General features: G+C 58.6%; 53 protein-coding genes and 6 tRNA genes. 24 read left to right on the top strand and 35 right to left on the bottom strand.

Going from position 1 to position 57,671, the window contains the following annotated elements:
* Positions 1-37: 37 nt before the first annotated feature.
* Positions 38-631, bottom strand: coding sequence for a LysE family translocator (locus tag ABD827_RS02755; protein WP_344962126.1), 594 nt, complete (start codon positions 629-631; stop codon positions 38-40).
* 156 nt (positions 632-787) lie between these two features.
* On the opposite strand from ABD827_RS02755, the gene ABD827_RS02750 reads away from it, so the two are divergent.
* From ABD827_RS02750 to ABD827_RS02740, 3 genes are read left to right on the top strand one after another with little or no spacing between them, the layout of a single operon-like run.
* A complete protein-coding gene (locus tag ABD827_RS02750) occupies positions 788-1,768 on the top strand; it encodes a hydrolase (protein ID WP_344962124.1) in 981 nt (326 codons plus the stop codon).
* Complete coding sequence (locus tag ABD827_RS02745; protein WP_298715979.1) at positions 1,765-1,989, top strand: YheU family protein; 225 nt, start codon at positions 1,765-1,767, stop codon at positions 1,987-1,989. Before ABD827_RS02750 ends, ABD827_RS02745 begins: the two co-directional genes overlap by 4 nt.
* Before the next feature lie 58 nt (positions 1,990-2,047).
* Entirely contained in the window at positions 2,048-2,917 is an 870-nt protein-coding gene (locus ABD827_RS02740) for a phosphoribulokinase (protein WP_298715981.1), read from the top strand.
* A 327-nt stretch (positions 2,918-3,244) separates the two neighbouring features.
* On the opposite strand, the gene ABD827_RS02735 is transcribed toward ABD827_RS02740, so the two are convergent.
* Entirely contained in the window at positions 3,245-3,649 is a 405-nt protein-coding gene (locus ABD827_RS02735; protein ID WP_344962122.1) for an OsmC family protein, read from the bottom strand.
* A 181-nt stretch (positions 3,650-3,830) separates the two neighbouring features.
* Between ABD827_RS02735 and crp the strand changes: the two genes are divergently transcribed.
* Complete coding sequence (gene crp / locus ABD827_RS02730; protein ID WP_298715984.1) at positions 3,831-4,469, top strand: cAMP-activated global transcriptional regulator CRP; 639 nt, start codon at positions 3,831-3,833, stop codon at positions 4,467-4,469.
* Between the two features lie 204 nt (positions 4,470-4,673).
* On the opposite strand, the gene ABD827_RS02725 is transcribed toward crp, so the two are convergent.
* The 7 genes from ABD827_RS02725 to hutI form a co-directional block, all read right to left on the bottom strand.
* The gene (locus ABD827_RS02725; protein WP_344962117.1) at positions 4,674-5,777 is read right to left on the bottom strand and encodes a phosphoribosylaminoimidazolesuccinocarboxamide synthase; all 1,104 of its coding nucleotides are present in this window, start codon (positions 5,775-5,777) and stop codon (positions 4,674-4,676) included.
* A 100-nt stretch (positions 5,778-5,877) separates the two neighbouring features.
* Positions 5,878-6,552, bottom strand: a complete 675-nt coding sequence (locus ABD827_RS02720; RefSeq protein ID WP_298715988.1) for a metal-dependent hydrolase — start codon at positions 6,550-6,552, stop codon at positions 5,878-5,880.
* Positions 6,553-6,656: 104 nt separating this feature from the next.
* The gene (locus ABD827_RS02715) at positions 6,657-8,696 is read right to left on the bottom strand and encodes a TonB-dependent receptor family protein (protein ID WP_344962115.1); all 2,040 of its coding nucleotides are present in this window, start codon (positions 8,694-8,696) and stop codon (positions 6,657-6,659) included.
* Between the two features lie 263 nt (positions 8,697-8,959).
* Positions 8,960-10,492: a histidine ammonia-lyase gene (gene hutH, locus ABD827_RS02710; RefSeq protein WP_344962113.1), complete on the bottom strand. Its 1,533-nt coding sequence runs from the start codon at positions 10,490-10,492 to the stop codon at positions 8,960-8,962.
* Between the two features lie 4 nt (positions 10,493-10,496).
* Positions 10,497-12,194, bottom strand: a complete 1,698-nt coding sequence (gene hutU, locus ABD827_RS02705; RefSeq protein ID WP_344962111.1) for a urocanate hydratase — start codon at positions 12,192-12,194, stop codon at positions 10,497-10,499.
* Between the two features lie 12 nt (positions 12,195-12,206).
* The gene (gene hutG / locus ABD827_RS02700; protein WP_344962109.1) at positions 12,207-13,148 is read right to left on the bottom strand and encodes a formimidoylglutamase; all 942 of its coding nucleotides are present in this window, start codon (positions 13,146-13,148) and stop codon (positions 12,207-12,209) included.
* Complete coding sequence (hutI, locus tag ABD827_RS02695) at positions 13,145-14,353, bottom strand: imidazolonepropionase (RefSeq protein ID WP_344962107.1); 1,209 nt, start codon at positions 14,351-14,353, stop codon at positions 13,145-13,147. The genes hutG and hutI overlap by 4 nt, the downstream gene beginning before the upstream one ends.
* A gap of 201 nt (positions 14,354-14,554) precedes the next feature.
* Between hutI and ABD827_RS02690 the strand changes: the two genes are divergently transcribed.
* Positions 14,555-15,865, top strand: a complete 1,311-nt coding sequence (locus ABD827_RS02690) for a YjiH family protein (RefSeq protein WP_344962105.1) — start codon at positions 14,555-14,557, stop codon at positions 15,863-15,865.
* A 244-nt stretch (positions 15,866-16,109) separates the two neighbouring features.
* The gene (locus ABD827_RS02685; protein ID WP_344962103.1) at positions 16,110-16,646 is read left to right on the top strand and encodes a YaeQ family protein; all 537 of its coding nucleotides are present in this window, start codon (positions 16,110-16,112) and stop codon (positions 16,644-16,646) included.
* Positions 16,647-16,828: 182 nt separating this feature from the next.
* On the opposite strand, the gene hutC is transcribed toward ABD827_RS02685, so the two are convergent.
* On the bottom strand, positions 16,829-17,536 hold the full coding sequence (gene hutC, locus ABD827_RS02680) for a histidine utilization transcriptional repressor HutC (RefSeq protein WP_298716022.1): 708 nt from the start codon (positions 17,534-17,536) through the stop codon (positions 16,829-16,831).
* Between the two features lie 156 nt (positions 17,537-17,692).
* Here hutC and ABD827_RS02675 point away from each other — a divergent pair, with 156 nt between their 5' ends.
* Positions 17,693-18,166, top strand: coding sequence for a MarR family winged helix-turn-helix transcriptional regulator (locus ABD827_RS02675; RefSeq protein ID WP_344962100.1), 474 nt, complete (start codon positions 17,693-17,695; stop codon positions 18,164-18,166).
* 79 nt (positions 18,167-18,245) lie between these two features.
* Here ABD827_RS02675 and ABD827_RS02670 read toward each other — a convergent pair whose 3' ends face one another.
* Positions 18,246-18,824, bottom strand: coding sequence for a YjaG family protein (locus ABD827_RS02670; RefSeq protein ID WP_298716026.1), 579 nt, complete (start codon positions 18,822-18,824; stop codon positions 18,246-18,248).
* Between the two features lie 155 nt (positions 18,825-18,979).
* Between ABD827_RS02670 and ABD827_RS02665 the strand changes: the two genes are divergently transcribed.
* On the top strand, positions 18,980-19,924 hold the full coding sequence (locus tag ABD827_RS02665; protein ID WP_344962098.1) for a D-2-hydroxyacid dehydrogenase: 945 nt from the start codon (positions 18,980-18,982) through the stop codon (positions 19,922-19,924).
* Positions 19,924-20,508, top strand: coding sequence for a uracil-DNA glycosylase family protein (locus ABD827_RS02660; protein WP_344962096.1), 585 nt, complete (start codon positions 19,924-19,926; stop codon positions 20,506-20,508). The genes ABD827_RS02665 and ABD827_RS02660 overlap by 1 nt, the downstream gene beginning before the upstream one ends.
* Before the next feature lie 98 nt (positions 20,509-20,606).
* Here ABD827_RS02660 and znuB read toward each other — a convergent pair whose 3' ends face one another.
* Together znuB and znuC are read right to left on the bottom strand one after the other, a co-directional pair.
* Positions 20,607-21,395 (bottom strand): zinc ABC transporter permease subunit ZnuB, encoded by a 789-nt coding sequence (znuB, locus tag ABD827_RS02655; protein WP_298716032.1) that lies wholly within the window; start codon positions 21,393-21,395, stop codon positions 20,607-20,609.
* A complete protein-coding gene (gene znuC / locus ABD827_RS02650; RefSeq protein ID WP_298716034.1) occupies positions 21,385-22,122 on the bottom strand; it encodes a zinc ABC transporter ATP-binding protein ZnuC in 738 nt (245 codons plus the stop codon). Before znuC ends, znuB begins: the two co-directional genes overlap by 11 nt.
* 85 nt (positions 22,123-22,207) lie before the next feature.
* On the opposite strand from znuC, the gene ABD827_RS02645 reads away from it, so the two are divergent.
* Together ABD827_RS02645 and mepM are read left to right on the top strand one after the other, a co-directional pair.
* The gene (locus tag ABD827_RS02645; protein ID WP_344962092.1) at positions 22,208-23,248 is read left to right on the top strand and encodes a zinc ABC transporter substrate-binding protein; all 1,041 of its coding nucleotides are present in this window, start codon (positions 22,208-22,210) and stop codon (positions 23,246-23,248) included.
* A gap of 185 nt (positions 23,249-23,433) precedes the next feature.
* A complete protein-coding gene (gene mepM, locus ABD827_RS02640; RefSeq protein WP_344962090.1) occupies positions 23,434-24,780 on the top strand; it encodes a murein DD-endopeptidase MepM in 1,347 nt (448 codons plus the stop codon).
* A 162-nt stretch (positions 24,781-24,942) separates the two neighbouring features.
* Here the strand turns inward: mepM and hemE are convergent, their stop codons facing one another.
* Positions 24,943-26,010, bottom strand: coding sequence for a uroporphyrinogen decarboxylase (hemE, locus tag ABD827_RS02635; protein WP_298716041.1), 1,068 nt, complete (start codon positions 26,008-26,010; stop codon positions 24,943-24,945).
* A 200-nt stretch (positions 26,011-26,210) separates the two neighbouring features.
* On the opposite strand from hemE, the gene rsd reads away from it, so the two are divergent.
* On the top strand, positions 26,211-26,684 hold the full coding sequence (gene rsd, locus ABD827_RS02630; RefSeq protein WP_344962088.1) for a sigma D regulator: 474 nt from the start codon (positions 26,211-26,213) through the stop codon (positions 26,682-26,684).
* Between the two features lie 12 nt (positions 26,685-26,696).
* On the top strand, positions 26,697-27,068 hold the full coding sequence (locus ABD827_RS02625) for a PilZ domain-containing protein (RefSeq protein WP_344962086.1): 372 nt from the start codon (positions 26,697-26,699) through the stop codon (positions 27,066-27,068).
* A 7-nt stretch (positions 27,069-27,075) separates the two neighbouring features.
* Here the strand turns inward: ABD827_RS02625 and radA are convergent, their stop codons facing one another.
* On the bottom strand, positions 27,076-28,449 hold the full coding sequence (radA, locus tag ABD827_RS02620; protein WP_298716047.1) for a DNA repair protein RadA: 1,374 nt from the start codon (positions 28,447-28,449) through the stop codon (positions 27,076-27,078).
* Positions 28,450-28,786: 337 nt separating this feature from the next.
* Between radA and ABD827_RS02615 the strand changes: the two genes are divergently transcribed.
* The gene (locus ABD827_RS02615) at positions 28,787-31,063 is read left to right on the top strand and encodes a PilZ domain-containing protein (protein ID WP_344962083.1); all 2,277 of its coding nucleotides are present in this window, start codon (positions 28,787-28,789) and stop codon (positions 31,061-31,063) included.
* Here ABD827_RS02615 and serB read toward each other — a convergent pair.
* Positions 31,014-31,997 (bottom strand): phosphoserine phosphatase SerB, encoded by a 984-nt coding sequence (serB, locus tag ABD827_RS02610; RefSeq protein ID WP_425567959.1) that lies wholly within the window; start codon positions 31,995-31,997, stop codon positions 31,014-31,016. The genes ABD827_RS02615 and serB overlap by 50 nt on opposite strands.
* Before the next feature lie 11 nt (positions 31,998-32,008).
* On the opposite strand from serB, the gene ABD827_RS02605 reads away from it, so the two are divergent.
* Positions 32,009-32,644: a hypothetical protein gene (locus ABD827_RS02605; RefSeq protein ID WP_344962081.1), complete on the top strand. Its 636-nt coding sequence runs from the start codon at positions 32,009-32,011 to the stop codon at positions 32,642-32,644.
* Here ABD827_RS02605 and deoD read toward each other — a convergent pair.
* The 19 genes from deoD to ABD827_RS02510 form a co-directional block, all read right to left on the bottom strand.
* Complete coding sequence (gene deoD / locus ABD827_RS02600; RefSeq protein WP_344962079.1) at positions 32,624-33,343, bottom strand: purine-nucleoside phosphorylase; 720 nt, start codon at positions 33,341-33,343, stop codon at positions 32,624-32,626. The genes ABD827_RS02605 and deoD overlap by 21 nt on opposite strands.
* Before the next feature lie 515 nt (positions 33,344-33,858).
* Positions 33,859-34,989 (bottom strand): sodium ion-translocating decarboxylase subunit beta, encoded by a 1,131-nt coding sequence (locus ABD827_RS02595; protein ID WP_298716055.1) that lies wholly within the window; start codon positions 34,987-34,989, stop codon positions 33,859-33,861.
* 9 nt (positions 34,990-34,998) lie between these two features.
* Positions 34,999-36,801, bottom strand: coding sequence for a sodium-extruding oxaloacetate decarboxylase subunit alpha (oadA, locus tag ABD827_RS02590; protein WP_344962075.1), 1,803 nt, complete (start codon positions 36,799-36,801; stop codon positions 34,999-35,001).
* A 77-nt stretch (positions 36,802-36,878) separates the two neighbouring features.
* On the bottom strand, positions 36,879-37,127 hold the full coding sequence (locus tag ABD827_RS02585) for an OadG family transporter subunit (RefSeq protein ID WP_344962073.1): 249 nt from the start codon (positions 37,125-37,127) through the stop codon (positions 36,879-36,881).
* 316 nt (positions 37,128-37,443) lie between these two features.
* Positions 37,444-37,520, bottom strand: a tRNA-Arg gene (locus ABD827_RS02580).
* Positions 37,521-37,528: 8 nt separating this feature from the next.
* A tRNA-Ser gene (locus ABD827_RS02575) sits at positions 37,529-37,621 on the bottom strand.
* 57 nt (positions 37,622-37,678) lie between these two features.
* Positions 37,679-37,755: transfer RNA gene (locus ABD827_RS02570), tRNA-Arg, on the bottom strand.
* A 26-nt stretch (positions 37,756-37,781) separates the two neighbouring features.
* A tRNA-Arg gene (locus tag ABD827_RS02565) sits at positions 37,782-37,858 on the bottom strand.
* Between the two features lie 40 nt (positions 37,859-37,898).
* A tRNA-Arg gene (locus ABD827_RS02560) sits at positions 37,899-37,975 on the bottom strand.
* A 5-nt stretch (positions 37,976-37,980) separates the two neighbouring features.
* Positions 37,981-38,073: transfer RNA gene (locus ABD827_RS02555), tRNA-Ser, on the bottom strand.
* Positions 38,074-38,208: 135 nt separating this feature from the next.
* A complete protein-coding gene (gene csrA, locus ABD827_RS02550) occupies positions 38,209-38,400 on the bottom strand; it encodes a carbon storage regulator CsrA (protein ID WP_071472073.1) in 192 nt (63 codons plus the stop codon).
* Positions 38,401-38,596: 196 nt separating this feature from the next.
* Positions 38,597-41,221: an alanine--tRNA ligase gene (alaS, locus tag ABD827_RS02545; protein WP_344962070.1), complete on the bottom strand. Its 2,625-nt coding sequence runs from the start codon at positions 41,219-41,221 to the stop codon at positions 38,597-38,599.
* Positions 41,222-41,325: 104 nt separating this feature from the next.
* Positions 41,326-41,787 carry a regulatory protein RecX gene (locus tag ABD827_RS02540; protein WP_344962069.1) on the bottom strand — a complete coding sequence of 154 codons (462 nt, stop codon included), beginning with the start codon at positions 41,785-41,787 and terminating at the stop codon, positions 41,326-41,328.
* Positions 41,788-41,840: 53 nt separating this feature from the next.
* Positions 41,841-42,911, bottom strand: a complete 1,071-nt coding sequence (gene recA, locus ABD827_RS02535; protein ID WP_344962067.1) for a recombinase RecA — start codon at positions 42,909-42,911, stop codon at positions 41,841-41,843.
* Between the two features lie 65 nt (positions 42,912-42,976).
* Positions 42,977-43,471: a CinA family protein gene (locus ABD827_RS02530; RefSeq protein WP_344962065.1), complete on the bottom strand. Its 495-nt coding sequence runs from the start codon at positions 43,469-43,471 to the stop codon at positions 42,977-42,979.
* Positions 43,472-43,550: 79 nt separating this feature from the next.
* Positions 43,551-44,291 (bottom strand): sulfite exporter TauE/SafE family protein, encoded by a 741-nt coding sequence (locus tag ABD827_RS02525; RefSeq protein ID WP_298723350.1) that lies wholly within the window; start codon positions 44,289-44,291, stop codon positions 43,551-43,553.
* A 406-nt stretch (positions 44,292-44,697) separates the two neighbouring features.
* Positions 44,698-45,447: a DUF3726 domain-containing protein gene (locus ABD827_RS02520; RefSeq protein WP_344962061.1), complete on the bottom strand. Its 750-nt coding sequence runs from the start codon at positions 45,445-45,447 to the stop codon at positions 44,698-44,700.
* Positions 45,447-47,168, bottom strand: a complete 1,722-nt coding sequence (locus tag ABD827_RS02515) for a hypothetical protein (RefSeq protein ID WP_344962059.1) — start codon at positions 47,166-47,168, stop codon at positions 45,447-45,449. The genes ABD827_RS02520 and ABD827_RS02515 overlap by 1 nt, the downstream gene beginning before the upstream one ends.
* A 353-nt stretch (positions 47,169-47,521) precedes the next feature.
* Positions 47,522-48,412, bottom strand: a complete 891-nt coding sequence (locus tag ABD827_RS02510; RefSeq protein ID WP_298723358.1) for a LysR family transcriptional regulator — start codon at positions 48,410-48,412, stop codon at positions 47,522-47,524.
* Between the two features lie 94 nt (positions 48,413-48,506).
* On the opposite strand from ABD827_RS02510, the gene ABD827_RS02505 reads away from it, so the two are divergent.
* The 9 genes from ABD827_RS02505 (at position 48,507) to ABD827_RS02465 (ending at position 57,470) form a co-directional block, all read left to right on the top strand.
* Positions 48,507-49,949 (top strand): aldehyde dehydrogenase family protein, encoded by a 1,443-nt coding sequence (locus ABD827_RS02505; protein WP_344962054.1) that lies wholly within the window; start codon positions 48,507-48,509, stop codon positions 49,947-49,949.
* 13 nt (positions 49,950-49,962) lie between these two features.
* Complete coding sequence (locus ABD827_RS02500; RefSeq protein WP_344962052.1) at positions 49,963-50,973, top strand: dipeptidase; 1,011 nt, start codon at positions 49,963-49,965, stop codon at positions 50,971-50,973.
* A 57-nt stretch (positions 50,974-51,030) separates the two neighbouring features.
* Complete coding sequence (locus ABD827_RS02495) at positions 51,031-52,593, top strand: BCCT family transporter (RefSeq protein ID WP_344962050.1); 1,563 nt, start codon at positions 51,031-51,033, stop codon at positions 52,591-52,593.
* Positions 52,594-52,686: 93 nt separating this feature from the next.
* A complete protein-coding gene (locus tag ABD827_RS02490) occupies positions 52,687-53,061 on the top strand; it encodes a RidA family protein (protein WP_344962048.1) in 375 nt (124 codons plus the stop codon).
* 573 nt (positions 53,062-53,634) lie between these two features.
* On the top strand, positions 53,635-54,588 hold the full coding sequence (locus ABD827_RS02485) for a DUF932 domain-containing protein (RefSeq protein ID WP_344962046.1): 954 nt from the start codon (positions 53,635-53,637) through the stop codon (positions 54,586-54,588).
* 77 nt (positions 54,589-54,665) lie between these two features.
* On the top strand, positions 54,666-55,649 hold the full coding sequence (locus ABD827_RS02480; RefSeq protein WP_344962044.1) for a YqaJ viral recombinase family nuclease: 984 nt from the start codon (positions 54,666-54,668) through the stop codon (positions 55,647-55,649).
* The gene (locus ABD827_RS02475; RefSeq protein WP_344962042.1) at positions 55,646-56,542 is read left to right on the top strand and encodes a recombination directionality factor; all 897 of its coding nucleotides are present in this window, start codon (positions 55,646-55,648) and stop codon (positions 56,540-56,542) included. The genes ABD827_RS02480 and ABD827_RS02475 overlap by 4 nt, the downstream gene beginning before the upstream one ends.
* A 71-nt stretch (positions 56,543-56,613) precedes the next feature.
* The gene (gene radC / locus ABD827_RS02470; RefSeq protein WP_344962040.1) at positions 56,614-57,111 is read left to right on the top strand and encodes a RadC family protein; all 498 of its coding nucleotides are present in this window, start codon (positions 56,614-56,616) and stop codon (positions 57,109-57,111) included.
* Positions 57,112-57,125: 14 nt separating this feature from the next.
* The gene (locus ABD827_RS02465) at positions 57,126-57,470 is read left to right on the top strand and encodes a YkvA family protein (protein ID WP_344962038.1); all 345 of its coding nucleotides are present in this window, start codon (positions 57,126-57,128) and stop codon (positions 57,468-57,470) included.
* Positions 57,471-57,671: the final 201 nt, after the last annotated feature.

Here is a 57,671-nt window from a genome sequence, read left to right as displayed (position 1 = left end):
TGGCGGCAAACTCTAAGGATAATGCGTAAAAACCGCCTTAACGCCAGATCATCAGCACACTGGCCGCGGTCAATATGGCCATCACCAGATTAAAACGCCGCCAATCCTGCGGCGTATGCAGCCAGCGGCGCAGATGAATGCCGAACAAGGCCCAGACATGGCCGGTGATAATGCCGAACAACAGAAATATCGCCAGCACCCCGATAGCAGAAGCCCAGTACTGCTCGCCGGCCAGGGTAAAACCGCTGATGGCCGACACCGCCATCAACCATGATTTGGGATTGAGAAACTGAAACAGCGCCCCCTGTCGCCAGTCCATGCCCGACGCGCTTACGCCGGCCACGGGCGGGCTGGCGCGGCCAATTTTCCAGGCCAGCCATAGCAGGTAACCACTGCCAAGAATCTTGAGCGCCCATTGCAAGGCCGGCCACAACAGAAACAGCTGCCCCAGCCCCAGGGCGGTGAGCAGCATCAGCAGCTGCAGGCCGAGCATAATGCCCAACAACAGCTTGAGGGTGGGGCCATAACCGAAGCGAGTACCGGAGCTGGTAAGCAACATATTATTGGGCCCCGGCGTGCCACAGGCAGCCAGGGCAAAGCCGGCGGCGGAGCCGAGCAGGGCGAGATCCATGATGTACTGGTCAAATAACGGTTGAAGAGCCTTGTTTTACTCGATTTTCTGCTCGGCGCCCAGTATTTTATCCGCTCATGGTTTTATCGACTTATGGTTTTATCAACATTAATACCGTCCCGGTGGCGTGCCACCCCAGTGTAATAACAGGACACTATGATTCACCCCAGCCGCTTTCATTCCCCCTGGTGGGCCCGTAATCCGCATGTGCAGACCATTATGGCCAAGTACCTGCATCGCTCGCGTATCGACACCCGCCGCGAACGGCTGGAGCTGCCGGACGGGGATTTTGTCGATCTGGCCTGGGCACTGCCGATGCTGAACGAACACCGGCCGCTGGTGCTGCTGTTTCATGGTCTGGAAGGCTGTGTCGAGTCTCATTATGCTCGAGGCATGATGGCGGCCCTGCACCAACAGGGCTGGCAGCCGGTGCTGATGCATTTTCGCGGTTGCAGCGGCGAACCCAATCGCTACCTGCAGGCCTATCATTCCGGCGCCATTGAAGATCCGCATTATGTGCTGGAGCTGCTGCGCCAGCGCTATCCGGAACGGCCGATAGCGGCCATCGGCTATTCGCTCGGCGGTAACATGCTGATCAACTATCTGGCCGAGCACAAGCGTCATCCCTTGTGCGCCGCCGTGGTGATATCGGCTCCGCTGCAGTTGTCGGCCTGTGCCGATCGCATCAACTCGGGTTTTTCCCGCTTCTATCAGCGCTATCTGCTGGGCCGAATGAAATTCAACTGGCAGCAGCGGCTGCGCCGTCATCCCCATCATCGCTGGCAGGGCAATCTTGCCCGCATCAACAGCCTGCGCGAGTTCGATGACAAGGTCACGGCGCCGATACACGGCTTTAACGATGCCGAAGATTATTACCACCGCTGTTCCGGTCTTTACAAGCTGTCGAAGATCAGCACGCCGACGCTGATGATCCACGCCGCCGACGATCCCTTCATGAACGATACGGTGATCCCCGACGCCAGCGAGCTGCCGCCGGCGATCACCTATGAACTGAGCCGCACCGGCGGCCATGTCGGCTTTATGCATGGCCAGCCCTGGCGCCCCCGCTACTGGCTGGAACAGCGGGTGCCCGAGTGGCTCGCCAAACAATGGCCCCCCTATCAGGAAAAAGCATGATTATTCCATTTACCGAATTGAGCGAAGACACGCTCAATAATCTGATCGAACAATTCGTACTGCAGGAAGGCACCGAATACGGCGACCGGGACATCTCGCTGAATGAAAAACTTATACAGGTTAAACAACAACTTAAATCTGGCGATGCGGTCATTGTCTACAGCGAGCTGCACGAAAGCGTTAACATAGTACCGGCGGACCGGTTCAATCACAAACCTTGACCTGCCCCCGGCCCACTGCGTATAAACATTCACAGTTTAATCAATTTCAGGGTTCCTTATGTCTGCCAAGCACCCCATTATTGCGGTTACCGGCTCCTCGGGTGCCGGCACCTCGACTTCTACCGAAGTCTTTCGCTCCATGTTCGCCCAGCTCGGGGTCAAGGCCGCCATGCTCGAAGGGGACAGCTTTCACCGCTATACCCGTCCGGAGATGGACGTGGCGATTCGCCGTGCCCGGGAGCAAGGCAGACATATCAGCTATTTCGGACCGGAAGCCAACGACTTCGAGCTGTTAGAGCATTTTTTCAAGGAATATGGCAATACCGGCGTCGGTCAGTTTCGTCGCTATCTGCATACCTTCGACGAAGCGGTGCCCTTCAATCAGATGCCGGGTACCTTTACCCCCTGGCAGCAACTGCCGGAAGACACCAACCTGCTGTTTTACGAGGGGCTGCACGGCGGCGTGGTCACCGAGGAGCAGAATGTAGCGCAGCACGTGGATCTGCTGATCGGCATGGTGCCGATCGTCAACCTGGAGTGGATCCAGAAGCTGATCCGCGACACCGCCGAGCGCGGTCATTCGCGGGAAGCGGTCACCGACTCCATCGTGCGTTCGATGGAGGACTACATCAATTTCATCACCCCCCAGTTTTCCCGCACCCACATCAATTTTCAGCGGGTACCGACGGTGGATACCTCCAACCCGTTCAGCGCCAAGGTGATCCCCAGCGCCGACGAAAGCATGATGGTGATCCGTTTTCGTGGCATCAAGAACGTCGACTTCCCCTATCTGCTGGCGATGATCGACGGCTCCTTCATGTCCCGACGCAACACCATAGTGGTGCCCGGCGGCAAGATGGGCTTTGCCATGGAGCTGATCCTGCGCCCCATGCTCGAGCGATTACTGGAAACCGGCAAGATCCGTTAACCAGACTACCTCTGTCGCCGACCGGATGGCAGCATAAAGAGGCAACAGAGTTGCCTCCTCCGACACGCTTCAAGTACGTCCATGTAACGCTCAGCACATGACATCCCTGTCATGTGACGGTCGGCTGAGGCACCCTCTGTTACCTCTTCTGGAACACCGAGTTTCCTGCAAATGGCGCCAACCGGAGACGCCGGTGCCGGAGCATCGAGGAGGGCAAAGGGATCTGCTCCGCCGACCTTCTGTTTCAGGGATGAAACAGAGAGCGTACATGGAGGTATTCACAGCGGGTCGGAGGAGCGGGCCCTTTGTCCGACTCTCCTTGATTACTCAGGCGTTACGGATCTCAAAGGAATGCTCGACGGTGACCGCCTTTTCCAGCATCTTCATCACCGAGCAGTACTTGTCCATCGACAGCTCGACGGCCCGGGCCACCTGCTTCTCGGCCAGCTCCTGACCGCTAACCACAAAGTGCAGCCGAATGGCGGTAAAGACCCGGGGCGGATTCTCTGCCCGGTCAGCGTCCAGCTCCACGTAACAGCCGGTAACCTGCTGGCGTCCCTTTTCCAGAATGGACACCACATCGATGGCGCTGCAACCACCGGCGCCCAGCAACACCGCTTCCATCGGGCTGACGCCCTCGCCCGGGTTGGTGCCATCCAGCACTATCTTGTGTCCAGACTCGGATAACCCCTCAAAACGCATTCCTTCCAACCAGGTAACCTTGGCTTTCATAACATTTCCTCGCTAAAAAACCGCATATTAACCTATCACCGAAAAGACAACGAGCAGGATAAAAACTCCAAGCCTCTTGATGGTAGGCCACAAGCCTTTTATGCTAACCGAATTATTTACACCACAAGACAGGCAGCCTGCTTGCAAGGCGTTCAGCCCGAGTCAATCAAGAGGAAAACCCATGGTTATTGGCAAGCCCCAAAGTGACCCTACCCTGGAATGGTTTTTGTCACATTGCCATATTCATAAATATCCGGCAAAAAGCTCCCTGATCCACGCGGGAGAAAAAGCCGAAACGCTCTATTACATCGTCAAGGGTTCGGTTTCCGTGCTGATAAAAGATGAAGACGGCAAGGAAATGATCCTGTCTTATCTGAATCAGGGTGACTTTATCGGTGAGCTGGGGCTGTTTGAAGAAACGGATAATCCACTGCGTACCGCCTGGGTTCGTGCCAAATCTCCCTGTGAAGTGGCCGAGATTTCCTACAAGAAGTTTCGTCAGCTGATCCAGGTGAACCCGGAGATTCTGATGCGGCTGTCGGCTCAGATGGCCGAACGACTGCAAACCACCAGCCAGAAAGTGGGTGATCTGGCCTTCCTCGACGTGACCGGTCGCATCGCGGAAACCCTGCTCAGCCTGGCCCGTCAGCCCGATGCCATGACCCATCCGGACGGCATGCAGATCAAGATTACCCGTCAGGAAATCGGCCAGATCGTCGGTTGCTCGCGGGAAACCGTGGGCCGTATTCTTAAAATGCTGGAAGAGCAGAACCTGATCTCCGCCCACGGCAAGACCATAGTGGTATTCGGCACCCGTTAAACCGCCCTTTCACCACAGATAACCGAAAAACCCGGGATTTCCCGGGTTTTTTAGTTTGTTAACAAAGGCAAACTATCAGTATCGAATCTAGCGACTGGTAAAACAGCTTCGCCTATTCGAAGGAACTGACCATTTAGTCAATTTATTGCTCGTTCCCGGACATGGACACGAATAAAAAATCCGGGAAAGCCCCGGATTTTTTATTTAATCAATCAAGCCGTACCGGTCACGCAATATGGCGATGATATCCGCCTTGGGATTATCGGACAATGTCAGCTTCTGGCCGGTAATTTTCTCGGCAATACCGACATAGGTGCGGGAAATATCCATCAGCACCTCAACCGGCAGCGCATTGTCACGCGCCAACGCCTCCCGCTCGGGCATCCGCTCTTTATTGAGCAGAATATCCGGGTCCGGGAAATGCTTGAGCAGCAGCTGGCGGAAGTCCTCTTTCGAGTTCTCCACAATACGGCCGTCGCGATAGGCGGGGCCGTCCCAGATTCGGGACGAGTCGGGGGTACCCACTTCGTCCATGTAGATCAGTTTCTCGTTGCCTGCGGCATCGGTGACATAGCCGAACTCGAACTTGGTATCGACAAACACCTGATCGATTTTGGCCAGCTCCTCGCTTATCACCTCAAAACCTTCTTTCAGCAGCCGCTCGTAGTGGGCAATATCATCCTGACTACGGAAGTTGAAGGCGGCGAAGTTGTCTTCGATATTCTGACGAGTGATGTTGACGTCGTCCGCCTCCGGCACGCCGGGAATACCGGTGAGAATGCCCTTGGTCGAGGGGGTCATCAGCAACTCCGGCAGCTTCTGGTCTTTTTGCAGACCATCCGGCAGACGAATGCCGCAGAATTCGCGCTCACCCTTGGCGTAGCTGCGCCACATGGAGCCGGTGATGTACTGACGGCAGATGGCCTCAATCTTCACCGGAGTCGCCTTCTGTACTATCCACACGAAGGGATGCGGGATATCCAGAATATGGCTGTCGGCCAGGCCCTGCTCGCGGAACAGCTTGAACCAGTGGTTGGAAATGGCGTTGAGCGCCGCGCCCTTGCCGGGCACGCCCTGCATGCCACCCTCGCCGTGCCAGATGCAGTCGAACGCCGAGATGCGATCGCTGATCACCATGATGGCCAGCGGCGCATCGGCGGCCACGTCATAGCCTTTTTCCTGGATCAGCCGGCGGCTGTCTTCTTCGGTCAGCCAGTATACAGAGCGTACCTTGCCACTGTGCACCGGCTGGTGGGTACGGATCGGAAGGTCGTTGTTAACGGCCAATACCTTGTCTGCGAGACTCATCGCGTGTGTCCTGTGTGTGGAGTGTTGAAACGCTGCCAAACACCGCCGCCGGGTTATTGTATTTATATCGAAGGGCGAGGCTGCCGGCCGCGCTATCTTATCAGATGTGAGAAAGCGGCAATAGCCGCTGCAGCACCAGCAGCAGCGACGGCGCGGTGGGCGCCAGCCACCAGCATGCCGCCAGCAGAGAGAGCAGCAACAGGTTGGCCAGCGGAGAGCGCCATTCGGTGATTTTGAGCGCGGTGCCGAACGATTTCTTCAGTCGCCGCCCTTCCAGATCGATGCTGTACAGCTCGTCCAGCAGCAAGTGGATCATGGCACCGATAAACACGAAGATACCCAGCTGCCAGGCCAGCTCGGCCGGCAACTGAAATAAACGAGAGCTAATCACCACACCACCGCCGGCAAACACCAGGTTGGCCAGCAGCGAATGCAGGGTACCTCTGTGCACGGTAAAGCGGGCGAAGGCCCAGCACAGGGGATAACGCACCAGCACATAGGCGACCGCCCCCAATACCAGGGTGTCGACCAGCGGCAGGTATTGTCGGCCATACAGCAGCGCCAGCATGGTGCCGAGAATGCCGAACAGGCGGAAGATGATACGAATGGAGCGGGACGTATCGGCATCGATATCCGGCAGTATCCCTCCCAGTGTACCCGCCAGCCACAACAGGCCCGCCTCGGGCAGGGTCACCAGCTGCGCCCAGGCCAGCGACCCCGCCAGCAGGCCGCTGGCCACCGAGGCCACCTGAATATGCGTTCTGAAATCCGCCATCGACTACCTTCCCGGCTGAAAAGGCGCCGAGTGTAGCATGTGAATACTGGATAAAAAAACAGGGCCTGAATGGCCCTGTGATGGTAAGCAGACAACGTCGGAGCTTAGAAGCTCAGCTGGCCTTCCAGCATATAGGTGCGGCCGGGCATGGGCACGCGACCGATGGGGCTGACATCGGCGCCACGGAAGTAGGCATCGTCGTCCAGCAGGTTGTTGACACCCAGACCCACATTCAGGGTCATGTCGTTGCCAAGCGGAATGTCCCGGCCCAAACGAGTATTGACCAGGGTATAGGACGGCAGCTCGCCCTTGCTGCCATTGGCAGTTTCGGTAACGGTATTATCCGCATCGCTGAAGCTCGCGGACGCATACAAGGCACTGGCACTGGCGGTCCACAGGCCGGTCTGGTAAGTGGCGTTGGCGCTCACATGGTGTCGCGGTGCGTTGGGCAGTTCTTTGCCCCGGTTGGTACCGGTTCGTTGTTCGCTGTCCAGCAGGGTATAGCCCAGTCCCAGCGCCAGCTGGTCGGTGGCCTGCCAGCGGCCTTCCAGCTCGATGCCCTGTTGGCGGGTCTCGCCCAGGTTTTCATACACACTCTGCGCCTTGTTGTACTGGATTTGATCCTGGTAATCGATACGGAACAAAGTGGCTGAAGTCTGCAGGCTGTCGGTCGGCTGCCAGCGCGCGCCCAGTTCGTAGTTCCAGGCGGTTTCGTTGGCCACCGCGCCCTCACGGATCACCTGAGCGGTCTGTACCGGTACCAGGGAGCGCTGGGCATTGGCAAACAGGAACACCTGGTCGCTGGCCTGCAGGCCCACGGTCAGGCCGGGCAACCATTCGGAGGTATGGTTATCGCTGATGGCGCCGGAATTATCGTCCCGGTAATCGGTGCGCACTTCTTCGTAACGGATACCGGGGGTGATGGCCAGACGATCATCCAGCAAACTGATGGTGTCGCTGACATAGGCGGCATAGGCGTTGGTGACGAATTCCCAATCCCGCACCTGATCGTTGTAACTGCCGTCGGCCAGGGTCAGGCGGTTGACGTCGAATTCCACCTCTTCCCGCACATAACGGCCGCCCAGCATCAGGGTGTGATTGTTCAGCTGTTTGGTCACCCGCGGCTCGGTGCCGTAAACGTTGAATATGCGGGGTGAATCGGCCACGACGGTGGATGGATTGGCTGGATCGCTCCAGTTATCCCAGTCGGTGGAGTCCTGACCAAAGAAGAAGGTTCGGTCCGCCCGATGGGCGAAGTTGCGCCACTGGACTTCCAGATCGTCGCTGGGGGTATGGATCCAGGTCAGGTTGGCGCGCCACATATCGGCGTCGTAGCCATCATGAGGCCGTTGCGACTGGTTGCGGTTCGCCTCATAGGCGGTGGGGCTCAGGGCGCCGGGCAGATCGGCGGTCACGTCATAATACTGCAGCTGGGCCTTGAACTCGTTGATGTCGTCCGCGAAGTAGTCCACATCGAGAATGTAGTTCTGCACGTCGGTGGCGGAGTGATCGCGAAAGCCGTTGCCCTGCTGCAGGTTGGCCTGGAACTGCAGGCCCAGGTTGTCGGTGACGAAGCCGCCCACCCGGTAGTAAGTATCGGTCATCACATGGCCGGTATCCTCGGCGATCAACAGCCGCTCGCGCAGGGTCTGCTCCATCTGATTGGGAATCGGTTTGGTGATCAGATTCAGCACCCCGCCCACGTTGTTGGGGCCATAATGCACGGCGGCGCCACCACGAACCATATCCACCGCTTCCAGGCTGGGCAGGGTTACAGGAAACAGCGACACGCCCACATTGGTATAGGGACCGATGGCAATCGGATAGCCGTCTACCAGCAACTGCACCCGCTCGCTGCGCAGCGGGTTCAGGCCGCGCACCCCGATATTGGGCAAAATGCCGGTGCCGGTTTCATCCAGCACCTGAATGCCGGGCACCTGGCGCAGGGCATCTTCCAGGTTGAGGGCGCCGCGTTCGTGCAGCTCTTCGCTTTCCACCACGTTACGGGCCCCGGTGTAGGTTTTGGCGCTTTCTTTGGTCGGAGTACCGAGCCAGTCGCCCTCCACCACCACCTGCTCCAGCTGGCTGATGGCAACGGCCTCGGCGGCGGCCAGCGGCATAGCCGGCAGTAACGCCAGGCTCACCAGAACACTTAACGGACGGCGATGAAACCCGGCGGAGCGATTCACTTTCCCTGCAAAACCCATAAGATAAACCCAAATGATAATGATTGATATTTGGGTATTATTTTTTATTGGGTTTATTAATTCAATAAAAAATTGAACTTTTTATCATCTTCGTTGACCGCGCATGCCGTCGGTGGCACGGCTCCCCTCTTGTCACTTCATTCCAACTATAAAAAAGGGGTGCCTGAGCACCCCTGAAATTCCCCTATGACGCGTTTCACTTAATGGCTGGGCAACAGGCCCGGCTGTACCAGTTGGCTCAAGGTATTGGCCTTGAGCAGGGCATCGGCCTGTTCGATATCCGGGGCGAAGAAGCGGTCCTTGTCGTAGTAGCCGACCTTTTCACGCAGGGCCTGACGCGCTACCTCCAGCGCTTCGGTGGTCTTGAGGCCATCGCGGAAGTCCAGCCCCTGACAGGCGGCCAGCCATTCGATGGCCAGCACGCCACGGCTGTTTTCCGCCATCGGCCACAGCCGACGGCCGCCGTTGGGGGCCATGGACACATGGTCCTCCTGGTTGGCTGACGTCGGCAGCGAGTCGACCGAGTGCGGGTGCGCCAGTGCCTTGTTGTCGGAGGCCAGCGCCGCGGCGGTGACCTGGGCGATCATGAAACCGGAGTTGACGCCGCCGTTTTCTACCAGGAACGGCGGCAAACCGGACATGTGGGTATCCATCATCAGCGACACGCGACGCTCGCTCAGGGAGCCGATTTCGGCAATCGCCAGCGCCAGGTTATCCGCCGCCATGGCCACCGGCTCGGCGTGGAAGTTACCGCCGGAGATCACATCGTTATCGTCGGCAAATACCAGCGGGTTGTCGGACACGGCGTTGCCCTCCACCAGCAGCACCTCGGCCACCTGACGCAGCTGAGTCAGGCAGGCCCCCATCACCTGGGGCTGGCAGCGCAGCGAGTACGGGTCCTGCACCTTGGCGCAGTTGCTGTGAGACTGGCTGACTGCGCTGGACTCGCCCAATACATGACGGTAACCGGCGGCGGCATCGATCTGCCCCTGCTGGCCACGCACCTCGTGGATGCGCGGATCGAACGGACGACGCGAGCTCAGGGTGGCCTCCACGGTCAGGCCGCCGATCACGATGGCGCTGGCGAACAGGTCTTCCGCTTCAAACAGACCGCGCAGGGCGAAGGCGGTCGACACCTGGGTGCCGTTCAGCAATGCCAGCCCCTCTTTCGGTGCCAGCGCCATCGGCGTGAGACCGGCAATTTCCAGCGCCTGACCGGCGCTGATCACCTCGCCTTTATAACGGGCGGTTCCTTCTCCCAGCAGCACACAGCTCATGTGGGCCAGGGGCGCCAGATCGCCGGAGGCGCCGACGGAGCCCTTGCCCGGAATGCAGGGATAAATTTCGTGATTGACCAGCGTCATCAGCGCTTCCAGCACCTGCAGCCGGATGCCGGAGAAGCCACGGGCCAGGCCGTTGATCTTCAGCACCATGATGAGGCGTACCAGCTGGTCGCTGACAAGCTCGCCCAGGCCGGTGGCGTGGGACAACACCAGCGAGCGCTGCAGGGTTTCCAGATCTTCCGGCTTGATACGGGTGCTGGCCAGCAGGCCAAAACCGGTGTTGATGCCGTACACGGTTCTGTCTTCGGCGACCATGCGGTTAACACAGTCGACAGAGGCCTGAATCGCGGCGTGGCAGCCGGGGGCCAGTTTGAGCTGGACCGGCTGTTCGTAGACCTGGCGCATCTCGGCCAGGGTCATTTTTCCGGGGTTGATGGTCAGCGTCGTCATCACATTAATCCTTGTTAACCATGGGCAGATCCAGACCCTGCTCGCGGGCACAGTCGATGGCGATATCATAACCGGCATCGGCGTGACGCATCACACCGGTACCCGGATCGTTGCGCAGTACCCGGCCCAGGCGGGCGGCGGCGGCATCGGTGCCGTCCGCCACTATTACCACACCCGAGTGCTGGCTGAAGCCCATGCCCACACCACCACCGTGGTGCAGCGATACCCAGGTCGCGCCGCCGGCGGTGTTGAGCAGGGCGTTGAGCAGCGGCCAATCGGACACCGCATCGGAGCCGTCGAGCATGGCTTCGGTTTCGCGGTTGGGGCTGGCAACGGAGCCGGAGTCTAGGTGATCACGACCTATTACGATGGGCGCTTTCAATTCGCCGCTCTTGACCATGTCGTTGAAGGCCAGCGCCAGACGGGCGCGGTCTTTCAGGCCAACCCAGCAGATACGGGCAGGCAGCCCCTGAAAGGCGATGCGCTCGCGCGCCATGTCCAGCCAGTTGTGCAGGTGCGGGTTGTCCGGGATCAGCTCCTTCACCTTGGCATCGGTCTTGTAGATATCTTCCGGATCGCCACTCAGCGCTACCCAGCGGAACGGACCTATGCCTTCGCAGAACAGCGGGCGCACATAGGCGGGCACGAAGCCGGGGAAGTCGAAGGCATTCTTCACCCCTTCTTCCAGCGCCATCTGACGGATGTTGTTGCCGTAATCCAGGGTCGCGGCACCGCGTTCCTGCAGATCCAGCATCGCCTGTACCTGTACCGCCATCGACTGCTTGGCGGCCTTGACCACGGCGGCCTCGTCCTGCTTGCGCATGGCGGCGGCATGCTCCATGGTCCAGCCCTGAGGCAGGTAGCCGTTCAGCGGATCGTGGGCGGAAGTCTGGTCGGTGACCACATCCGGGGTGATGTTGCGCGCGACCAGCTCCGGGAATACATCGGCGGCGTTACCCAGCAGACCGACGGAAATCGCTTCGCCCTTGGCCTTGGCTTCATCGATCATGGCCAGCGCCTCGTCCAGGCTGTAGGCCTTCTTGTCGACATAACGGGTGCGCAGACGGAAGTCGATACGGGTTTCGTCACACTCAACGGTAATACAGTTGAAACCGGCCATGGTGGCGGCCAGCGGCTGAGCGCCACCCATGCCACCCAGGCCACCGGTCAGCACCCAGCGCCCCTTGGCAACACCGTTGAAGTGCTGCTTGGCCACGGCGACGAAGGTTTCGTAGGTGCCCTGCACTATGCCCTGCGAGCCGATGTAGATCCAGGAACCGGCGGTCATCTGGCCGTACATCATCAGGCCTTTCTTATCCAGCTCGTTAAAGTGTTCCCAGTTAGCCCAGTGCGGCACCAGGTTGGAGTTGGCAAGCAGCACCCGCGGGGCGTCGGCGTGGGTCTTGAACACCCCCACCGGCTTGCCGGATTGCACCAGCAGGGTCTCGTCGTCTTCCAGCCGGGTCAGTACTTCGGCAATGCGATCGAAACAGTTCCAGTCGCGGGCCGCACGGCCGATGCCACCGTACACCACCAGATCTTCGGGGCGCTCGGCCACGTCCGGGTGCAGGTTGTTGTGCAGCATGCGGTAGGCGGCCTCGGTCAGCCAGCTCTTGCAGATTTTGTTCACGCCGGTCGGTGATTCGATAACGCGGCCTGGCGCGTGGCGCTTGTCTTGCTGTGACATATTTTGCTGTGACATGGTGGGTCCCTTTTACAGTGTCAAAGTATGAATTAACCGAGCCGCCAGCCGGGCCGTGTGGCCATCGACGTCGTACTCGGGATTAAGCTCGGCCAGATCGGCAAGTCGCAACTTGCCACTGGCGGTAATCTGTTCAATCAATGGTTCAATTACATCCAGTGCTACCCCTCGGGCGGCCGGTGCGCTGACACCGGGAGCCTGGGCGGCGGGAAACACATCGATATCTATGGTCAGGTACAGGTGGTCGCAGCGACCGATAAAACTGTTCAGCTCGCGCTGCATCTCGACCAGCCGGCTCTGGGTCATGGTTCTGTCTTCCCATGTCAGTACCTGCAGCTGTTCGGCCTTGTCGAACAGGGCCCGGGTATTGGAGGCCCGGCTCACGCCCAGACAGGCATACTGGAAGGGCCAACCCTTCTGCTCACAGGCCTGGGCTATCTGGGCAAAGGGGGTGCCGGAAGACACCACAAAGCCTGGGTCGCGCAGGTCGAAATGGGCATCAAAATTGATGATGCCGATGCGCGGAGGCTGCTCCTGCGTCGCTTCTTGTGCCGTAAAGTGTTGCGCCAGACCACTCCAGGAGCCGAAGGCCACCTCGTGGCCGCCCCCCATGACGATGGGCAGTTGCCGGTGCGCCAGGCACTCGGCGACCCGGTCGGCCAGGGCACGGTGCGCCGCTTCCAGATCTTCGCCTGCACAGACCACATCGCCGGCGTCATAAACCGGGGCCGACTGGTGCCAGGCCAGGCTCGCCAGCGTCTTGCGCATGGCGGCTGGGCCCTTGGCGGCTCCGGTGCGTCCCTTGTTGCGGCGCACGCCTTCGTCGCTGCAAAAACCAATCAGGGTGGTACCCGGCTCGGCCGCGGTGCCGAACGGCTGCACCTGCTGGTGCCAGCGGGCGGTGTTGGCCTCGGGATCGGTGCGACCGGTCCAGGTGCTCATGTCGATATTCATGCAAGCTCTCCAGACACAATGCGTTGAACGAGACGGGGCAGACCCACGCTGTAGGCCAGCTCCGCCGGGTTAGTGGTGTCCCACAGGCAGAAGTCCGCCTGCAGACCGGGCGCGATGCGACCCACCTCTGCCTGCAAGCCCAGCGCCCGGGCACCGTGGGCGGTGACACCGCGCAGGGCCTCGATGGGAGTCAGGCGAAACAGAGTGCAGGCCATATTCAGCATCAGTTTCAGGCTGAAGATGGGTGAGGTGCCCGGGTTGGCGTCGGTGGCCAGCGCCATCGGCACCCGGTAACGACGCAGCAGCTCGATGGGCGGCACCCTGGTTTCGCGCAAGATGAAGAAGGCGCCGGGCAACAGGGTGGCGACGGTACCGGCCTCGGCCAGCGCCTTGACCCCGTCTTCGTCCAGATATTCGATATGATCGACCGACAAGGCGCCGGCCCGGGCGGCGGCGGCGCTGCCGCCGAGGTTGGACAACTGCTCGGTGTGCCCCTTGATAGCCAGCCCATGGGCTTTGGCGGCGGTATAGACCCGCTCGCACTGCGCGACCGAGAAGGCGATGTTTTCGCAGAACACATCCACAGCGTCGGCAAGCCCTTCGGCGGCGGCAGCCGGAATCATTTGGTTGCACACCAGCTCGATGTAGCCGTCGGCATCGTCTTTGTATTCCGGTGGCAGGGCGTGGGCGCCGAGCAATGTGGTGACTACCCGAACCGGCAGCTCGCGGCCAAGGCGGCGCGCCACCCGCAGCATCTTCAATTCGTTGTCCAGATCCAGTCCGTAACCGGACTTGATTTCGACCGTGGTGGCGCCGTCGGCCATCAGGGCCTGCAGGCGGGGTTTGGCGCTCTCGAACAGCTCGTCTTCGGTGGCGGCACGGGTGGCCCGCACCGTGCTGATGATACCGCCGCCGGCACGGGCGATTTCTTCGTAGCTTTTACCTTCCAGCCGGGCTTCAAATTCGCCGGCGCGGTTGCCGCCGAACACCAGGTGGGTATGGCAGTCAATCAGTCCGGGGGTCATCAGGGCACCCTGGGCATCGATGCACTCGAAACCGGATTGATCATCGGTATTCAGTTCGCTCATCGGCTTGAGCCAGGCAATCCGGCCTTGCTGTACGGCCACCGCCATCGGCTCGGCGGCCGTATTCAGGCCATCAAACAGAATGGCATTCAACCAGAGGCGTGATGATGACTGAATCATGGGAATGTCCTTGATAAGCAATTTGTATATACATTTAATCCTATTTTTTTTATCTGGCAACCCCCAGAAAGTGAATTGAGCAAAAAATTTGACTCAACCCACACTATAAGCATAGGAGCCATTAACTTTTATTGTCTTTGTATATACATTGTACATTCATTATCCACATCGGTTACTCATCGCTAGTGACAAGGAGTTCTCATGAATCGGGTTACGGAGCAATCTAACGTCCCCGGCAAAGCCATCGGCCGGCTGCTCGGGTTGAGTACCGTCGGCATTTTTATCTTCTTCATTCCCATCAGCCTGCAGGGCAAGACCAGTATTCCGCTGGATCATATGGTCGGCTGGCTGCGTGCCGCCCTGGGTGAAACCGGCGCCGGCTGGTATGCCATGGCGATGATACTGGCGGGGGCGGTTTACCCGCTGATTACCGGGTGCTGGAAGCACAGTCTGACCGACCGCGTTTTTCTGCTGCTGAAGTGGCTGGGTGTTATCGCCGGCGCGCTGGCGCTCACCGGTGCCGGGCCCGCCGCCCTGCAGACGCCGGACATGCTGCCGTTTCTGTTCAACAAACTGGTGATTTCGGTGGGGCTGATCGTGCCCATCGGCTCGGTGTTTCTGGCCTTTCTGGTGGGCTATGGCCTGCTGGAAGCCATCGGTATTCTGGTGCAAAAGCTGATGCAGCCCATCTGGCGCACGCCGGGCCGCTCCGCCATCGATGCGGTCGCCTCCTTCGTCGGCAGCTACTCCATCGGCCTGCTGATCACCAACCGGGTCTATGTGTCCGGCCATTACTCGGCCCGGGAAGCGGCCATTATCGCCACCGGTTTTTCCACCGTGTCCGCCACCTTCATGATTATCGTGGCCAAAACGCTGGGGCTGATGGAGATCTGGAACCAGTACTTCTGGCTGACCCTGCTGATCACCTTTGTGGTCACCGCCATCACGGTACGACTACCGCCACTGTCACGGCTGGATAACCGGGCCGAGCACCGGGAGCCGGCCTGCGAGAACGGCAACCGTCTGGGTATTGCCTGGCAGAATGGTCTGGAGATTGCCGAGCAGGCGCCGAGTCTCGGCAGGAACGTCGTCGACAACTTCAAGGACGGCCTGGTGATGACCATCAGCATATTGCCGTCCATCATGTCGGTGGGGCTGATTGGCCTGCTGGTGGCCAAGTACACGCCGATGTTCGACTGGCTGGGCTATCTGTTCTATCCGGTGACCTGGCTGTGGGGAGTGGAAGACGGCATGCTGCTGTCCAAGGCCACCGCCTCGGGGCTGGCGGAAATGTTTCTGCCGGCGCTGTTGATGGCCGAAGCCGACTTTGTCGCCCGCTTCGCCGCCGGTGTGGTGTGTGTGTCGTCGATTCTGTTCTTCTCGGCGTCCATCCCCTGCATTCTGGCCACCCGACTGCCGCTGAAAGTGGGTACCCTGGTGCTGGTTTGGTTTATCCGCGCCTTTTTAAGCCTGCTGCTGGCCATTCCCGTGGCCATGCTGATCGCCCCCTGACCCCTACCAACAGCTTAGAACTTGAAGGCAGCGACCGAGTACCCCTAAGCAGACCCTCTGCGCCAGGGAAGGCGCGGTGGAGCCCCCAGGGAGGGGTTTACGGCGTGTCTGCGTGCGGTACTCGGTTGGTGTTTAAACTCTCGGGGTTACTATTAAACTTCCTCTCACCGGCCACCTCCACGCTCCGGGCTGGCTCCAGCTGCGGCTTACCGTTAAGATGTTGCCTTTTACACGAGACGACCTCATGGCCCTGACCGCCACCCTGCATAAAGTCCGCATGAATATCAGCGACTTGCACCGACACTATTACCAGGAACACAGCCTGACCGTGGCCCAGCATCCGTCCGAAACCGACACCCGGCTGATGGTGCGTCTGCTGGCTTTTATGCGCCACGCAGATGAAGATCTGAGCTTTACCAAGGGCTTGAGCACCGACGACGAGCCCGAGCTATGGCAGAAATCGCCGGATGGCCGCACTCTGTTGTGGGTCGAGTTGGGTGAGCCCAGCGTCAAGCGCATCAAACAGGCGCTGTCCCGGGCCGAGCAGGTGGTGGTGTACAGCTATGGCGGGCGCAGCGCCCAGGAATGGTGGAACAAGCATCAAACCGAGCTGGGCCAGTTGCCCCGGCTGCAGATTTATCACCTGGCCGACCCGCAACCGGCACAACTGGCCGAGCTCTGCCAACGTAGTATCGATTTGTTTGCCACCCTGCAGGAAAGTGAAATTCAGCTCACCGATGGCGAACACAGCCTGGACTTGATACTCGAACAGTGGCGGTAAATTTTAGGGACTGGGGAATAGGGAATAGGGATTAGGGATTAGGGATTAGGGATTAGGGCGGAGCTTGTAGGGCGGGTTTTAACCGGGCAAGGGGGCTTCATGTTGCATGGTTTGCCCGAATAAATTCGGGCCTACAGATTAGGGTCAGTGAATCCCTAATCCCTAGTCCCCGATCCCATCACTTACAGTTTCAGCGTTGAGCGCAGCTTGTATTTGTCGCCCGGATGCCACAGTCGGGCAAAACTGACCAGCTGATGCAACGACCAGGTGCGCCGGGTCACCAGCAGGCAGGGGGAGTCCGGCGATATCTGTAGCCAGTCGCAGATCTCGGCAGGCGCCATGCGGGCCTCTACTATATGTTCCAGATCCGACAGCGGGCAATGCGCCACCAGATAGGCGTTGGGCGTTTGTTGGCTAAAATCACACTGCAGATAGCCGGGCGCCAACGCCGGGTTGACGAAGCGCTCTTCCACCTGAATGGGAACACCATTCTCCTGATGCACTATCACCGAATGAAACACCCGGGCGTGGAGCCGCACGCCCATGTGCAGCGCGACTTCTTCGTTGGCCCGCATCGCTTCCAGCACGATAACGCTGTTACTGTATTCGTGACCGCGGCTTTGCACCTCGTCGGCTATATTGCTGATATCCGCCAGCGGTGATTCGGCCTTGGGTTCGGTGACGAAGGTGCCCAGCCCGGCCCGCCGCATCAGATAGCCTTCCTGCACCAGATCCCGAATGGCCTTGTGCGCCGTCATTCGGCTGACCTTGAATTGCCCGGCCAGCTCCTGCTCGGGCGGTATCTGCTGATGCAAGGGATACTCGCCAGACTCGATTCGAACCAGAATATGCTGTTTGATCTGCTGATAAAGGGGTATGGATTGGGTCACGTGGCCTCCTGTAACAATTTCAATTGTACATACAATTGCCGGGCTGTCACATACCACTCCCGGTTAAACCATGAACCGGATCCCGCCAAGGCTTTAAACAACCATCAATTTACGCTATGGTGCGCGCAAATTCAGTTCGCCATCGGCAGGAATACCTTGGACAAACATGAAGAAGTGCTGGTGGCACTGCGCCAGATCATCCGTGCAATCGACCTTCACTCCCGTCAGCTCAGCAAGGCCTCCGGCCTGACCGGCCCTCAGCTGCTGTTGCTGCAGGCCATCAGCGAGCATGGCGACATTACCATGCGCAATCTGGCCCAGGCCACGCACATGAGCCAGGCCACCGCCACCACCATTATCGACCGGCTGGAACAAAAACAGCTGGTGCGGCGTGAGCGCAGTCAGACCGACAAACGCAAGGTGTATGCCGTGCTGACCGACGATGGCAAAGCCAAAATCAAGACGGCACCACGACCGTTGCAGGAAAGCTTTATCCAGCGTTTTCAGTCACTCGAAACCTGGGAGCAGAACCTGCTGCTGTCTTCGGTACAGCGAATTTCGTCGATGATGAACGCCGACGCTCTGGACGTGGCCCCGCTGCTGCAGGTGGGCAGCCTGCTGCACGAATAAGATGATGTGAGGGGGAAAGGGTGAGGAGTGAGGAGTAAATCACCTCCCCTTACCCTTCACGCTCTTATCATTGCCCGCATTATTCCAACCCGATACCGATATTGGACACCCCGCCCTGGGCGGCAAAGTCCCGAATGGCCAGAATGGTCTCGGCCTCTCTCGGCTGACTCACTCGCTCCAGCAGCTCTACCTGAAATTCCATCTCCGCCATCATCAGCTCGTCTTCGTACAACTCTTCTTCACTCAGATCCCGCTCTGCCAGCAATTCGGCAAAACCGGCCACGGTACCGAGCGAGGCACCGCTGGCTTCGATGGCTTCTTCACCGATGCGACAAATCACCGAGTTATAGGCCGCCCCCAATGCAACACAGGCATCCAGTGCCGGATAGGCGCCGTAACTTTCAAAGCGGGAAGGATCGGGAATAAAACCTTCAAATGCTTCAAGCTCGGCGGTCAGATCTACCTTGGATCCCTTGACCGTCAGATAGGTCCAGAGGGTATCCAGTGTAGAGCGCAGACGCTCTCCGTTACCGAATCCGGAGGTATCGCTGAACAACCGGTAATTGGGATACATCCGCTCGGCCAGCGCCAGTGCAAACACTGTCTGCTGCCATGGAGCCAGCTTGTTGATTTTTTTATAAAATTTATCACCGAACACGGATATTTCCTTGTGGTTGGGGCTGCCGCCTTGTTGCCGATATGACCGTTTGCGGCCGAGGCTCACATTTTATGCGGGAAACACTGGTATAAGTTTATGCTTATGCCATTGTCTCATAAAACGCTGATACAAAAAGCATGTTGAGGAGAGAAGGTATGGCCAATCATACCCTGTTATTGCTCAGTCAGGACAACGCCGAATATCAGGCGCTGTTGCAGCAGGCCTACCTGCCCGGACTGACCATTCTGGCGCCCGAGCAGGAAGCGGATATTCAGGCGGCTCTGACCAGGGCCGACATACTGCTGGGCGAGCCGGCCCGACTTCGCGCCCGATTGAAAGAAGCGCGCGCCCTCAAGTGGGCACAGTCCACTTATGCCGGGGTCGATTTACTGCTCGGCCCCGACTGTCGCCAGAATTATCAGCTCACCAATATCAGGGGCATCTTCGGCCCGCTGATCAGCGAGTATGTGTTTGCTCATCTGCTGTCACTGAACCGCCATTTGCGTCACTACCGGGAACAGCAGCGGCTGCACAACTGGCAACCGATTCCTTACCAGAGCCTCATTGGCAAGACCATGCTGATCATCGGCACCGGCAGCATAGGCCAGCATGTGGCCCAGACCGCCGCCAACTTCGGACTGACCGTGCTGGGTATCAGCCGCTCCGGACGGGAAGCCCCCGGCTTCGAGCATGTCTATCAGTTGCCGGCGTTGAACAAGGTGCTGCCCAGAGCCGATGTGGTGGTAAGCGTACTGCCCTCAACCCCTCAGACTCGGGGCTTGTTCAGCGGCGACCGCATGGGCTTTTTCAAGCCCGGCGCCATCTTCTTCAACGTGGGCCGGGGCGATGTGGTAGATGAAAGTGCGCTGATCGAGGCCCTGCGCCACGGCAATCTCGGCGCCGCTGTGCTGGACGTATTTGCTACCGAGCCGCTGCCAGCCGAAAGCCCCTTGTGGGACATGCCCAACGTGGTCATCACCCCTCACAACGCCGGCTACAGCTTTCCGGATCAAATTGTCACCCGCTTCAGTCGCAACTACCTGAAATATATAGAAGGCAAGCCGATGGAAGGGCTGGTGAATTTCAATCTGGGATACTGATGGATACCGAGTTGGACCAACTGCTGCCACAGGTCAGGGCCTGCCGGTTATGTGAGGCCCACTTGCCATTGGGGCCAAGGCCTGTGGTACAAATGGCCCCTCAAGCCCGCATCATGATCATCGGTCAGGCGCCGGGCACCCGCGTACACGAAACCGGCATTCCCTGGAATGACCCCAGCGGCGACACCCTGCGCCACTGGCTGCAGCTGAGCCGGGAGCAGTTTTACGATCCTGATGTCATTGCCATCATGCCGATGGGCTTCTGTTACCCGGGGCGGGGCAAGAGCGGTGATCTGCCGCCTCGCCCCGAATGCGCCCCCACCTGGCATGAACCACTGCTGGCCGCCCTGCCCCACATTCGGCTCACCCTGCTGATAGGCCAGTATGCCCAGCGTTATTACCTGGGTAATCAGTATAAAACCCTGACCGAAACCGTTCGTCACTGGCGGGACTTTGCTCCCGACCGACTGCCCCTGCCCCACCCATCACCACGCAATCGCCGCTGGTTGAGCCAGAACCCCTGGTTCGAGCAGGAAGAACTGCCGGCATTGCGGGCGCGCGTACATCAAGTATTAGAGCGGTAAGCCGTCAGCTGTAAGCGATCAGCTAAAGATATACACCTTCTTTAGCTTGGCTCCGTGTTTTTCTGACAGCTTAAAGCTTATCGCTGACAGCTATTTTGTTAGCCCCGCTTCGGCACCAGTTGCGACAGCAGGAACAAACCGGCGGCCACCACCACCACCGAAGGACCGGCGGGGGTATCATGGCTGATCGACAGCTGCAGACCGCCAACCACCGCCAGCATGCCCAGACCGCTGGCATACAGCGCCATTTGTTCCGGCGTGCGGCTGAAGCGACGGGCGGTGGCGGCGGGAATGATCAGCAGCGAGGTGATGATCAGCGCCCCGACAAATTTCATCGCCACCGCGATCAGCACGCTGATCATCATCAACAGCAGGAGTTTCAGCGGCTCGACCCGAATTCCCTCCACCCGCGCCAGCTCTTCACTGACGGTAATGGACAGCAACTGACTCCAGTAGTGGCGCAGGATCAGCAGCAAGACCACGCCACCACCGAAAATCCAGTACAGATCTACCAGCTGGATCGCCAGCAGATCGCCGAACAGGTAGGCCATCAGATCGACACGCACATTCTCCATAAAGGCCAGCGCCACCAGGCCCAGCGACAGGGAGGTATGGGCCAGAATGCCGAGCAGGGTGTCGGTGGCCAGCCAGCTGGCTCGTTGCAACGCCGCCAGCAGAATACCGAGGCATAAACAGGCCACCAGCACCGCCAGTGTCAGATCGATTTGCAGCAGCAGGCCCAGCGCCACCCCCAACAGGGAAGAATGGGCCAGGGTATCGCCAAAATAGGCCATGCGCCGCCAGACGACGAAGCTGCCGAGCGGGCCCGCCAGCAGGGCGATGCCCAGACCCGCCAGCAGGGCATAAAGCAGAAAACTATCCCACATGGCGTACATCTCCGTGGTGGTCATCATCACAATCATGGTGGTGGGTGTACACCGCCAGCTGGGCCAGTTCGGGCCGGCCGAACAGACGGGCAAATTCGGGGTGACGCGCCACATGTTCCGGCTCGCCATGACAACAGATATGCTGATTCAGACAAATCACCCTGTGGGTACTGGCCATCACCAGATGCAAGTCATGCGACACCATCAGTACGCCGCACTTCAGCTCGTCACTGAGCTGCTTGATCAGGGTGTAAAGCTCGGTCTGGCCGTGCACATCCACCCCCTGGGCCGGTTCGTCCAGGATCAGCAGTTCGGGCTCCATCATCAGAGCCCGTGCCAGCAAAATACGCTGCATTTCACCGCCCGACAAGGCCTGCATGGCCCGCTCTGCCAGCCGTTCGGCCCCGACTCTGGACAATGCCTGAGCCACCGTCAGCCGCCGACCATGCGACAGGCTCATGAAACGGGCGACGGTCAGCGGCAGCACCGGATCCAGATGCAATTTTTGCGGCACATAGCCGATGCGCAGCCCCGGCTTGCGCCACAGCTTGCCGGTGTTGCCCTCGTTCAGACGCAGCACCAGCTTCATCAACGAGCTTTTGCCGGCACCGTTCGGCCCGACGATGGTCAGAATTTCACCGCGATTCAGGGTGAGAGAGATCCGCTCGAGAATAACGGTACCATCAATTTCCAGCCCGACGTCGGTCAGTTCAACCAGCTTGGTCATTTGCTTTACGCCTTTACATCTCAATTTGTAATATTATAACATTGCTTGCTTGCCGAACTCTATCATCAATCCGGACGACCCCATCATGAGAGCCCTGTTTTTACTGACGCTGTCCCTGCTGCTGAGCGGCCAGGCCCGCGCGCTGGAAGTACTCACCACCATCAAGCCCCTGCAACTGATTGCCAGCGCCATTACCGACGGCGGCAAGGCTCCCGAATTATTGCTTGCTCCGGGTACGTCCCCCCACGACTACGCCCTGCGCCCGTCAGACGTACGCCGGATCAAGCAGGCGGATCTGGTGGTCTGGGTCGGTCCGGAGCTGGAAGGCTTTTTGACCCCCTTGCTCGAAAACCAGGCCAACAGCCTGGCCTTGCTGGCACAGATTAATACCGACGATCATCACCCCGCTCCCGGCCAGGAACACCACGATCATGCCGGCCATGCAGACCATGCAGACCATGCAGACCATGCAGACCATGCAGACCATGCAGACCATGCAGACCATGCAGACCATGATGATCACTCACATCGCCATCACGACAAACATGATGCCGATAACATCGCCGGCGACAACGACGATGATGGCCACGGCCACCGGCATGGAGAGCTGGATACCCATATCTGGCTGGATCCTCATCATGCGGAAAAAATTGCCAGCCTGCTGGCCGAGAGACTGATTCAGTTGGATCCGAGTAATCATGATCTGTATCAACGCAATCTGGCCGCGTTTCGAGCAGGCTTGGATGAAACCGATCGACAGGTAGCCGAACGTCTGGCTGCCACCGCCGGCATCGGTTACTTCGTGTTCCACGATGCCTACGGCTACTGGGAGGATCATTACCAGTTAGCGTCACTCGGATACTTTACCGTCAATCCGGAACGCGCTCCCGGCGCCAGAACCGTGTCACGCATTCATAAGTCACTGCAACAATCACAGGCACAATGCGTGTTTGCCGAGCCCCAGTTCAGGCCCGCCGTAGTCGAAGCCGTGGTGCGTGGTACCGAGGCTCGTATCGGCATACTGGATCCCTTAGGTGCCGACATTAAAATTGGAGCCCAAAGTTATTTTACTTTTATGTTTCAGTTAGCGAACAGCATGGCCGTTTGCTTACTTAACGAAACCTAAAAACTTGAAATAAAATCCGGTACAATACGGAACTTTATTATCGGCACATGTCTCCAAATGAATTCCAGTGCGTGAGCTATTTTCTAATAAATATTAACCGCTTTATTATCTTTGGTTCTATATCTGGATAGATAAAGCGGTTTTTGCATTCATTATTCCGTCATCAACAGGCATAGGTAATCCGGATGAATCCTCTCCGCCCGATACAGTCAAAAATTCAAGCTATGCCGGCGCAGTTACCCAGGCGACACCTGTATGGCATCATCCTTCTTGGCGGGCTGACGCTGACCACAGCAGTGATGCTGCCCTCGCCCGGCGACCTTGTCAAACAGCCGGTCAAAATCAGCATTCCAGCCAGCATGAACCTGCCCAAGGTCGCCAAAGAGCAGGTCGACAACACCGAATTCTACACCCTGCACGACGATGCGCTCGACGACATGGAACCCGTCGATGCCCTCGATGAAATTGCCGCCAGCGAACCCGAATGGCAGGAATATCAGGTACAGAACGGCGATACCCTGAGTACCATTTTCAATGGCCTGGGACTGCCGCTTGCCACCATGTACAAGTTGCTGGAAGCCGACAGAGGCAAGGCACTGGATGGTCTCAAACCGGGTCAAACCCTGTCATTGCTGATCGATCAGGACAACCTGCTGCAGGAATTCAAGATCAAACGGGATTTGCTGCACACCCGCATCTTTACCCGTGAGGGAGACGGCTATCAAAGTCGCCTCAGAACCGAAGAAAGCAACTGGGAAAGCCGCTCCCTGAACGGGGTGATCAACGGCAGTTTCTATATCAGCGCCCGGGATGCCGGCCTTTCCGCCGGCCAGATACAGCGCGTCGCCAACCTGTTTCAATGGCAGCTCAATTTTGCCCGGGACCTTCGTCAGGGTGACCGCTTCAAGGTGCTGGTGCAACGGGAATTCGTTGAAGGCCAGAGCACCGGCAAATCCGAACTGCAGGCGGTGGAAATCACCAACAAGGGCCGCAGCTATTTCGCCTTCCGCCATGAAGACGGCAAGTTTTACGACGGCCGCGGTGAAAGCCTGGAGCGGGGCTTTATTCGCATCCCGCTGGAGCGTCGTGCCCGTCTCAGTTCCAGCTTCAACCTGAACCGTAAACACCCCATTACCGGCCGGATTCGGCCACACAAGGGCACCGACTTTGCCGTTCCTGTCGGCACACCGGTGCTGGCTCCGGGTGACGGTGTAGTGGTCAGGGCCGTACGCCATCGTCTGGCCGGCAACTACCTGGTAATACGTCATGGTCGTCAGTACACCACCCGCTTCCTGCACCTCAGCAAGTTTCTGGTCAAACAGGGTGACACGGTACGTCGTGGCCAGCGTATTGCGCTGTCCGGCAACACCGGCCGTTCTACCGGCCCGCACCTTCACTACGAGTTCCTGGTCAACAACCGGGCGGTAGACGCCATGCAGGTCAAGTTGCCGATGGCCAATGGTCTGGGCGGCACCGAGAAACGCACCTTCCTCGCCACCGTGGAAAAATACCGGCAGGAGCTGGATGGTTAATATAATTTACCGTGAGGAGTGAGGCGTAAAGCGTGAGGAGGCACCCCATTCCTGTTGATGGGTATTGAACACCTGACACCTCACGTTTCATGTTACCTGGTAAATAACGCCAATAAAAAAGCGCCTTAAGGCGCTTTTTTATTACGGCGTATTCACGACCGGTTATTTGGCGTGATAGGGCCGTGACAAACGGTGTACCGATTCGATAAAGGCGCCGGCATGCTCCGGATCCACATCCAGGTGAATACCGTGACCCAGGTTGAACACATGGCCGGGACCTTCACCGAAGCCTTCCAGAATGGTCGCCACTTCCTGCTCGATACGTGGCACAGGCGCATACAGCATGGACGGATCCATGTTGCCCTGCAGGGCAACCTTGTCACCCACACGGCGCTTGGCGTCGGCGATATTGATGGTCCAGTCCAGACCCACCGCATCGCAGCCGGTGGCAGCAATGGCTTCCAGCCACTGGCCGCCGTTTTTGGTGAACAGGGTGACCGGCACTCGACGACCTTCGTTTTCGCGGGTCAGGCCATCGACAATCCTGGCCATGTACTGCAGCGAGAAGTCGTTGTAGTCACGCGGGGTCAGCACACCACCCCAGGTGTCGAAGATCATCAGTGACTGGGCACCGGCCGCCACCTGGGCGTTGAGGTAGCTGGTGACGCTGTCGGCCAGTTTTTCCAGCAGCAGATGCAGGGCCTGAGGCTCGGCATACATCATCTTCTTGATCTTGGTGAAGGCCTTGGAGCTGCCGCCTTCCACCATGTAGGTAGCCAAGGTCCAGGGGCTGCCGGAGAAGCCGATCAGCGGCACTTCACCCTGCAGTTCGCGACGAATGGTGCGTACCGCATTCATCACATAGCCCAGCTCGTCTTCCGGATCGGGAATGGCAATTTTCTTTACATCGGCCATGCAGGTAAGCGGACGTTCGAACTTGGGACCCTCGCCGGTTTCGAAGTAAAGGCCCAGCCCCATGGCATCGGGAATGGTCAGAATATCGGAAAACAGGATAGCCGCATCGAGCGGAAAACGGCGCAGCGGCTGCAGCGTTACTTCACAGGCCAGCTCGGCATTCTTGCACAGGGACATAAAGTCGCCGGCTTCGGCCCGGGTCGCCTTGTACTCGGGCAGATAGCGGCCCGCCTGGCGCATCATCCAGACCGGGGTATAGTCTACCGGCTGGCGTAAAAGGGCACGTAAGTAACTATCATTCTTGAGTGGTTTCATCCCGTCGTTCCAGATCAGGTGGCAAATTGCCTGCATTGTAACATCAGATGGCGGAATCGGAAAAACTGCATCACCCCTACCGGCGTTATGTCGTGAATGATGCCCAAACGCGCAACTTATCAGCAATGCTATTGACCCGAGCTATTCTTTTCCTTAATGATGGGGTAAGCCACCTGCTCAGGTCGCCCAAGGAGGGAATCATGCTCAGGAAAATGGAACAAACCAAGGAACAACTGGCTGGCAAGCATCAGGCACTGGACGCCTTTATCAATGCTCGCCAACATCTTCTGGTCGAATACATTCGTTTGTCCACTCAACAGAAAACGCAGCCGACCCCGGAAGAGCTGTCCGACTTCTGTGGTCAGCTGGTCGACTATGTCTGCGCCGGCCATTTCGAGATCTATGATTATGTCATGGCCGCCTACGAGGCATCCAAAGGCAACGCGCGCACCCTGGCCGAACGCATTTATCCACGCCTCAAGCACAGCGCCGGCGAGGCACTGAACTTTCATGACAAATACGCTCAGGTTGACGAAGACAGCCTGCTGGAACTGGAGCTGGATCAGGATCTCGGCCAGCTCGGTGAAATGCTCGAAGAGCGGTTCGAGCTGGAAGACCGACTGGTGTCGGCCATCTCGCTGCTGAATCATCTGGATACCAGTGAGCCGGCCTGACAGGAGCCCATCATGGCTGAACGCAGACTGTTTTCCCGTATCGACTTCAATCACGAGGCCTGGTTGACCGGCGCCGACGGTCATCAATACCGGACCCGGGTGCGCGATCTGTCCCTGCACGGCGTGCTGGCCGAAGTGGCCGACGACTGGCCCGGACAGAACGGCGACGAATTTGAGCTGCAGCTATCGCTCGATGGCCATGGTCAGCTGATTGTCATGCAGGGCTGCCAGCGCCATCTTGATCAGGGCTGCATCGGGCTGGAATGCCGGCAACTGGACATCGACAGCGCAGCACATCTGCGCCGACTGGTTGAACTGAACCTGGCCGATGAAGCACTGCTGCAACGCCAGCTGGCGCAACTGCTGGATGAAGCGTCTCGTTAGCGCCGGTCTATAGCGCTTCCAGTGCCTCGTCCAGCTTCTTGACGGCAATGACTTCCATGCCGGCCGGAGCCTGCTTGGGCCGGTTTGCCCAGGGCACGATGGCGCGGGTAAAGCCATGTTTGGCCGCTTCCATCAGTCGTTCCTGCCCCGACGGCACCGGGCGTATCTCTCCCGACAGCCCCACCTCGCCAAACACCACCAGCTCCTGCGGCAGTGCCTTGTCGCGAAAACTCGACACCAGCGCCAGCAGCAGCGCCAGATCGGCACTGGTATCCTCGACCCTGACACCGCCGACGACGTTGACGAACACATCCTGATCCGCCATCTGCATGCCGCCGTGCCGGTGCAATACCGCCAGCAGCATGGCCAGCCGGTTGTGTTCCAGCCCCAGGGTCACTCGCCGCGGGTTGGCCAGCTGGGAATAATCCACCAGCGCCTGCAATTCCACCAGCAAGGGTCGGGTGCCCTCCCAGATCACCATCACCACGGATCCCGTGGTCTGCTCTTCCCCCCGGTTCAGAAAAATGGCCGAGGGATTACTCACCTCTTTCATACCGGTTTCGGTCATGGCAAAGACTCCCAGCTCGTTCACCGCGCCGAAGCGATTCTTGTGGCTGCGCAGGGTACGAAAACGGCTGTCGCTGGCTCCATCCAGCAGAATGGAGCAGTCGATACAGTGCTCCAGCACCTTGGGGCCGGCCAGGGCGCCGTCTTTGGTCACGTGCCCCACCATCAGAATCACCACGCCCTGCTGTTTGGCGAAGCGGGTCAGCTGGGCTGCCGCCTCCCGTACCTGGCTTACCGAACCCGGCGCCGACTGCACCTCGGCCACATGCATCACCTGAATGGAGTCGATCACCATCACCGCCGGTTTCTCTTCCCGGGCCACATGACAAATCTGCTCGACGCTGGTTTCCGACAGCATGCGCAGTTGATCCCGGGGCAAGCCCAGGCGCTGAGCCCGCATCGCCACCTGCTGCAGTGATTCTTCGCCGGTGACATACAGCGTTTTCATCCGGCCACCCAGGCCGCACATTACCTGCAACAATAAGGTGCTCTTGCCCGCCCCCGGGTTACCGCCAATCAAAATCGCCGAGCCGGAGACCATGCCCCCGCCCAGCACCCGATCCAGCTCCTTGAAACCGCTGTTGAGGCGGGGAATTTCGGTCAGCGAGATCTCGTCCAGGGTCTGCACCTTGTTGTCCTGGGCACCGGCGTAGCCGGAAAAACGGCTGTGACGACCGGCTGCGGACGATGACGCGGGCGCCAGTCGAATTTCAGTGACGGTATTCCACTCCTTGCATTCGGAACACTGCCCCTGCCAGCGGGGAAACTCGGCACCACATTCGCCGCAAACAAACGCCGTCTTGGACTTGGCCATGCATACTCACTCATTTACTAGGGTCTGTTAACCTTTCGCGGTTAAATTTTGTTCGAGTTAAACGCGTTTTTATCGCGGCGAGAGGGGGGTAGCCTAGTCATTCTAAGCAAAGCCCTCTCAACAAAGAGAAAAACGCGTTTAGCCGAACCCGTAGGGCAGCGCTTGTGGGGGCTTGCTACTGCGTTATCGCTTATTTATGTAGCGTAACTACACGGCATAAGCGCTGCCTTGTATCAAGCCCCCACAAGCTGCTGCAAAAATCATCTCGAAAGGTCAACAGACCCTAACGAGCTGTTATACTGGCGCAAGTTTTTCGCCTACTCAACCCCAGGCCAGAATGGATCTCAGCCCTTACAAGACTCTGCTCAATAAACTGGTGCCGCTCAGCTACCACCATGAACTCGATGGTCTGCTGGATAACCTGCTGCCGGGGGCCGATGCGGAGACCCGCTTCAAGCTGCAGGCCGAAGTGCGCCGCCTCACCAGCTCCTGCCTGCGGGTGCTGGACTTGCGCAGTCTGTTTCCCGAACAATGCCGGCTGGTACGCCATCAGGGCCTGGATCACTGGCTGCCCGAGCCGCTGGAACTACGCTTTCGGGCCCTGCTCAACGATTTTAACGGTGATTATACCCGTGGGCTGTACGAAGCCCTGATCGCCGAGCTTGCTACCTTGCGTAAGCTGCCCGCCCAGTTTAATACCCCCCCCTGGCACCTGCCGGCAATGGGCGTTCGTCGCAAAGAACATCGTCTGCGGTTCGTGACGCCGGTCTGGCTGCATCTGGACAAGGAGCCATTGCAGGGCAACAGCCTGGATATTTCGGTGGGTGGATTGCTGGTACAGTTATCCGCACCACAGGCGCTGCCGAAACAAGTGATGGTGTCTTTTCCCGAACTGGCCAAGCAGCCGGGATTGAGCTGTCTGGCCACACCACAGCCTTATCGTGTGAGCCCGAGTCAGGACGAGCCCGGACGACTCAAGATGCAATCTCTGGACGAAGACCCGGAGCGGCAGCAGGCGCTGACCCAGTTTATCGAGCAAAGCCGCCCCCGTTATGGCCTGGATGCGGAAGACCTGTACACCACGGTGCAGGCCCAGTGCTGGGGCCAGGCTCTGCTCGAAACCAGCCTTAGTCTGTCGCTGTTTTTTGATAAGCAGGGCGAACTACAGAACGCACTGACCAACCGCCAGAGCGGCAAGACGCTGTCGTTATGGCAGCAGGATACCCCCGGCGATCTGCTGACGACACTGTTGTCTCCCGAGCGAATACTGCGGATGAGCAGGCAGTCGCAAGGGTCGTTGCTGCTGTATGTTTTCCGGCACCGGGGACAAAGCCAGAGCTTTCACTTTGTGGCCGATCAGCATGAGCTCGAGCAACATCAGGCCTACTCCGTCTTTATCAGTGAAGGATTAAAAGCCGGCACCCTGCAGTGCTATTACCTGAGCCTTCGTTCGGTTCACTTTACCGATCAGGCCATAGAAACGCTGGATCTTCAGGGCATGCGCCAGTTGCAGCAGTTGCAATGGCAGCTCTGGCTGACGCCGTTACCGGTACAGATAGCACCGGCTCCCGCCGAGGGTAACATTCAGCAGCTGGCCTCCTTTATTCGCAAGGCACGCCAACGCAGCATCACGGTGACACCGGTAGGGCGCCAGGCTTCCAAACGCCAGGAAGCCCGCTTCAAATATCAAAGCGGGGTCGAATTGACCATTGCCGGGCAGGTACATGCCGGACATACCGAAGATTTATCCAACTGCGGCCTGCAAATTTCGCTGGCAAAGCCGATACGGCTCGATATTCCCTGTCTGGTTAACGTCAACCTGCTCGAACTCAGCACCCGTAGTCGTCAGTGGAAGCTGAAGAAGCTGCCCTATCGGGTCATCAACCAAAGCGGTAATGGCCGGGTGTTGCATCTGCGGATAGAAGGGCCAAGAGAGACTCACCCTGGCTTTCAGTTCTTTTCGGCGCTACTGGAACAGAACCAGGACAAGCTACGAGCTCGGCCGGAGAGTAACCATACCCCGACCTGGCTGAGCTGGCTCAATCGTCAGACCCTGCAACAGCCCCCGGCGCCCACCTTCATGCTGGGACGCAACGACGGCGGCTTTTATGTGCAGGGGGCCATCGCCTGTTTGGCGCAAGGCGACTTGATGAGCTTTTTGTCGAATGAATACCAGCAGGCCCATTTCAGCCGGCTGGTGTCCCGTCAGCTGTTGCAGTCGATCATCACCGAACTGCTGCGCCCGACGGGAAAAAGTCACCAGAGCCTCGAGATCTGGACCGCCACCGCCGCCGATGGCGGCGGAAAAACATGGCAACGGCTTGCACCGGATGCCGGCCAGCGCGCCTTTTTACTGAACCCGGAGCAAGCCAAAGAGCTCAGGGTCAGTCTGCTGATCGTTAATCGGTTGCAATTGCGTCAGCTGGATTATGTGGTGCCTGAACGCAACAGCCTGACCCAGACCTCGCTGCACAAGGCCCAGTTGCTGGAACAGCAACTGGCAGAGCTGGCCGCCATGAGCCAGCTTTTCGACATCACCGATATGGTTCGGTGGCGGCAGACGCTTACCGCGCCTGCAGCAGCGCCAGCACCCCTTCCAGACTCAACAGGTTAAGGCACACCGGCGCCTTTTCCTGCACCAGCGGCTTGGCGTGCAGGGCCACGCCGAGCCCGGCCTCGGCCAGCATCAGCAGATCATTGGCGCCATCACCAATGGCCACGGTCTGACTGAGCGGGATCTGGTAGCGCTCGGCCAGCTCGACCAGAATACGCGCCTTGGCTTCGGCATCGACGATGTCACCCAGCACCTCGCCGGTAAAACGGCCGTTGTGAATTTCCAGGGTGTTGGCAAAGTCCGCATCCAGCCCCAGAGTCTGGCGCAAATGACCGGTAAAGGGGGTAAAACCACCGGAGGCCAGCGCCACTTTCCAGCCCATGGCTTTCAGCCCTTCGACCAGAACAATCAGGCCCGGCATCAGTGGCATACGCGCGATTACCTGTTCGATAATGGCGGCGTCGGCACCTTCCAGTGCCCTGACGCGGCGACGCAGGCTTTCCGAGAACGGCAAGGCGCCTTCCATCGCCGCCCGGGTAACGGCGGCAACTTCTTCACCGACGCCGGCCAGCAGCGCGATCTCATCGATACATTCCATCTGAATGGCGGTAGAGTCCATGTCCATCAGCACCAGCCCCGGCTTGTCGGCTTCTGGCAAAGCCGGCACACACGCCAGATCCCAGCCGTCGGCCACCGCCTGCAAGCGAGCCTTCAGCGCCGGCGACCAGGCAGACAGACGCAGGCTCAACAGATCGCGCTCGGCAATGCGTTTTACCCCTGACACTTCCACCTGCACACCCGCCTCATCCAGTACCTGCAGACTCGAGTACAACGCGGATTTATGCAGCTGCTCTGCCAGCAGTATCAGATGTCCGGCAGGCTTGGCCAGTTGACCCGGTGTCAGTTGGCCTGGCTGCCACAAGTGAGCGCCGCCAGACAGCACTTCATTCCAGCCAGCAATATTTTCGGGTAAAACATCCATTAACAGTGCCACTCGCTATTCCTATGCTCACAAAGACCAGCGTTCAGGGTAGCGTATTGCTTTTTCGCCAGGCAAGAGACAATATTGCCGCCATGTGGAAAAAACACCCCGTAAAACACAAACTGCTGTTGCTGCTGCTCATGCTGCTGGTGTCGTTCACCGGCTGGCAGTGGCTGCAAGTCACCGAACTCGGTCAACGCTGGCAACAGTTGCCCCAACGCACCCTGGCCGGGCCGTTGGCCGATTACGCCGAACTGCAGGCGGAGCGTGCTCTGCTGGCTGAAGATGACGAGAGCCAACATCAGCTGGTGGAAGAACTGGTCAGCGCCCAACTGGTGGTCGCGGCGCAGTTATACGATGGCGGCGGCCGGCTGCTGGCCGAAGCCGGCACGCTCGACAATGGCGACGCCCCCTACATCCGTCAGCTCTACCGGGAAAGCCGGCCGGTCGGCTTCTTGCGTCTGCAGTTGGCGACGTCGCCCCTGACCATGGTGCAAAGCGGCATCTGGCAACAGCTGCTGCATCATCTAAGTTGGCTGTTCCCCTTGTGCGCGCTGCTGGGCATTCTGGCGGGCATGGGACTCAAGCGCCGACGACAAGGAAGGCGACCGGTGGCCGCCAGCCCTGCACCGTCATCCTCAGGCGGAATCGCCGAGTAACACCGACTCCAGCGCGACTTCCATCATGTCATTGAAGCTGCTCTGGCGCTCATCGGCGCTCAGCGCTTCGTGACGCAGAATATGATCGGACACGGTACAAATGGCCAGGGCCCGGGCACCGTATTCGGCGGCCACACCATACAGCCCCGCCGCTTCCATCTCGACCCCCAGGATACCGTAGCGCTTCATCAGCTCGAACAGCTCGGGCTGGGGCGAATAGAAGAGATCGGCCGAGAACAGACTGCCCACCCTGACCGCGACCTTGCAGGCTCTGGCCGCCGCCACCGCCCGATTTGCCAGCTCGAAGTCGGCGGTGGCGGCAAAGTCATGATCCATGAAGCGAACCCGGTTTACCCTGGAGTCGGTACTGGCGCTCAGACCGATCACCACATCCCTCAGCGCCACATCGTCGCGCACGGCACCGCAGGACCCCACCCGAATAAGGGTATTGACGCCAAACTCGGTAATCAGCTCCTTGGCATAGATGGACACCGACGGAATGCCCATGCCGTGGCCCATGACCGAAATGGTCCGCCCCTTGTAGCTGCCGGTAAAGCCGAGCATGTTGCGTACCTGATTCACCTGTCTGACATCGGACAGAAAGGTATCGGCAATATACTTGGCCCGCAGCGGATCACCCGGCATCAGCACGGTATCGGCAAAATCACCTCGTTCGGCATTGATATGGGGGGTCGCCATCGTCTGTTCTCTCCTGTATTTGTTGTTGGGATAACCATATAACACCCAGCGTATAAAATGAGTGGACTATTTCACTTTCGCCTCTACTTACAAATCGGTCAAAGGGCCAGCTCCACCGACTCGCCGTGAATCCATCCCTGGAGGCTCAGCCGTGCCATCCGTGGCACGGATGGTCGGCCGAGCAGATCCCTTTGTCCTCCTTGATACACCGGCGTTGCCTGTTAGCGCTGTCTGCAGGCAACTCGGAGTTCCAGATGAGGCAACAGAGAACGGCTCCCACGACCGTGAAATGCAAGGGACGGCATTTCCGAGCCCCCAGGGATGGGTTTATGGCGTGTCGAGGGAGGCGGCTGTGTTGCCTCGGGTCTGAGGCCTCAATATGACCAGAGCATTACTGGGATTGATATTACACATCAGCCCTTTGTCCGACGTTTGCTCTGTTTCAAACTTCAACAAAACAAAAGGCGCCCGCAGGCGCCTTGTTTACATCGGTAAAAACGTTCGGAAAAACCGGGTTAGCCGACCAGTGCCAGCAGCACACCGGCGGCGACGGCCGAACCCAGCACACCGGCAACGTTGGGGCCCATGGCATGCATCAGCAGGAAGTTCTGGTTGTTTGCCTCCAGCCCCACCTTGTTGACCACCCGGGCCGCCATGGGGACTGCCGAGACACCGGCCGCACCGATCAGCGGGTTGACCTTGCCGCCCGACAGCTTGCACATCAGCTTGGCCATCAGCACACCACCGGCGGTGCCGATGGAAAAGGCCACAGCGCCCAACGCCAGAATACCCAGGGTGTCGATGGTCAGGAACTTTTCCGCCGACAGCTTGGAGCCAACCGCCAGACCCAGAAAGATGGTGACCGTGTTGATCAGCTCGTTCTGCGCCGTCTTCGACAGCCTGTCCACGACCCCGGACTCCTTCATCAGGTTACCCAGGCAGAACATGCCTATCAGCGGCGCCGCCGCCGGCAAAAACAGTATGGTCAACGTCAGCACCATCAGCGGAAACAGCACCTTCTCCCGCTTGCTCACATGCCGCAACTGCTCCATCTTGATTGCCCGCTCTTGCGGCGTGGTCAGCAATCTCATGATGGGCGGCTGAATAATCGGCACCAGCGCCATATAGGAGTAGGCCGCCACCGCGATGGCACCCAGCAGATCCGGCGCCAGTTTGGAGGCCAGGAAGATAGCGGTCGGCCCATCCGCTCCCCCTATGATGGCGATGGCCGACGCATCGGCCAGGGTAAAATCAAAGCCGGGCAGCGCGTTCAGGGCGATGGCACCGAACAGGGTGGCAAAGATGCCAAACTGCGCCGCCGCGCCCAGCAACAGGGTCTTGGGGTTGGCAATCAGGGCGCCGAAGTCGGTCATGGCACCGACGCCCATGAAGATCAGTAACGGAAAGACGCCGGTGCCGATACCCACTTCATAGATGTAATACAGCAACCCGCCCGGATCGGCCATGCCCGCATTGGGAATGTTGGCCAGCACACCGCCAAAGCCGATGGGCAGCAGCAGCAGGGGCTCGAAGCCCCTGGCAATGGCGAGATAGATGAGGCCCAGGCCTACCGCTATCATCACCAGTTGCTTCCAGTGAAAGTTGGCCAGGCCGGTTTCCTGCCACAGAGTCAGTAACGATTCCATTTCAGCTCCTTAGGCCAGGCTGACCACAGGGTCACCCACAGAAACGGCGTCCCCTTCCTTGACCAGCACATCGAGCACGGTGCCGGCCCGGGCCGCTCGCACCTCGGTTTCCATCTTCATCGCTTCCAGGATCAGCAAGACCTCACCGGCGGCAACCTGACTGCCCGCCTTGGCCACGATTTTGAAGATGTTACCGGCCAGGGGGGCCACGACCGACTCGGCCGCTCCCGTTGGCGCCGCGGCGGCAACGGGGGCAACAGCCGGCGCCTCGGCGTTGGCTTCACGTACGGCGCTGATGCTACCGGCCGGACCCACTTCCACCTCGAATACCTGGCCGTCGACCTTGACCGCATAAACTTCGGCGCCACTCGCGCTGCTGCCGGTCGCCTGTGGCGCTACCGGGGCGGCCACAGGCTCGGGTTCGCTGCCCGGTGCCGGCTCGAAGGCGGAAGCATCGTCACGATGACGAATAAACTTGAGGCCGATTTGCGGGAACAGGGCGTAGGTCAGCACGTCGTCCACCTCATCGGTGGCGACCCGCAGCTGTTCTTCTTTCGCCAGGGCCTGAAACTCGCCGGTGAGCTTGGCCAGTTCGTCGGTCAGCAGATCTGCCGGGCGACAGGTGATCGGCTCGGCGCCGTTCAGCACCCGCTGTTGCAGCTCGGCGTTCACCGGGGCCGGGGCCGCACCGTACTCGCCTTTCAACACGCCGGCGGTTTCCTTGGTGATGCTCTTGTAACGCTCGCCGGTCAATACGTTGATCACCGCCTGGGTGCCGACAATCTGCGAGGTGGGAGTGACCAGCGGAATAAAGCCCAGATCTTCACGTACTCGCGGGATCTCTTTCAGCACTTCGTCCATTCGGTCGGTCGCGCCCTGCTCCTTGAGCTGGCCTTCCATGTTGGTAAGCATGCCACCCGGCACCTGCGACAGCAGGATGCGGGAATCGATACCCTTGAGGCTGCCTTCAAATTTGCCGTATTTCTTGCGCACTTCGCGGAAATAGGCGGCAATCTCTTCCAGCCTGGGCAGATCCAGGCCGGTATCGCGTTCTGACCCCTCCACCATGGCTACCAGGGTCTCGGTGGGCGAATGACCATAGGTCATGCTCATGGAGGAAATAGAGGTGTCCAGGATGTCGATGCCGGCATCGATGGCTTTCATGTGGGTCGGCAGGCTCAGGCCGGTGGTCGCGTGGCAATGCAGTGCCAGCGGCAACTTGACCTCGGCCTTGATGCGCGTAATAAGCTTCTCGGCTTCATAGGGTTTGAGCAGCCCCGCCATGTCCTTGATACAGATGGAATGACAGCCCATGTCCTCGAGCTTTTTCGCCATGTCCACCCACATTTCCAGGGTGTGCACCGGTGACGTGGTATAGGAGATGGTGCCCTGGGCGTGGCCGTCGACCGCCACCGTGGCCTTGATGGCGGTTTCCAGATTACGCACGTCGTTCATGGCATCGAAAATGCGGAACACGTCCATGCCATTGGTGCGCGCCCGCTCCACAAACTTGTACACCAGATCGTCTGCGTAATGGCGGTAGCCCAGCAGGTTCTGACCCCGCAACAGCATTTGCTGCGGGGTTTTGGGCATGGCTTTTTTCAGGGCACGCAGACGCTCCCAGGGATCTTCACCCAGATAGCGAATACAGGAATCGAAGGTAGCGCCTCCCCAGGTTTCCAGCGACCAGTAGCCGATGTTATCGAGCTTTTCGGCGATGGGCAGCATATCTTCCAGCCGCAGTCGGGTAGCGAGCAGAGATTGGTGAGCGTCACGCAACACCACATCGGTGATGGCAAGAGGTTTGGTCATTTGACAAGCTCCGTTTAAGTTCCGTTAAGTTCCGTTAAGTTCCGTTTTGGTCAGTGCAGACGTTATGTCGGCCTGACTCAGTGTTTTTTATTGTTTTTATAGTGATTGATGGCAACGCCGATAGCGGCCATTTTTTGTGGGCTCAGGCCATTGCCGGCAGGCATGGCGGTGGCGTTGGCGGAAACCGGCCTGGGTGCCGGTTCGGCGGCAACCAGCGATAATACCTTGATGGCCAGAATGGTGAGTGAGAGAAAGGAAAATACAAACACCATGCCCAACCCCATCAGTCCGGCGGCTTCAAATAATTGAGAAGAGACGTTATTCATCAGCATGTTCCTTGCTGTCCATGATCCGGCCATGAGCATACCCAGCTTGCAGAGACCTTGGCAACGCTGCATATTCAAAAATGTTGTAAAGATTACAAAAAAACTTCATCACGCCGACAAAAACAAGATTTAAAACCATAAAAAGAACATAAAAATTCATTTAACTTATTAAAAGTAGTTTGCATACAGAAACAAAAAGAGTTGTACGAAATAATGGGCAGCAACAGGGGTAAACTTGAGAACAAAAAGAGAGGGATACGCCGAAAATCGAGAACAACAGGCATGAAAAAGCCGGCACAGGGCCGGCTTTTCAATATGGCGCATCCGGGAGGATTCGAACCTCCGACCGCTCGGTTCGTAGCCGAGTACTCTATCCAGCTGAGCTACGGATGCTTTTAAAATGGCGGTGAAGGAGGGATTCGAACCCTCGATGCGGGTATAAGCCGCATACTCCCTTAGCAGGGGAGCGCCTTCAGCCTCTCGGCCACCTCACCGTGTTTGCAGGCAAACAATATAAGTGCAAAGGCCGGCTATTTGCCGGCCTTTCAATATGGCGCATCCGGGAGGATTCGAACCTCCGACCGCTCGGTTCGTAGCCGAGTACTCTATCCAGCTGAGCTACGGATGCAATTTTTAACTATTAAAAGATTCAGATGGCGCATCCGGGAGGATTCGAACCTCCGACCGCTCGGTTCGTAGCCGAGTACTCTATCCAGCTGAGCTACGGATGCTTTTCTGAAACTTTTCCAACCTGGTACTACTTACTAAATATGGCGCATCCGGGAGGATTCGAACCTCCGACCGCTCGGTTCGTAGCCGAGTACTCTATCCAGCTGAGCTACGGATGCGTAAATGGCGGTGAAGGAGGGATTCGAACCCTCGATGCGGGTATAAGCCGCATACTCCCTTAGCAGGGGAGCGCCTTCAGCCTCTCGGCCACCTCACCGTGTTTGCGGGGCGTATATTACCGTCAGGCCAAAATAAGTCAAACACTTTTCCAACCTGATTTATTTGTTCGAACAGTCTTTAAACACAATGAGTTAAAAGCAGCCAGAAAGAACAAGAAACACCCCGAATCCGCTTAGTACTGGCTGTCTTCGGCGGTACCTTTCTCGGCCTGTATCCGCATATAAATCTCTTCACGGTGCACAGATACTTCTTTCGGCGCATTAACACCGATACGCACCTGGTTACCCTTAACACCCAGCACGGTTACGGTGACTTCGTCACCAATCATCAGGGTTTCCCCTACTCGTCGAGTCAAAATCAGCATCTGGCTGCTCCTGTATACGCTATGTAATAGTCAAAAATGTTACTTATTATCCGATAAAGGTATGCAAAAACCTAGCTTTTCCCCCACTAACCAACAGATGGGGTGCTCTTGGCTTCAAATCAAGAGGCCTGTCATAGACAGGCCTCTTTTATTGCCACTTAACGTTACCCTGCAGCCTGTTTTTACCCTTTTAACATTATAGCCGCTCTGTCAACCAGGGAGTAACGGACGCCAGCGCCGCCGGCAGCCGGGCCGGCTCGGTACCGCCGGCCTGAGCCATGTCCGGTCGGCCACCGCCCTTGCCGCCCACCTGCTGGGCCACCAGGTTGACCAGTTCACCGGCCTTGACCTTGCCGGTCAGATCCTTGGTGACGCCGGCAATCAGGCTTACCTTGTCGTCCGTTACCGTGGCCAGTACCACGATACCGGATTGCAGCTTGTTCTTGAGATCGTCCAGAGAGCCGCGCAGCGACTTGCTGTCAACGCCTTCCAGGTTGGCGACCAGCACCTTGGTGCCGTTCACCTCGATCACCTGCTCCAGCAGCGCCGTGCCCGCGTGCGCGGTCAGCTTGGCCTTGAGCTGCTCGATTTCCTTCTCCAGCTGACGGCTGCGATCCAGCACCTGACGCACCTTGTCGGACACCGCAAACACATCCCCTTTCACCAGGCCAGCCGCCTGGGCCAGTTCCTGATTCAGCTGATGCAGATAGGCCAAGGCCGCTTCACCGGTCACGGCTTCGATACGACGAACGCCGGCGGCAATGCCGCTTTCGGACAGGATCTTGAACAGACCGATGTCACCGGTGCGCTGCACATGGGTACCGCCACACAATTCGGTGGAAGCGTCGCCCATGGACACCACGCGCACTTCATCGTCGTATTTCTCGCCGAACAGCGCCATGGCACCGGCTTCCTTGGCGGAGTCCAGATCCATCAGCCGGGTAGAGACTTCGTGGTTGGCACGGATCTCCTTGTTGACCATGTCTTCGATTTCACGAATTTCCTGCTCGGTCATGGCTTCCAGATGAGAAAAGTCGAAGCGCAGACGATCGGGTCCCACCAGCGAGCCTTTCTGAATGACATGGTCGCCCAGCAGATTACGCAGACAGTCGTGCATCAGGTGAGTAACCGAGTGGTTCAGCGCCGTGGCCTGACGGCGAGAAGTATCCACAGCAGCAGTAACCGCCTCGCCCACTTCCAGGGTGCCCAGCTCCAGCTGACCAAGGTGCAGTATGCCCTTGCCGGCTTTCTGGGTGTCTTTGACCACGAACAGGCCGTCATCCAGCTTGATCACGCCGGTATCACCAACCTGACCACCAGACTCCGCGTAGAAGGGGGTCTTGTCCAGCACCACGGCGCCTTCTTCACCCGCGATCAGCGCCGAGACCGGCTCACCGTCCTTGAACATCGCCGTCACCCTGGCCTGCTCGGCCAAATGCTGGTAACCGGTAAAATCGGTTTCGCCATCCACCTTGATGACCCTGGAGTAATCCACACCGAAGTTGGAGGCTTCCTTGGCCCGCTCCCGCTGCTGCTGCATCAGAGTTTCGAAACCAGCTTCGTCAATGCTCAGCTCGCGGTCACGCAATACGTCGGCGGTCAGGTCCGCCGGGAAACCATAGGTATCGTACAGCTTGAACACCACCTCGCCCGGCAGCACCTTCGCGTCACCCAGCTCTGCAATGGCATCTTCCAGCAGTTGCAGACCACGACCCAGGGTGCGGGCAAACTGCTCTTCTTCCAGCCGCAGTACCTTTTCGATAATGGCACGCTGGGTGTTCAGCTCCGGATAGGCATCGGACATCTGCTCGCACAGCGCCCCCACCAGGGTGTAGAAGAAGGACTGCTCGGCACCCAGCTTGCGGCCGTGACGCACGGCGCGACGAATGATACGACGCAGCACATAGCCCCGGCCTTCGTTGGAGGGCATGACGCCGTCGGCAATCAGGAAGGAGCAGGAACGGATGTGGTCGGCGATGACCCGCAGCGACTTGTTATCCAGATCATCGGTGCCCACGGCCTTGGCCGCCGCCTTGATCAGTGCCTGGAACAGGTCGATTTCATAGTTGGAATGCACGCCCTGCAGTATGGTGGCAATACGTTCCAGCCCCATGCCGGTATCGACCGACGGCTTGGGCAGCGGCTCCATGGTGCCGTCTGCCTGGCGGTTGAACTGCATGAACACCAGGTTCCAGATCTCGATATAACGATCGCCGTCTTCTTCCGGGCTGCCGGGAGGACCGCCCCAGATATGCTCGCCGTGATCGTAGAAGATCTCGGTACAGGGACCGCAGGGACCGGTATCACCCATGGTCCAGAAGTTGTCGGATGCATACTGGGCACCCTTGTTGTCGCCGATACGCACGATACGCTCGGCCGGCACACCCACTTCCTTCGACCAGATGTCGAAGGCCTCGTCATCGGTGGCGTACACGGTCACCCACAGCTTGTCTTTGGGCAGCTTGACCACCTCGGTCAGAAATTCCCAGGCGAAGCGAATGGCATCCTGCTTGAAGTAGTCACCAAAACTGAAGTTACCCAGCATTTCGAAAAAAGTATGGTGACGCGCGGTATAACCCACATTCTCCAGATCGTTGTGCTTGCCGCCGGCGCGCACGCAACGCTGAGAGCTGGTGGCCCGGTTGTAGGCCCGCTGCTCCAGCCCCAGGAACAGATCCTTGAACTGGTTCATGCCGGCATTGGTAAACAACAGGGTCGGGTCGTTGTGGGGCACCAGCGAGCTGGATGCCACCACCTGGTGGCCCTGCTGGCGGAAATACTCGAGAAACGCGGTGCGTAACTCAGATGTGGTCATCTGCATGGATAATCCTGTTCAATTGCGGGGTTCATAGGCGTTAACCCGGATAATTTAAAAGGTATCCGGGTCAATGTAAAACGCGCCTTGCAGCGGCGGAGCAGAAAGGGCTACTCCGGCGGGGTCTCCAGGGCGTAGCGAACCTGGTCTGACGTGAAGCCCCGGCTCTGCAGATAACGCACCCGTTTGGCCTTTTCCTTGATATCCAGCCGCTCGGCAAAGGCGAAGCGAGACCGATAACAGGCCAATGCCAGCTCGAACCAGTCCGGGGCTTCCTCTGCCAGTGCCTGTTCGATATCGGCCTGGGTCACGCCCTTGCGCTGCAGCTCGACACGAATACGCAACGGGCCGTGCTTCCTGAAGATATGCTGGCGTACCTGCACCACGGCAAAGCGACTGTCGCACAGCCATTGCTGCTGCTCCAGCTTGTCCAGCGCCAGCTCGATAAGCTCGGCGTCAAACTGCCGTTGCCGCAGTTTTTGAGCCAGCTCGCGACGGCTGTGATCCCGGCGGGACAGCAGCCGGAGGGCGCAATCCCACAGCTGTTGAGGAGTAAGTGGTGGTTCCATCATGTTCTGTTAACAATACCGATAAAAACAAAGGCCGGGAAATCCCGGCCTGTTGATTAAAACTCTTCGTTGTTGTTCGGGCCGTCCAGCTCGGCCAGCGCCTCGCCTTTGGCTGCCCCTTCGTCTTTGGCACTTCCCGGTGCCAGCAACAACATCTGGCGTAGCTGCAACTCGATTTCGTCGGAAATGTCTTTATGCTCCAACAGATATTTCATCGAATTGGCCTTGCCCTGGCCTATCTTGTTGCCTTTGTAGCTGTACCAGGCACCGGCTTTTTCTACCAGCTTGTGCTTGACGCCCAGCTCGATCAGCTCGCCTTCCTTCGAGATACCGGCGCCGTACACGATCTGGAACTCGGCCTGCTTGAACGGCGGTGCCACCTTGTTCTTGACCACCTTGACCCGGGTTTCGTTGCCGATGACTTCATCACCTTCCTTGATGGCACCGATACGACGAATATCAAGACGAACAGAAGCGTAGAACTTGAGCGCGTTACCGCCGGTGGTGGTTTCGGGGCTGCCGAACATGACGCCGATTTTCATGCGGATCTGGTTGATGAAAACCACCAGGCAGTTGGCGCTCTTGATGTTACCGGTCAGCTTGCGCAGCGCCTGCGACATCAAACGCGCCTGGAGACCCACGTGGGAGTCGCCCATTTCGCCTTCGATTTCGGCGCGAGGCGTCAGGGCCGCCACCGAGTCGACAATGATGACGTCGACGGCACCGGAGCGCACCAGCATGTCGCAGATTTCCAGCGCCTGCTCGCCGGTATCCGGCTGGGACACCAGCAAGTCGTCGACATTTACACCCAGTTTGCCCGCATAAACCGGATCCAACGCGTGCTCCGCATCCACGAAGGCACAGACCTTGCCGGCACGCTGTGCCTCGGCAATCACCTGCAACGTCAGGGTGGTTTTACCGGAAGACTCGGGACCATAGATCTCGACAATACGACCGGTGGGCAGACCGCCGATACCGAGCGCGATATCCAGCGACAGAGAGCCGGTGGAGATCGACTCGACATTCAGCGCCTTGTTGTCGCCCAGCCGCATGATAGAGCCTTTGCCAAATTGCTTTTCAATCTGGCCCAGGGCCGCAGCCAAGGCTTTTTCTTTGTTCTGATCCATGAGGAGCTCCGCTGATTAATGCGTCGAAAAATATAAGGTTGAGTATACTGGTTATTCGTACAGTATCAAGTCTGTGAGGAAGCCAACAGGGCCAGACAATCCTGCAGCGCCGCCGCTATGGTTTGCCGGCGCACGGCCAGGCGGTCACCTTCAAGTTGCAGCAGGCGACAATGGGTTTTATTCTCCGCCGCCAGATAGCAGGCCAGCCAGACGGTGCCAACCGGTTTTTCCGGGCTACCACCGCCGGGGCCGGCCACACCGCTGACCGCCACCCCGAGTGAGTCACCGCCGGCCGCACAGGCACCTTTGGCCATGGCGATCACCACCGCCTCGCTGACGGCACCATCACGCTCGATAAGCGCGGGATCGACGCCCAGCATCTCGCTCTTGGCCGCATTGGAGTAGGTAACAAAACCGCGCTCGAACCAGGCCGAGCTGCCGGCAATATCGGTGATGGTACAGGCAATGCCACCCCCGGTACAGGATTCGGCCGTGGTCACCGTCAGCCCTCGACTCAGCAAGGCGTCACCCAGTTGTTGTGCCAGTGTCGTCAGATTCAAAGCGCCCTCCCCGGTCCATCGATATATTGAAAACTGATGGCTATTATGCCGAGCCGGAGCGGCATCGCCAACCGTCGCCTCAGGTATTAAAAAAAGGGCTGGCGGTGATCCCCTGCCACAACACCACCAGTGCCGACAGCGCGGAAATCAGCAGTATCGCCGGGCGGGCGCTGTCTTTCTGAAAGACCCTTTCAAGCCGCCGCGACAACCAGAAGCCCAGCAAAACGCCGGGCAGCATTTTCAGAACCAGTGCAGGGGCAAGCAATTCAAGCCCGCCATTCAGCAATAACATCAGTACCGACAACGGCGTGCCGATCAGGAAAAAAGCGGCAATCTCGTTGCGGGTCGTCAACCGTGACTCGTGTTGATAGAGCAAGGCCATCGGCGGGCCGCCGACCGAGGTGGCGGTGCCGAGCACGCCGGAGAGAAATCCCGCCACCGTCAGGCTGACCGGGGTCAGCGCAACCCCGTAGCGACGCAGGCTCAACCAGACCGCCAATAGCAGTGCCGTGCCGAAAAACAGGCTCAATTGCCAGGACGCTATGCTCACCAGCAATAAAGCGCCGCACCAGGAGCCGGGCAGACGCGCCACAATGGCGGGCAGCACTCGCCGCCAGTTAAGCGTATGCCGCTGCTTGAGCACCACCACGATAGACAGCATCCAGCCCAGTACCAGTACCGGCCCGGGCACATAGGCGGGATCGATCAGATACAGCAGGGGCGCGGCCAGCAAACCAAAGCCGATACCCACCCAGGCTTGCACCACTATGCTGCAGGTAACAATCAACAGCGCCAGCAAATCGATCGGGGTATACAGCATGCCGTTATCCTGCGTAAAAGGCGGCTATTCTAGCACGCAATAACAATGCCGGGCCGCAGACATGGCTCATCGCCAGAAAGACGGTCAAAGACGGCGCCAAGATTGGTATATTGCACGAATGTAGGCGGGCGCGCGCTTTAGCCGCGAAATCCTGCGCAGCAGGATCTGACGCACAGAGCAACATGAAACATAAGCGCAAAGATATCGCTCTGCGATATTGCAGGATGTGGCTACGCTACATTGCGAAGCTGAAGCAGTGCCTACAAAAGCGGTTATTCTGCAATAATCGCTTTTGTAGGCAAAACCGAGATCCTGACCTTCGTCAGGATGACGGTACTTCAAATAAAAAGGCACCCATCAACAAAGAAAGGTGCCTGTCTTTAAGCCGGGTGCTTGTTGTTACTGGTTACCGGCTGCCGGCTCCCTGGCGGGATCGATCGCTGTTTTCCACCAGAATACCGGCACCGAGACGGTTGATCTCGGCCCACAGCGACTCATCGATCTCGATGCCGTTATCGATGATGTATTCCTTGTTCTCGGCCAGATCCTCGGGACTCATGTAGCGTGCATTGCGGTTACCCTTGGACCGCTGCAGCGATCCGGCCAGATCCACCCGGGAACTGCAGACAATGGTCAATGTCTGGGGTTCATCCGGGCTGGTCACCAGCGTGGTGGCCGCTTCGCTGAAGCTGGGATAACGCTCCCCCGCCTTGATGGCCGCGGCGTATTCCTTCACCGTCTTGCTGCCATTCTGCCAGTAGGCGGTCACACTGATACCGCGTCGGCCACAGTCGGTCAGGGCCTTGAGCGCAAACATACGATTGTGACAGTTATGCACGGTAATGGTGGCGATGCCGTTTTCCAGCGCCTTGGCGTGCGCCAGATCCACCGACGCCGCGATGCAGTTCAACGCACTGCGATCATTGCTGTCGATAATGGCCGAGGTACTGTCTTCATAGACCACGGTACTCAGTGGCTTGTCGGCATCCAGACCGATATAGGGCAGTGCCCGCTTCAGCTCTTCCAGCCCGTTGAGGCCGTGTTTTTCCAGCCACAGCACCATGTTGGCGGCATCTTCATAGTTACCCACAAAGTAACCGGCCGATTCGAAACAGCGGCGCAGCGCCGCCTTCAGTTCATTCATCGAAACCTGCATCAGCTGTCTCCTTCCTGTGTCGGTGCCAGCGGCATAAACCAGTCGTCGTTATAGATTTTTCCGATGTCTTCCAGCAAGGGCGCACCCTGATACATGGTATTGCGTACCCACAGTTTGGAGCGCGGATCGAACTTGCTGACCCCGAAAAAAGACAGCTTGCAGCGCAACAGGTGCATGGGCAGTATGTCCCGCGCCAGCAGGTTGGCCTGAATGTCGCCATACACACACCGGTCCATGCTCTGGATGCGGCGCACTATGCCGCGCAGCTTGGGCCGGGCCACCATGAAGCGGGCCGTGGTGTGCTGCGGATTTTCCTTGATGTACTGGCACAATAGCTCGTAACACTTGGCTACGGCGTAGCCCACGCCCAGCGCCATCTGTTTTTCCCGGCCGCTATCGAGGGCACATTCACCCAGGCGGGGTTCCATTTTTTCTTCCGAGCGATACCAGAAAATATCCCGCGCTCCCGCCTTGCTGAAGTCGATTTTCAGCGTCCAGTCATAGCGACGCTCTATCACTTCCTTCAGCTTCTGCAGCGGCATCAGCGGATCCAGATCGAGAAACTCTTCCACGCAATAGTAGTCATCGAGCCCGTCCACCAGTTGCGGGTACAGCTCCAGCAACACAGAGACCAGCAGCTCCTGTCCCTGCAACGAGCAATGTTGCTCACTCCAGGCCAGCAGGGTATTCCAGTCGGTCAGGGAGCGAGCGGCCTCCTGCTGCAGGGCAGCCAGATCTTCAATCACCCTTTTGTTGTTATCGCTCTGCCAGGGATCTTCGGTCAGGGTTTCGGCCATGTGCCGGGCACTGCGGTCCAGCAGGGTGTCAAACTGGCGGCGCACCGGCTCGTCGATATGGCCGAGGCTGCGCACCAGCGCCAGCGCCAGCTCCCGCATTTCTACCCACTGATTGATCAGCATGGGGTGATTGATCAGATACGGCGCCATGCCGAGACCGGTGGAGTTGCCGATGCCGAAGTAGCGTTTTATCTCCGTTTGCATGGGGTGGTATTGCTTCGGATTACGGCTTTGGGCGATATGTTCCACCTGCAGCAGACTGAAGTTTCTCAGCATCAGGCAGGCAAACATTTCGGCGGCAAAGGGACGGGCAAAGTCCGGATAACGGCTGCTGACCTTGTCCCAGTCGGCCATGCCCAGCTTGCCGCTGCCATAGACGGCGGTGGTGCGATACAGATAACCGACCTTGGCGATCTGGGCCACATCGGGCTGCTCGCCTTTGGCCAGCTGATCGACCACATAATCGAAGTTGCGGGCGCTGCGATTGGCGCGAGACAGTACGAATACCCGCGAATCCACCCTTCCGGCCTCCTGCAGGGGGACATTCTGGCGCAAAAACGCCAGATACTCGTCTTCGACCCGGCCTTCCACCAGCGCCATGGTCAGATCCCACTTGCTGGCGATGACCCTGTCGTTACGTTCTTCGGGGCTCAGGTAATCGGAAAAAATGACGAAGCTGAACAGGCCCTGAGGGGTGTTGATTTCATAAATCACGGTGCCATAACCGTCGGCACACAAGTCCTGACGTACCGTACCTATCTGCCAGCGTTCCAGCATGATGCGGCGCACCAGTATGCGCATGAAACTCAACCGACTCTGATGCATGGCACCCAGCCGTTCCAGATCCATCACCTGCTCAACGGGTCGCAGCGGCAGTGCATTGGGCCCCCGCAGGGAGGCTTTGATCGCAGCTAACCTCATCATATTTCTACCCTCGATAATTGCTATATGTCCTTATTGCGCCATTGTTCGGACACCTAGCCCGACACGACACAGGGTCTGGAAGAAAAGACGGCATTCGAATTTCTGTGTCGAATGATCGGCCCACTTCCTGCCTCATGGAGCGCATCATCAGACAAAGCGATAAAACCAGACAAGTTAAATGGATATATCAATTGATAAGTAAAGTTTATCGATATGCTAACAAGGCGCATCAATACTGATGGCAATGTAAATATATGACCGCTTAATCAGGAAATATAATTAACAAAAATGAGAGATAAGGCAGGTTATGGTCGCTCATCCCTGCCGGTGGGGAGCCGGCAGGGAGCAGTCACTCAGTCTTGTCGGCTGGCCAGAATGAAGTCAACCAGCGCCTGGGCCGGCGGGGGCAGTGACTTGTTGTTCAGCCGAATGATGCCGATGCGGCGGGTGATCATCGGGGTGTGCAGTGGAATGAAGGTCAGCCGGGTATTGCCCTGCGGAAAGGCATACCAGGGCAGCGTGGTCACGCCAAAGCCGGCTTCCAGCATGGCGACCAGCGAGATCATGTTGGAGATGTAATACTGGGAGTGAGCCAGCAGAGATTCAGCTTCACTGCCCTCCAATAGGCGAGACGTGCCATTACTGATTAGTCGATACCGCTGTAATGCCTGCCAATGCACTTCGCTGTGGCGGGCCAGTGGATGGTCATGAGGGCACACCACGCCTAATTTATCTTCCCACACCGGCGTAAAGTGCTTTTCGCTCTGGTCATGCTCGTCGAACAGGCTGGCGATACCAAAGTCCACCTGCTGGTTTTCCACCATTTTCAGCACGGCGCCCGAGTTATCGTCAAACACACTGACATACAGTTCGCTGTCACCGATAAAGTTCATCAACAGCTCGGGCAGAAAGCGGCTGGCGATGGACGGCACCGAGGCCAGCCGCAAATGGCCAGTCTTGTGCTCGACCAGCAACGCCATGTCTTCGGCAATGCGGTCGTGATGGGCAATCAACTCCTTGGCCCTGGGCAAAAATTGTTTGCCAAAAGGCGTCAGCTCGGTCTTGGCAGAGCGGCTGTTGCGCTTCTCGAACAGCGCCTCGCCCAGCTTGTTTTCCAGATCGCGTATAGAAAGTGAAATGGCCGGCTGGGTTCGGTGTGCCTTTTCGGCGGCCACGTGAAAGCCTTTCAGCTCGGCCACCCAGACGAAGTGACGCAGCTGTGTGATTTTGAATTCCGGCAACACGATAAGACTTCCTTATCAATCAATATTATTTATTAATTTTTATTATTAAAGCACAGCTCTTATGATGAATCCAACTTGGTATAGGAGATCTATTATGTCTGTTTCAGTATTTCGCAACTACATTGCCGGTGAGTGGGTTGAAGGTTCAAGCTCAGTTGCCAACGTCAGCCCTTCCGACCTCAGCGATGTAATAGGTCACTACGCTCAGGCCGATGCCGCCCAGACCAAAGACGCCATCGCCGCCGCCGTTAACGGCCAGCTGGAATGGCAGAAAAGCGGTCTGGAGCAGCGCTACGCGGTGCTGATGGCCATCGGTGACGAACTGATCGCCCGCAAGGACGAACTGGGTCGCATCCTCGCCCGGGAAGAAGGCAAGACCCTGGCCGAAGGCGCCGGTGAAGTCTACCGCTCCGGCCAGTTCTTCCACTACTATGCCGCCGAAGTGCTGCGCCAGATGGGCGAAACCGCCGATTCGGTACGCCCCGGCGTCGAAATCGAAACCCGCCGCGAGCCGGTCGGTGTAGTCGGCATCATCACGCCCTGGAACTTCCCCACCGCCACCGGCGCCTGGAAAATCGCTCCGGCCCTGGCCTTCGGTAATGCCGTGGTATGGAAGCCGGCCAATCAGGTTCCTGCTTCTGCCTGGGCGCTGACCGAGATCATCTCGCGCCAGAACCTGCCTGCCGGTACCTTCAACTTGGTGATGGGCCCGGGTGCCGAAGTCGGTGATGTACTGATCAACTCCCGCGATATCAATGCCCTGACCTTTACCGGCTCGCTAGAAACCGGTCGCAAGGTCGCCGGGGCCACCGCCGTCAATCTGGTCAAGTGCCAGCTGGAAATGGGCTCCAAGAACGCCCTGGTGGTACTGGATGATGCGGATCTGGATAACGCGGTCGAATGTGCCGTGGGCGGCGCCTACGGTGGTACCGGCCAGAAGTGCACCGCCTCTTCCCGTCTGATCGTGACCGAAGGCATTCACGACCGCTTCGTTGCCGCCGTGATCGAGCGCATGAAGAAGCTGGTGGTTGGTAACCCGCTGAAAGCAGGCGTACACATCGGTGCCGTGGCCGACGCCCGTCAGATGGAGTCCAACCTGAAGTATCTGGAGCTGGCCAAAAACGAAGGCGGCAAGCTGGTGTACGGCGGTGAAGTGATCACCGAAGACACCGAAGGCTACTACATGCAGCCGGCGCTGTTCACCGAGACCACCAACGACATGACCATCAACCGGGAAGAAGCCTTCGCGCCTATCGCCTGCGTCATCAAGGTCAAGGACTACGCCGAAGCACTGGCCACCCTGAACGACACCAACTTCGGCCTGACCGGCGGCATCTGCACCGAGTCGCTGAAATACGCCACCGACTTCAAACGCAACGCCAAGACCGGCTGTGTGATGGTGAACCTGCCGACCGCCGGTACCGATTACCATGTGCCGTTTGGCGGCCGCAAGGATTCCAGCTTCGGCCCGCGTGAGCAGGGTACCTACGCCAAGGAATTCTACACCGTTGTGAAAACCACCTACATCCGCGCGTAACGGGGACGGGGCCATGAGCAGAGCATTGCATAACGACATGATAGTGATCGACGGTCTCCAGTATTCCAACTGGAACCGGGAGATCTTCGAACAACTGCACGAAGGCGGCGTCACCATGGTGCACGCTACCATCGTCTATCACGAGCAAATCCGTGAAACCCTGATGCGCGTTGCCGAATGGAACCGTCAGTTCGAGCAGCATGGCGATCTGATCATGCCGGTTCGCAGCGCCGCCGATATTCGACGCGCCAAGGCCGAAGGCAAGGTCGGCGTTATGTTCGGGGCGCAGAACTGCTCCCCTATCGAAGACGATATCGGCATGGTGGAGGTGATGCGTGATCTGAACCTGATGATCATGCAGCTGACCTACAATAACCAGAGCCTGCTGGCCTGCGGCTGCTACGAAGCGGTCGACAGCGGCGTCACCCGCTTCGGCCGCCAGGTGATCAAGGAAATGAACCGGGTCGGCATGGTGGTGGACATGAGCCACAGCGCCGAGCGCAGCACCCTGGAGGCGATCGAGATTTCCGAACGTCCCATCGTGATCTCGCACGCCAACCCGCTGAGCTTTCACGACGCCAAGCGCAACAAGTCGGATACGGTGCTGAAGGCACTGGCCGAGTCCGGTGGTTTGCTGGGCTTTAGCGCCTATCCCTTCCACCTGAAGAATGGCCCCGACTGCACCCTGGAACAGTACTGCGACATGATTGCCGACACCGCAGAGCTGATGGGCGTTGACCGGCTGGGCATCGGCACCGACCTGTGTCAGAACCAGCCGCTGTCGGTGCTGGAATGGATGCGTAACGGTCGCTGGTCCAAATCCATGGATTACGGCGAAGGCTCCAAGTCCAATGCCGATTGGCCGCGCCCGCTGTCCTGGTTCCGCGACAGCCGCGACTTCCCCAACCTGACCCAGGGCCTGCTGGCCCGGGGCTTCAGCAAGGAAGACGTGGCCAAGATCATGGGCCTGAACTGGCTCAACTTCCTGGATGATGCCCTGCAGCCGCAAACCGCTAGTCGTTAAGGATAACAAGGGGAGCCACGGCTCCTCTTTGCATGATGTTCCATTATGGAGGCGAACATGAGCAATAAAACAGAGGCATCCCTGGCCATGAATAAGGATATCAACGCCAAACCCGGCTTTTTCACCGGTCTCGACCTGCCGGTTTTTCTGATCAGCGGTGGCGCCCTGCTGCTGTTCGTCGCCATGGCGCTGTATGACATCGAGCTGGTTTCGGCTTTCGTCAACAGTGCCTTTGCGGTATCTACCCGGCTGTTCGGCGCCTACTGGCAGGTGCTGCTGCTGATGACCTTCCTGATCGGGTTGGCCATGGCCGTGGGCCGTGGTGGGCAGGTTCGTTTGGGTAATCTGAGCAAGCCCGAAATGTCCACCTTTCAGTGGATGTCGATCATCATGTGTACCCTGCTGGCCGGAGGGGGCGTGTTCTGGGCCGCCGCCGAGCCCATGGCACACTTTATGTCACCGCCGCCCATGTATGCGGGCGAAACCGACAAGATGAACATGGCCATCAACGCCATGGCCCAGAGCTTCATGCACTGGGGATTTTTGGCCTGGGCCATTCTTGGCAGCCTGACCGGCATCGTGTTCATGCACCTGCACTACGACAAGGGCCTGCCGCTGAAGCCGCGCACCCTGCTCTACCCGGTGTTTGGCGACAAGGTGATGAAAGGCTGGCTCGGCTCTCTGGTCGATGCCTGCTGCGTGCTGGCGGTGGTTGCCGGTACCGTGGGGCCCATCGGCTTTCTCGGCCTGCAGGTCAGCTTCGGTCTGGAAAAACTGTTCGGCATTCCCGATGTCTACAGCACCCAGGTGGCCATTCTGGTCGGCCTGATCTGCATCTATACCCTGTCGGCGGTGAGCGGCGTGACCCGCGGCATTCAGATATTGAGCAACATCAATGTGGTGCTGGCCGCCTTTCTGATGCTGTTTATTTTTCTGTTCGGCCCGACCGCCTTCATCGTTAACACCTATCTGCATGCCTTTGGCCTCTATCTGAACAACTTTATCCCGATGGCGACGTTCCGCGCCGATCCGGCCTGGCTGGACTGGTGGACCGTGTTCTTCTGGGGTTGGTTCCTGGGTTATGGCCCGCTGATGGCGATGTTTGTGGCACGTATTTCCCGCGGCCGCACCGTGCGTCAGGTAATAGTGCTGATTTCCATCATAGCGCCCATGATCACCTGCTTCTGGTTCACCATCATGGGTGGCAGCGGCCTGGCGTTCGAGCTGGCCAATCCCGGCAGCGTGTCCGGTCCCTTCACCGGTTTCAACCTGCCCGCCGCCCTGCTGGCGATTACCGAACAGCTGCCGATGGGCTTTATCATCTCGGTGCTGTTTCTGGTGCTCACCACCATCTTCGTCGCCACCACCGGTGACTCCATGACCTATGCGGTGTCCATGGTCATGACCGGTACCGACCATCCTCATGCGGGTGTGCGGGTGTTCTGGGGCATCATGATGGGGGTAGTGGCCGCCATCCTGATTTCCATCGGCTCCGGCGGTATCACCGCCCTGCAGTCCTTCATCGTGGTCACCGCCGTGCCGGTATCACTGGTGCTGCTGCCCACCCTGTGGACGGCGCCGAAAATCATCAAAAAAATGGCGACGGAACAGGGGCTGTAAGCCGTCGCCGGCACCGGGAAAATGCCCGGTGCAACCTCTTTTGAGCGGCAATAGCCGCTCTTTTTTTCACTGCATAAAGTAAAGGAACAATCGATGAAAACAGCCGTAAAAACCGAACTCTTCGCCTCCAAGGCGCCGCTGGAATGGGCCGTCATGGCCAATGGTCAGTTCTATACCGCCCAGATCCCCATTGATACCGAAGGCAAGGTGGTCGACGGCGGTATCGAAGCTCAGGCCCGCCAGACCATGGACAACTTCAAGCACACGGTAGAAGCGGCCGGCCTGACCATGGCGGATGTGACCCAGGTGCTGATCTACGTCACCGCCCGCGACCAGCTGCCGGTGTTCAACAAGGTCTATGCCGAGTACTTCGAGGCCCCCTACCCCAACCGCGCGGCCATGATCGTCGCCGGCCTGGCCCGGGAAGAAATGCTCTGCGAGATCGTGGCCTACGCCGCCCAGCCCTGATGCATTTGAACCCGACATTCCCCCTCGGTGGAAAATATTCGGAATAAACAGGGCGACCCGACTGCGCTTGTCGGCGGGTCGCCCTTACCCTGCCTCATCGCTACCGCTCGACCACCTTCATTATTACCACTCATGCCTTCCATCCCGGATGCTGGTATCATGCCGCCCCGGCAGCGGGCCTGTCGTCGCTCGCCGCACCGTTTCCAGAAACAGTCTCATAAAGATATAAGGTATTGATTTAGCTATGAATCAAGACAACACCCAACATACTCCCATGATGCATGGGTGTATTAGCATTGATTTATAAAGTATTTTTAAAACAAAAAATAAAAACCTACAATTCAACCTACACAAAATCCGGGCTCACGATCTGGCCGATTCTCCCCTCTAACTCGCCATTCATCACTTAGCACCACGCATCCTCTGCACAGATTGCACCGTTAAATATTGAATAAAAATACAAATCAAACTCGATTATAAAAATTTATAAACCCATATCACTTCATTGATCTCGGTAGAACAACACTGCCTTTTCTCAGCCTGCGTTGATCAGGCGTCAATGGAGTATTCGTTATGTCTCACCTCATCGAATCCATGGCCTACGTGGGCCAAACGCCCTGGCATGGCCTGGGCAATCAGCTCAGTCGCCAGCAGCCGCTGTCGGTCTGGCTCAAGGAGGCCGGCATGGACTGGTCCATCAAACAAAGCGATGTCATGTTCAACGCCGCCGATGACGGCCTGTTCCTGCGCACTCACGATGGCGCTCAGGTGCTGTATCGCTCCGATACCCTGGCCCCGCTGTCGGTAGTGTCCAATCGCTACAAGGTGGTGCAGCCCGAGGAGGTGCTGCATTTCTATAAAGACCTGGTGCATGCCGGTGGTTTTGAGCTGGAAACCGCCGGTGTGCTCAAGGGCGGTCGCAAGCTGTGGGCATTGGCCAAAACCGGCCAGGCAGACAAGCTCAAGGGGAACGATCACATCAAAGGCTATCTGCTGCTGGCCACCAGTTGCGACGGCACTCTGTGCACCACGGCACAGTTCACCTCGGTACGGGTGGTGTGCAACAACACCCTGCAGGTGGCCGTTGGCCAGAAGGCCGGCGCGGTCAAAGTGCCCCACTCCACCGTGTTCGACCCCAAGCAGGTAAAAGAGGCCCTGGGGCTCGGCCTGTCGAGCTGGGATACCTTCATGCGCGACTTGAAGGCCATGAGTCAACGCCCGGTTTCGCCGGAGGAAGCCCATCGCTTCTTTGCCGAGGTGCTGGACGACCCTTGTGCCACCCAAGCCGACCTGCCGCCCGCCAAGCCGATGCAGCAACTGCTGAGCCTGTACGACGGTGCCGGTATGGGCGCAGACCTGGCTTCCAGCAAGAACACCGCCTGGGGCCTGGTGAACGCCATGACCGAATTTGTGGACCACCATCGCCGTGCCCGCAGTCAGGACAACCGCCTCGACTCCGCCTGGTTCGGGCTTGGCGCTCAACTGAAACAAAAAGCCTACGGCCAGGCCATGGCCCTGCTTTCCTGAATTGATTACCCACACACCCCACATAGGCCCTGCTGGCGCTTGCCAGCAGGGCCTTTATGCGTTTTAGGAGACTCACCATGAAAACTCGTTATTCCCAAGCCCTGCGTCTGGCCGACACCAAGGCCCTCACTCACCAACAATGGCTGGAAGTGCGCCAGTCCGGTATCGGCTCGTCCGATGCGGCGGTGGCCATTGGCATGTCCCCCTACAAGAGCCCCTTGTCACTGTGGCTGGAGAAAACCGGCCGTCGTCCGGCACCGGACTTAAGCAACAACGAAGCGGTATTCTGGGGCACCACCCTGGAGCCGGTGCTGGCTTACGTCTACGCCCAGCGCACCAAGCTCAAGGTGCGTCGGGTCAATGCGGTGCTGCAGCACCCGGAACATCCCTTCATGCTCGCCAACCTGGACCGGGAAGTACTGGGCCACCCGGATGGCGTCGGCACCCTGGAGATCAAGACCGCCGGTTATCACTCCGCGCCCCAGTGGGAGCAGGGCATCCCCCTCGCCTACCAGTGCCAGGTACTGCATCAGTTGGCCGTCACCGGCCATGCCTGGGCCGATGTGGCGGTACTGATTGCCGGGCAGGATTTTCGTATCTACCGCATTAATCGGGACGACGACAAAATTGCCGACCTGATCCAGGGGGAGACCGTGTTCTGGCAGCACGTGGTCAACGACACCCAACCGGAGCCGGACGGTTCGGAAGACGCCGGCCAGGCCCTGCAATCGATCTACCCCGAAGACAAAACACCGGTACTGGATCTGACCGAGTCGGCGGAAATGAACACCCTGTTCTGCCACTTTCTCAGTGCCAAGGAGAAGAAGGAAGAAGCCGAAGCTCGCGAGGCCAGGCTCAAGCAACAACTGCAAGCCGCCCTGGGCGACGCCGGCGGCGCGGTATTCCAGGAAGGAAAGATCAGCTGGAAACGCAGCCGTGATCGGGTGGTGCCCGATATGGAAAAGCTCAGCCATTCCCATCCGGAATGGCTGCAGCAGTGCAGCAAAACCGTGCCCGGCTCACGCCGTTTTACCGTGCAACTGCAAAGGAGCAAGTCATGATCAAGGGACTGGCCATCACGCCACCCATTATCGGGCGGATCAGCATTGGAAAGCTGGTCAACAAAAACGACAAGTGGCTGCCGGAAAAGGACGACAGCTTTACCCTCACCACCCAGGTCCAGAGCCGCAACGGCTGGCTGCTGCACCCGCTGCACCAGCGCTACGCGGAGGGCGCCGCCAACGGCAAGATCCGGGCAATCCCGGTGCGGGTATTGTTCAACGACAGTGAGCTGAACCTGCGGGCCGAGTACAGCGCCTTTGATCGCAGTACCGGGCGGCCGCTGTGCGTGGGCAATGGCGAGACCGCCAAACGCGTGAATGAAGGAGGAATGGAAGAAGTGACTTGCCCGGGGCCGGAGTATTGCCGCTTTGCCCATGAGCAGGGCTGCAAGCTTTATGGCCGCCTGAATCTGCAGGTGGAAGGCCAGAACGACGAACTGGGCAGCTTTATCTTTCGCACCACGGGTTATAACTCGGTGCGAACCCTGGCGGCCCGGCTGCGTTACTTTGAGGCGGTAACCGGTGGCCATACCCGCCATCTGGCGCTGCAACTCAAGCTCAGGGCCAAGAGCACCACCCAGTCCTACCGCACTCCGGTGTATTACGTGGACTTGACCCTGCGCGACGAGGACAACCTGGCAGACGCGGTGCGCGCCGCACTACAGGAGGCAGAGCACTACCGGCAGGCCGGGGTGAACATGGCCAGCCTGGAGCACACCGCCAAGCAGCTGCTGCATAACGGCCAGTTTGAAGACGGTGAAGATGAAGTCCCGCTGTTGCTGGACGAGTTCTACCCGGAGCCAACCGAGCCGCCAGTGCCCGAACCCGACAGCAAACCCGCCACCCTGGTCAAGTCTACCCGCCTGACCAACAAACTGGGCGCCGTCCAGTAACCCCACAACCGTCATTATCTGTCCACTGCGCGTCGCCCCCGGGCGGCGCTTTTTTATGCCTGGAGTGTGTTATGAGTGAAAAACGCTTTATCGCCGGCGAGCAGGCCGGCACCTACCTGGCCCCCGGTCCGGTGACCGAGGCCGACATTCTGCACATGGCCCACAAGCTGGCCCGCCGGCGGCTGGCCAAGGGCCGGGTACTCGACGCCCCGAGCAAAACCTTTGAGGCGCTGCGTACCCTGCTGCAGGAATGCGAGCACGAAATCTTCGCGGTGGTGCTGCTCGACAACCAGCACCGCATCCTGCGCTTTGAACAGCTGTTTCGCGGCACCATCGACGCCGCTAGCGTCTATCCCCGGGAGGTGGTCAAGCTGGCCCTAGCCTGCAACGCGGCCGCCGCCATCTTTGTGCATAACCACCCGTCCGGCAACCCCGAACCCAGCCGGGCGGACGTAGCCATTACCCAGCGCCTGCGCGATGCCCTCAGCCTGGTCGACATCCGCACCCTGGATCATGTGATTGTTGGCCTGGAAGGCTGCGTGTCTCTGGCGGAGCGCGGCCAGATTTAACCCAAGGAGCCCCCATGGAGTTCAACCCGAATGAGCTGGAGCCCCAGTTCAACGAGCAACGGTTCTGGCGCAAACTCAGGGCCAACCTGCGTCGGGCAGGCAAGGAAGTGATCCGCCACTGCCTGTGCCTGCACTACGCGGCCCAAAAGCCGCAGACCCCGCTCTGGGCCAAGACGGTAGTGTACGGTGCCCTGGCCTACTTCCTTATCCCGCTGGATGCCATTCCGGATACAATTTTCGTGATTGGCTACAGCGACGACCTGGCGGTGCTGAGCGCCGCCCTGGTCACCATCTCGCTGTACGTGGATGCCGAGGTAGAGCGGCAAGCCGACCGCAAGCTGCGGGAGTGGTTTGGATAGATAAACTGAAAAAGCGGCGGTGAGTCGCTTTTTTTTGTTTGATTGATTTTAAAAAATAACATTTCATTGTATTAATATGCAACCAGCTTCAACCTGGCATAAAGCTGCCCTGGCATTACGCTCCTTGGTCAGGGTGAGAGCGTGAACATTTTGTTAAAAAACCAAGGTGTTCATGCTCACTGCGCCGCCATTGCCCTCAGC

Origin of the sequence: Oceanisphaera sediminis (genome assembly GCF_039539745.1) — a bacterium.
In the GTDB taxonomy this organism is placed as follows: Bacteria; Pseudomonadota; Gammaproteobacteria; order Enterobacterales; family Aeromonadaceae; genus Oceanimonas; species Oceanimonas sediminis.
The sequence above is the reverse complement of the archived record's forward strand: the minus strand, read 5'-3'. Positions and strand labels throughout refer to the sequence as shown.

Bases quoted from the DNA above. Each gene is read 5' to 3' on its own strand.
- ABD827_RS02520 (WP_344962061.1), bottom strand. From the start codon at position 45,447: ATGCAGGTTTCGATGAATGAACTGAAGGCGGCGCTGCGCCGCTGTTTC.
- ABD827_RS02500 (WP_344962052.1), top strand. From the start codon at position 49,963: ATGAGCAGAGCATTGCATAACGACATGATAGTGATCGACGGTCTCCAG.
- ABD827_RS02720 (WP_298715988.1), bottom strand. From the start codon at position 6,552: ATGGCGGATTTCAGAACGCATATTCAGGTGGCCTCGGTGGCCAGCGGC.
- ABD827_RS02585 (WP_344962073.1), bottom strand. From the start codon at position 37,127: ATGAATAACGTCTCTTCTCAATTATTTGAAGCCGCCGGACTGATGGGG.
- znuB (WP_298716032.1), bottom strand. From the start codon at position 21,395: ATGTGGGATAGTTTTCTGCTTTATGCCCTGCTGGCGGGTCTGGGCATC.
- ABD827_RS02495 (WP_344962050.1), top strand. From the start codon at position 51,031: ATGAGCAATAAAACAGAGGCATCCCTGGCCATGAATAAGGATATCAAC.
- ABD827_RS02660 (WP_344962096.1), top strand. From the start codon at position 19,924: ATGGATACCGAGTTGGACCAACTGCTGCCACAGGTCAGGGCCTGCCGG.
- ABD827_RS02605 (WP_344962081.1), top strand. From the start codon at position 32,009: ATGCTCACAAAGACCAGCGTTCAGGGTAGCGTATTGCTTTTTCGCCAG.
- hutI (WP_344962107.1), bottom strand. From the start codon at position 14,353: ATGATTCAGTCATCATCACGCCTCTGGTTGAATGCCATTCTGTTTGAT.
- ABD827_RS02465 (WP_344962038.1), top strand. From the start codon at position 57,126: ATGGAGTTCAACCCGAATGAGCTGGAGCCCCAGTTCAACGAGCAACGG.
- ABD827_RS02595 (WP_298716055.1), bottom strand. From the start codon at position 34,989: ATGGAATCGTTACTGACTCTGTGGCAGGAAACCGGCCTGGCCAACTTT.
- ABD827_RS02725 (WP_344962117.1), bottom strand. From the start codon at position 5,777: ATGAGTCTCGCAGACAAGGTATTGGCCGTTAACAACGACCTTCCGATC.
- hemE (WP_298716041.1), bottom strand. From the start codon at position 26,010: ATGAAACCACTCAAGAATGATAGTTACTTACGTGCCCTTTTACGCCAG.
- ABD827_RS02615 (WP_344962083.1), top strand. From the start codon at position 28,787: ATGGATCTCAGCCCTTACAAGACTCTGCTCAATAAACTGGTGCCGCTC.
- ABD827_RS02475 (WP_344962042.1), top strand. From the start codon at position 55,646: ATGATCAAGGGACTGGCCATCACGCCACCCATTATCGGGCGGATCAGC.
- ABD827_RS02685 (WP_344962103.1), top strand. From the start codon at position 16,110: ATGGCCCTGACCGCCACCCTGCATAAAGTCCGCATGAATATCAGCGAC.
- ABD827_RS02645 (WP_344962092.1), top strand. From the start codon at position 22,208: ATGAGAGCCCTGTTTTTACTGACGCTGTCCCTGCTGCTGAGCGGCCAG.
- ABD827_RS02665 (WP_344962098.1), top strand. From the start codon at position 18,980: ATGGCCAATCATACCCTGTTATTGCTCAGTCAGGACAACGCCGAATAT.
- recA (WP_344962067.1), bottom strand. From the start codon at position 42,911: ATGGATCAGAACAAAGAAAAAGCCTTGGCTGCGGCCCTGGGCCAGATT.
- ABD827_RS02690 (WP_344962105.1), top strand. From the start codon at position 14,555: ATGAATCGGGTTACGGAGCAATCTAACGTCCCCGGCAAAGCCATCGGC.
- ABD827_RS02485 (WP_344962046.1), top strand. From the start codon at position 53,635: ATGTCTCACCTCATCGAATCCATGGCCTACGTGGGCCAAACGCCCTGG.
- ABD827_RS02525 (WP_298723350.1), bottom strand. From the start codon at position 44,291: ATGCTGTATACCCCGATCGATTTGCTGGCGCTGTTGATTGTTACCTGC.
- radC (WP_344962040.1), top strand. From the start codon at position 56,614: ATGAGTGAAAAACGCTTTATCGCCGGCGAGCAGGCCGGCACCTACCTG.
- ABD827_RS02745 (WP_298715979.1), top strand. From the start codon at position 1,765: ATGATTATTCCATTTACCGAATTGAGCGAAGACACGCTCAATAATCTG.
- hutG (WP_344962109.1), bottom strand. From the start codon at position 13,148: ATGAATATCGACATGAGCACCTGGACCGGTCGCACCGATCCCGAGGCC.
- hutH (WP_344962113.1), bottom strand. From the start codon at position 10,492: ATGACGACGCTGACCATCAACCCCGGAAAAATGACCCTGGCCGAGATG.
- oadA (WP_344962075.1), bottom strand. From the start codon at position 36,801: ATGACCAAACCTCTTGCCATCACCGATGTGGTGTTGCGTGACGCTCAC.
- ABD827_RS02480 (WP_344962044.1), top strand. From the start codon at position 54,666: ATGAAAACTCGTTATTCCCAAGCCCTGCGTCTGGCCGACACCAAGGCC.
- ABD827_RS02750 (WP_344962124.1), top strand. From the start codon at position 788: ATGATTCACCCCAGCCGCTTTCATTCCCCCTGGTGGGCCCGTAATCCG.
- ABD827_RS02735 (WP_344962122.1), bottom strand. From the start codon at position 3,649: ATGAAAGCCAAGGTTACCTGGTTGGAAGGAATGCGTTTTGAGGGGTTA.
- rsd (WP_344962088.1), top strand. From the start codon at position 26,211: ATGCTCAGGAAAATGGAACAAACCAAGGAACAACTGGCTGGCAAGCAT.
- ABD827_RS02625 (WP_344962086.1), top strand. From the start codon at position 26,697: ATGGCTGAACGCAGACTGTTTTCCCGTATCGACTTCAATCACGAGGCC.
- znuC (WP_298716034.1), bottom strand. From the start codon at position 22,122: ATGACCAAGCTGGTTGAACTGACCGACGTCGGGCTGGAAATTGATGGT.
- radA (WP_298716047.1), bottom strand. From the start codon at position 28,449: ATGGCCAAGTCCAAGACGGCGTTTGTTTGCGGCGAATGTGGTGCCGAG.
- deoD (WP_344962079.1), bottom strand. From the start codon at position 33,343: ATGGCGACCCCCCATATCAATGCCGAACGAGGTGATTTTGCCGATACC.
- csrA (WP_071472073.1), bottom strand. From the start codon at position 38,400: ATGCTGATTTTGACTCGACGAGTAGGGGAAACCCTGATGATTGGTGAC.
- ABD827_RS02505 (WP_344962054.1), top strand. From the start codon at position 48,507: ATGTCTGTTTCAGTATTTCGCAACTACATTGCCGGTGAGTGGGTTGAA.
- alaS (WP_344962070.1), bottom strand. From the start codon at position 41,221: ATGCAGATGACCACATCTGAGTTACGCACCGCGTTTCTCGAGTATTTC.
- ABD827_RS02490 (WP_344962048.1), top strand. From the start codon at position 52,687: ATGAAAACAGCCGTAAAAACCGAACTCTTCGCCTCCAAGGCGCCGCTG.
- ABD827_RS02755 (WP_344962126.1), bottom strand. From the start codon at position 631: ATGGATCTCGCCCTGCTCGGCTCCGCCGCCGGCTTTGCCCTGGCTGCC.
- ABD827_RS02540 (WP_344962069.1), bottom strand. From the start codon at position 41,787: ATGATGGAACCACCACTTACTCCTCAACAGCTGTGGGATTGCGCCCTC.
- crp (WP_298715984.1), top strand. From the start codon at position 3,831: ATGGTTATTGGCAAGCCCCAAAGTGACCCTACCCTGGAATGGTTTTTG.
- hutU (WP_344962111.1), bottom strand. From the start codon at position 12,194: ATGTCACAGCAAAATATGTCACAGCAAGACAAGCGCCACGCGCCAGGC.
- ABD827_RS02515 (WP_344962059.1), bottom strand. From the start codon at position 47,168: ATGATGAGGTTAGCTGCGATCAAAGCCTCCCTGCGGGGGCCCAATGCA.
- mepM (WP_344962090.1), top strand. From the start codon at position 23,434: ATGAATCCTCTCCGCCCGATACAGTCAAAAATTCAAGCTATGCCGGCG.
- ABD827_RS02740 (WP_298715981.1), top strand. From the start codon at position 2,048: ATGTCTGCCAAGCACCCCATTATTGCGGTTACCGGCTCCTCGGGTGCC.